The following is a 54437-nucleotide window of genomic DNA, read 5'->3' as shown; positions in this document are numbered from 1 at the left end:
TGTCGCGGGCGCGCGGGCGCGGGCCGAGCGGGGGGAGCTGGCGTTCGGGACGATCGACAGCTTCCTGCTGTGGCGGCTGACCGGCGGGCGGGTCCATGCGACCGACGTCACCAATGCCAGCCGGACGATGCTGTTCGACATCCATCGCCAGTGCTGGGATGCGGAACTGTGCCGGCTGCTCCAGATTCCCATGGCGATGCTGCCGCACGTCGAGGACAATGCGCATGTGTTCGGCCATACGAGCGCCGACCTGTTCGGCGCGCCGATCCCGATCGCGGGGATCGCCGGCGACCAGCAGGCGGCATTGTTCGGCCAGGCCTGTTTCGCCGCCGGCATGGCCAAGTCGACCTATGGCACCGGCTGTTTCCTGCTGCTCCATACCGGCGACCGCGCGGTGCCGTCGCGGCACCGGCTGCTGACCACGCCGGCCTATCGGCTGGACGGCAAGATCGCCTATGCACTGGAGGGATCGATCTTCGCGGCCGGGGCGGCGGTGAAGTGGCTGCGCGACGGCCTGGGCGTCATCACCCATGCCAGCCAGACCGACGATCTGGCGACGCGCGTCCCCGACAATCACGGCGTCTATATGGTGCCGGCGTTCGTCGGCCTCGGCGCGCCCTATTGGCAGCCCGAGGCGCGGGCCGCGATCCACGGCCTGACCTTCGACGCCCAGGCCGCGCATCTGGCCCGTGCGGCGCTGGAGTCGGTGGCCTATCAGACGATGGACCTGGTCGAGGCGATGGCGGCCGATGTCGGCGCACCGCCGGCCGCCTTGCGGATCGATGGGGGGATGGCGGCGAACGACTGGCTGTGCCGGTTCCTGACCAACATGACCGGGCTGCCGGTGGAGCGGCCCGCCGACCTGGAAACCACCGCGCGGGGCGCGGCCTTCCATGCGGGACTGGCGACGGGCATCTGGTCGGGTTTGGACGCGCTGCAACGCCTATGGTCCTGCGACCAGGCATTCGCGCCGACGATGACGCCGGCCGAACGGGCGCCGCTGGTGGCAGGGTGGCGCGACGCGGTGGCACGAACGCTGATGCCCACGCCACCGGCGCCTGCGTCAGCGTGACGCGTCGGTCGTCAGGGCCGCTTCGATGCCGGTCATGATCGCGGGCGGGCCGGCGAGGATCGGCTCGGCCGCGGGGGCGGCCGCCCAGCCCAGGGTGCGTGTCAGGCCGAAGCCGGTGAGCGACGGCCGCACCACGCCGCCGAGGCGATGGCCGCGCGGCAGGACGGTGATGCCCAGGCCCGCCGCGACCATCTGCAACACCCTTTCGTCGTTGGTCGAGCGGAGCGCGAAGGCCGGTCGTACCCCGCGCTCGGTGAAGTGGCGGCTCGTATCGGCCAGCGCCTCGCAATGGCGGCGCACGATCATCGTCTCGCCGGCCAGCCGTTCGGCGGCGATCGTGGTTTCCCCCGCCAGCCGGTGATCGGCGGGCAGGGCAAGCGCATAATCCTCGGTCGCGATCGCGCGTTCGAGGAAGCGGGTGCCGCCCCGTCCCACCAAGGTCAGCGCCACGTCGATCCGCCCCTTGGCCAGATGGCCGGCGAGTTCGCGTTCGGTGCCGAACACCAGTTCGAAGCGATGCGTCTCGCCCGGTCGGGTGGCCGCGATGGCGGTGGCGATCCGGTCGCTGGCGACGCTGGCCAGTATGCCGAGCCGGAAGGACGGGCGCTCGCCGGGGGTGCCGACGGCCTGGATCGCAGCGTTGAACTCGCGCTCGATCCGCCGGGCATGGACCAGGAAGCGGGTGCCCGCCTCGGTCAGTTCGACCCGCTGGTTGGAGCGGACGAACAGCGGCTGGCCCAGCTCGCGCTCCAGCTTGGCGATGCCGATCGACAGGGTCGGCTGCGACACGTTGCAGGCCGCCGCGGCGCGGGAAAAATTGCCCTGCTCGACCACGGCGATGACATAGCGGAGCAGATAGCGGTCGAGCATCGTGCATAGATAGGATCAATGCACTCGGCCTGCGACTTTCAATTTTCGCGGGCGCGCGGGGCGGGGTACAAGCGGCGCAATAGGAGAGAGCCATGACCCAGTTCGATTTCGCGCTCGGCGAGACCGCCGACATGATCCGCGACAGCACCGTGCGGTTCGCCGCCGAGCGGATCGCGCCGCTCGCCGCCGAGATCGATGCCAAGGACTGGTTTCCGCGCGAGCTGTGGCCGGAGATGGGCGCGCTGGGCCTGCACGGCATCACCGTGGGCGAGGAGGATGGCGGCCTGGGCCTGGGTTATCTGGAACATGTCATCGCGCAGGAGGAGGTGGCGCGCGCCTCCGCCTCGATCGGCCTCAGCTATGGCGCGCATTCCAATCTGTGCGTCAACCAGATCCGCCGCTGGGCCAGCCCCGAGCAGAAGGCGCGCTACCTGCCCAAGCTGATCTCCGGCGAGCATGTCGGCAGCCTGGCGATGTCGGAGGCGGGCGCGGGCTCCGACGTGGTGTCGATGAAGCTGCGCGCCGAGAAGAAGGGCGACCGCTACATCCTGAACGGCACCAAGTTCTGGATCACCAACGCGCCCTATGCCGATACGCTGGTCGTCTATGCGAAGACCGGGGAGGGATCGAAGGGCATCACCACCTTCGTGATCGAGAAGGATTTCGCCGGCTTTGCGATCGGGCAGAAGATCGACAAGGTCGGGATGCGCGGTTCGCCGACCGCCGAGCTGGTGTTCCAGGACTGCGAAGTGCCGGAAGAGAATGTGATGGGGCCGCTGAACGGCGGCGTCGGCGTGCTGATGTCGGGGCTCGATTATGAGCGCACGGTGCTGGCCGGCATCCAGCTCGGCATCATGCAGGCGTGCCTCGACGTGGTGGTGCCCTATGTCCGCGAGCGGCAGCAGTTCGGCAAGCCGATCGGCGCGTTCCAGCTGATCCAGGCCAAGGTGGCGGACATGTATGTCGCGCTGAATTCGGCACGCGCCTATGTCTATGCGGTGGCGAAGGCGTGCGATGCGGGGCGGACGACGCGGTTCGATGCGGCGGGCGCGATCCTGCTGGCCTCGGAGAATGCCGTGCGCGTGGCGCTGGAGGCGGTGCAGGCGCTGGGCGGCGCGGGCTATACGCGCGACTGGCCGGTCGAGCGGTTCATGCGGGACGCCAAGCTGCTCGATATCGGCGCGGGCACCAACGAAATCCGCCGGATGCTGATCGGCCGGGAGCTGATCGGCGCATGAGCGGGCCGGTGCTGGACAGCAAGCTCTCGCCGCAGGACGCCGGCTTCCGCGCCAATGCCGCGCACAACCGCGCGCTGGTCGAGGCGTTGCGCGCAAGGGTCGCGACCGCGGCGGCGGGCGGGCCGGAGGCGGCGCGCGCCAAGCATGTCGCGCGCGGCAAGCTGCTGCCCCGCGACCGGGTGGAGCGGCTGCTCGATCCGGGCAGTCCGTTCCTGGAGATCGGGCAGCTGGCGGCGAACGGCCTGTATGACGATGCGGTGCCGGGCGCGGGGATGATCGCGGGCGTCGGCCGCGTGTCGGGTAAGCAGGTGATGATCGCCTGCAACGACGCGACGGTGAAGGGCGGCACCTATTATCCGCTGACCGTCAAGAAGCACCTGCGCGCGCAGGAGATCGCGCAGGAGAACCGGCTGCCCTGCCTCTATCTGGTCGACAGCGGCGGCGCGAACCTGCCCAACCAGGCGGAGGTGTTCCCCGATCGCGAGCATTTCGGGCGCATCTTCTACAACCAGGCCAATATGAGCGCGCTGGGCATTCCGCAGATCGCCTGCGTGATGGGAAGCTGCACGGCGGGTGGCGCCTATGTGCCAGCCATGTCCGACGAGACGGTGATCGTGCGCAACCAGGGCACGATCTTCCTGGCCGGGCCGCCGCTGGTGCAGGCGGCGACCGGCGAGGTGATCAGCGCAGAGGATCTGGGCGGCGGCGGCCTGCACGGCCGGCGCTCGGGCGTGGTCGATCATGTCGCGGAGGATGACGATCACGCCCTGTCGATCGTGCGCGACATCGTCGCGACGCTGCCGCCGCAGACCGAGGCGGCGCTGGCCCGGCAGGAGCCCGAACCGCCCCGATACGATCCGGCCGAGCTTTATGGCATCGTGCCGCAGGACGTGCGCGCGCCCTATGACGTGCGCGAGGTGATCGCCCGGATCGTCGACGGATCGGCCTTTCACGAGTTCAAGGCGCTGTACGGCACCACCCTGGTCTGCGGCTTCGCCCATATCTGGGGAATGCCGGTCGCGATCCTGGCGAATAACGGCGTGCTGTTCAGCGAGAGCGCGCTGAAGGGGGCGCATTTCATCGAACTCGCCTGCCAGCGGCGGATTCCGCTGCTGTTCCTCCAGAATATCTCCGGCTTCATGGTCGGCGGCAAATATGAGGCGGAGGGGATCGCCAAGAACGGCGCGAAGCTGGTTACGGCGGTCGCCACCGCGCAGGTGCCCAAGGTCACGGTGCTGATCGGCGGCAGCTTCGGCGCCGGCAATTACGGCATGTGCGGGCGGGCCTATCAGCCGCGCTTCCTGTTCAGCTGGCCCAATACGCGGATCAGCGTGATGGGCGGCGAACAGGCGGCCAGCGTGCTCGCCACCGTGCACCGCGACGCCGCCAGCTGGACGCCGGAGCAGGCCGAGGCGTTCAAGGCCCCGGTCCGCGCCAAATATGAGGAGGAGGGCAATCCCTATTACGCCACCGCCCGGTTGTGGGACGATGGCGTGATCGATCCGGCGCAGACCCGCGACGTGCTGGGCCTGGCCTTCGCCGCCGCGCTCAACGCGCCCGTGGCCGAGGCCGCGCGCTTCGGCCTGTTCCGGATGTGACGGCGATGGACCTGACCATCGACGGTGCGACCGTTATCGACGAGGCCGATTTCCACGCGCGCATCCGCGCCGCATCGGGCGTGGACTGGTATGGCGGCAGCCTGGACGCGCTGTTCGACCTGCTGGTGGCCGTCGTCGCGCCGCCGATCGCCATACACCTGACCCATGCGGCCGCCGCGCGTCGCGCCGTGGGCGCGCGGTTCGACCGCATCCTGACCGTGATCTTCGATGCCATCGCCGAGCGACCGGACGGCGCGATCACGCTCATGCTGGAGTCCTGACCCGATGATGAAGAGTCTCCTGATCGCCAATCGCGGCGAGATCGCCTGCCGCATCATCCGCACCGCGCGGGCGATGGGCATCCGCACCGTCGCCGTCCATTCGGATGCCGATGCCGATGCGCTGCATGTCCGACAGGCCGATGCCGCCGTCGCTATCGGCGCGGCGCCGGTGCGCGAATCCTATCTGTGCGGCGACCGGATCATCGCCGCCGCGCTGGCGACCGGTGTGGAGGCGATCCACCCCGGCTACGGCTTCCTGTCCGAGAATGCCGCATTCGCGCAGGCCGTCATCGATGCCGGCCTGACCTGGGTCGGACCCGATCCCCAGTCGATCACCGCCATGGGCCTGAAGGACGCGGCCAAGGCGCTGATGCAGGCGGCGGGCGTGCCGACCACGCCCGGCTATCTCGGCGAGGACCAGTCGCCGGACCGGCTGGCGGCGGAGGCCGAGGCGATCGGCTACCCCGTCCTGATCAAGGCGGTGGCCGGCGGCGGCGGCAAGGGGATGCGCAAGGTCGATGCGCCCGCCGACTTCGCCGAGGCGCTGGCCTCGTGCCGGCGCGAGGCGGCGTCCAGCTTCGGCAACGACCAGGTGCTGCTGGAGAAATGGGTGACGAACCCGCGCCATATCGAGGTGCAGGTGTTCGGCGACCGGCACGGCCAGGTCGTCCATCTGTTCGAGCGCGACTGTTCGCTGCAACGCCGCCACCAGAAGGTGATCGAGGAAGCGCCGGCGCCCGGCATGGACGATGCGACCCGTGCCGCGATCTGCGACGCGGCGGTGCGCGCGGCCCGCGCGGTCGATTATGTCGGCGCGGGCACGATCGAGTTCATCGCCGACGCCTCCCAGGGCTTACGGGCCGATCGCATCTGGTTCATGGAGATGAACACCAGGCTTCAGGTCGAGCATCCGGTGACGGAGGCGATCACCGGGCAGGATCTGGTCGAATGGCAGTTGCGCATCGCCTCGGGCGAGCCGCTGCCCTGCACGCAGGACGCCTTGTCGATCACCGGCTGGGCGATGGAAGCGCGGCTCTATGCCGAGGACCCGGCGCGCGGCTTCCTGCCGTCGATCGGGCGGCTCGACCGGTTCGACCTGGGCGATTCCTGGCGCACCGACACGGGCGTGGAGCGGGGCGCGACCATCTCGCCCCATTACGACCCGATGATCGCCAAGCTGATCGCCTGGGGCCCGGACCGCGATGCCGCGCGGCAGCGGCTGGCCGCAGCGCTGGACGGCGCGGCGATCTGGCCGCTCAAGACCAATGCCGGCTTCCTGCTCAAGGCGCTGAACCATCCCGCCTTCGTCGCGGCGGAGCTGGATACCGGGCTGATCGCGCGCGCGGGCGAGACGCTGATCCCCGCCGCCGAACCCTCGGGGGCGAGGCTCCGGACGGCGGCGACCGCGCTCGCCGCGCCGGGGCCGCTCGCCGGCTTCCGGCTCAACGCCGCGCCCCGGCGCGAGGGGCGGTTCCTGCTCGACGGCGCGGCCGTGACGGTGCCGCTCAGCCCCACCCCGGATCATCGCCCATGGGGCGACGGGCTGATCGCCGAACAGGGCCAGGTCTGGCGGCTCCAGCCGTGGCGTGCGGTTGGTGGCGCTGGCGGCGAGGCGGCGGATGGTGCGATCCTGTCGCCGATGCCCGGCCGGATCATCGCGGTCGCGGTCGCGGCCGGCGAGCGGGTGACCAAGGGCCAGAAGCTGCTGACCGTGGAGGCGATGAAGATGGAACATAGTCTGGTCGCGCCGTTCGACGGCGAGGTCGCGGAACTTCGGGCCGAGGAGGGCGGTCAGGTGACCGAGGGGCTGCTGCTCGCCCGCATCGCCCGCGCCGGGGAGGCGGCCTGATGGCGGGGCGGCCCTATGACGGCTGGGCGGTCGGCGATCGGCTGGCCCACGACATCCGCCGCACCGTGACCGAGACGGACAACCTCCTCTTCTCGACCATGACCCACAATCCACAGCCATTGCACATCGATGCGGAGGCGGCGCGGGCCAGCGAGTTCGGGCAGATCCTGGTCAATGGCACCTTCACCTTTTCGCTGATGATCGGCCTGTCGGTCGGCGACACGACGCTGGGCACGCTGATCGCCAATCTGGGCTATGACAAGCTGGTCATGCCCAAGCCGGTGTTCCTGGGCGACACGCTGCGCGCCGAGACCGAGGTGGTCGCGCTCAAGCCCAGTCGCTCGCGACCGGGGGCGGGGATCGTGACCTTCGAGCATCGGATGCTCAACCAGCGCGACGAGATCGTCTGCCAATGTCTGCGCATGGCGCTGCTGAAGGGCAGCGGTGCAGCGCAAACGCTCGACCTCCCCGCCTCCCGGTCATAGAAAGGTCAGACAAACAAACGGGTTGGCGCAGCTTGCCCCCGGAAAGGGAGAGCGATGCAACCGACCCGCCGCGAAACCATCGGCCTGGCCGCCGCGACCGGCCTTGCCGCCACGATCGGGGGCGAGGCGATGGCCGCCGCGCCGGCCCCCGATGCGCCGATGCTCTGGTATCGCCAGCCGGCCAAGGCCTGGACCGAGGCGCTGCCGGTCGGCAACGGCGTGCTGGGCGCGATGGTGTTCGGCGGCACGGCGCGGGAACGGCTGCAACTGAACGAGGGTACGCTCTGGGCCGGCGGACCCTATGATCCGGTCAACCCGGCCGCGCTCGGGGCCTTGCCCCAGGTCCGCAAGCTGGTGTTCGAAGGCCGGATCGAGGAGGCGCAGGCGCTGGTCGACCGGTCGCTGCTCGGCACGCCGCCCAAGCAGATGCCCTATCAGGCACTGGGCGACCTGACGCTCGACTTCCCCGATCTGGGCGCGGCGTCCGCCTATCGGCGCGACCTCGATCTCGATGCCGCGATGGCGACGACGCGGTTTCACACCAGGGCAGGCGAGCATCTCCGCCAGGTGATCGCCGTGCCCGGCGACCGGGTGATCGCGGTACGACTGACCGCGCCGCATGGGACGCTGTCGGTCGATGTCGGGCTCGCCTCGCCGCAGGCGGGCGCGACGACCCGGGCGGATGGCGCGGCCGGGCTGCTGCTGACCGGCCGCAACGGCGCGTCGCAGGGCGTGGCCGGCGCGCTGACCTTCGCCGCGCGGCTGCTGGCGGTGAACGAGGGTGGTCAGGTCCGCATCGCGCCCGATGGCCGCGTGTCGATCCGCGATGCCGATGCGGTGACGCTGCTGGTCGCGATGGGCACCAGCTTCCGCCGCTTCGACGATGTGTCGGGCGATCCGCTGGCCGCGACCGCCGCCGCCATCGCCGCGGCGCGCGGCCGCTCCTTCGCCCGGATCGCCGCCGATGCCGGCGCCGCGCATCGTCGCCTGTTCCGCCGCGTGTCGATCGATCTCGGTCGCTCCGCCGCCGCCTCGCTGCCGACCGACGAACGCATCCGAGCCTCGCAGACGGCGGACGATCCGGCGCTGGCCGCGCTCTATTTCCATTATGGCCGTTACCTGCTGATCGCCTGTTCGCAGCCCGGCGGGCAGGCGGCGACGCTGCAAGGCCTGTGGAACGACAGCCTGACCCCGCCCTGGGAGTCGAAATACACGATCAACATCAATACCGAGATGAACTATTGGCCCGCGCAGCCGACCAACCTGGCCGAATGCGTCGAGCCGCTGGTGCGCCTGGTCCGCGAACTGGCGATCACCGGCGAACGCACGGCGCGGACCATGTACGCCGCGCGCGGCTGGGTGGCGCATCACAATACCGACATCTGGCGCGCGACCGCGCCGATCGATGGCGCGCCCTGGGGCATGTGGCCGACCGGCGGCGCGTGGCTCTGCACCCATTTATGGGAGCATTATGACTATACCCGCGACCGGGCCTTCCTGGCATCGGTCTATCCGCTGATGGCGGGATCGGCGCGCTTCTTCCTCGACACGCTCCAGACCGATCCGCGCACCGGCGCGCTGGTCACCAATCCCTCGCTCAGCCCGGAGAACGAGCATGGCCATGGCGGCGCGCTCTGCGCCGGGCCGGCCATGGACATGGCGATCCTGCGCGACCTGTTCGACCAGACGGCGGCGGCGGCGACGCTGCTCGACCGCGATGCCGGGCTGGTCGCGGAAATGCGCGCCGCCCGCGCGCGCCTCGCGCCGTACAAGGTCGGGCGGCAGGGGCAGTTGCAGGAATGGCAGGCCGACTGGGACGCGGACGCGCCGGAACGGAACCACCGCCACGTCTCGCATCTCTACGGCCTGCATCCGTCGCACCAGATCACGCCCGCGGCCACGCCCGAACTGGCGGCGGCGGCGCGGCGCAGCCTGGAGATTCGCGGCGACCGCGCCACCGGCTGGGCGACCGCGTGGCGGATCAACCTGTGGGCGCGGCTGCGCGAGGGGGATCATGCGCACGACATCCTGCGCTTCCTGCTCGGGGCGGAGCGGACCTATCCCAACATGTTCGACGCGCATCCGCCCTTCCAGATCGACGGCAACTTCGGCGGCACGGCGGCGATCGTGGAGATGCTGATGCAGAGCCGGGGCGACACGATCGACCTGCTCCCCGCGCTGCCGCGCGCCTGGCCCAGCGGCCATGTCACCGGCCTGCGCGCGCGGGGGGCGTGCGAGGTCGATCTCGCCTGGCGGGCCGGCCGGCTGGAGCGGGTGACATTGCGTCCCCGAATCGCGGGCCAGCGCGTGCTGGTCGCGCAGGGGCGGAGCGTGACCGTCCCCGTCCGGCCGGGCCGCATGGTGACGCTCGCCGGCCACGCCTTCGCCTGAGGGGCGTCATCGGCCATTGCCCCCCGCGCGCTTTCGCGGCAACGAGCGGGCAAACACGAACGCGACAGGAGAGCGGCATGGAGACGGTCGGAGTCATCGGGGCGGGACAGATGGGCGCGGGCATCGCGCAGGTATCGGCGCAGGCCGGCTACCGCGTGCTGCTGTCCGACGTCTCGCGCGCGCAGGCGGAGAAGGGCAAGGCCGGCATCGCGAAGGCGCTCGACCGGCTGGTCGCCAAGGAGAAGATCGCCGCCGACGCCCGCGACGCCGCCTTGGCGCTGATCGAGCCGGTCGAGAGCACCGACGCGATGGGCGAGGCGGCGCTGGTGATCGAGGCCGCGACCGAGCGCGAGGCGATCAAGCGCGCCATCTTCGAATCCGTCGGCCGGGTGCTGGGGCCGGACGCGATCCTCGCCTCCAACACCTCGTCGATTCCGATTACCCGGCTGGCGCAGGCGACGCCCGATCCGGCGCGCTTCGTCGGCGTGCATTTCTTCAACCCCGTGCCGGTCATGGGGCTGATCGAGCTGATCCGCGGCCTCGCCACCGCCGACGCGACCGTCGCCCGGGTCGAGGCCTATGCCCAGGCGCTCGGCAAGCGGGTGGTACGCGCCAATGACGCGCCCGGATTCATCGTCAACCGCGTGCTGATGCCGATGCTCAACGAGGCGTGCTTCGCGCTCGGCGAGGGCGTGGCGACGATCCCGGACATCGATGCCGCCTGCCAGCTCGGCCTCAACCATCCGATGGGGCCGCTGACGCTGGCGGACTTCATCGGCCTCGACACCTGTCTGGAGATCACCCGCGTACTGTTCGAGGGAACGGGCGATCCCAAGTTCCGGCCCGCGCCGCTCTTGGTCAAATATGTCGAGGCGGGCTGGTACGGCCGCAAGACCAAGCGCGGCTTCTACGATTATTCGGGCGCAGAGCCAGTGCCGACGCGCTGATCCGCGCCACTGTCTCGGATCGGTCGTCAAAGCGTCACGGCCGCGTCACGGCGCTCCTGTTTATCCGTATGGTTAACAGGGAGATAGACATTGCGCCGTCCTTCGCTCGCGCCCGCCGCGATCCTCGCCGTCCTGCTCGCCGCCGCCGCTCCGGCGGGCGCGGCGACGCTCGTGTCCCAATATGCCGCGTCGGGCAGCCGTGCCGACGCATCGGGCCTGTCCGGCGCGGGGCAGGCCCGGCTGGGCGGCTTCGGCTCCGACCTCAGCTATGATGCCGCGACCGGCACCTTCTACGGCACGACCGATCGCGGGCCGGGCGGCGGCGTGCTGCCCTACCAGCCGCGCCTCCAGGCCTTCACGCTCGATATCAACCGCGCGACGGGCGCGATCCGCGGCTTCGACCTGCAGGCGACGACCCTGTTCACCCAGGCGAACGGCGATGCCTATACCGGCCTGAACCCGACGCTGGCGAGCGGGGGCATGTCGACCCTGGGCGGCTCGCTCGATCCCGAGGGGCTGGCGCGCCTGCCCAACGGCCATTTCCTGGTGTCGGACGAATATGGCCCCTCGGTCATCGAGTTCGACCAGAGCGGCCGGGCGGTCCGGACCTTCGCCGTGCCCGCCAATCTGGTGCCGAAGCGCGCGAACGGCACGGTCGACTACACCGGCGATCGCGGCGACGTGACGACCGGCCGCCAGGACAATCGCGGTTATGAGGGGCTGACGGTCAGCGCCGACGGCAAGACCGCCTATGCGATGCTGCAGGACCCGCTGTTCGAGGAAGGCGCGAACGGCAGCAAGGCGGACGGCCGCTACAGCCGCAATGTCCGTATCGTCCAATATGACGTCGCCACCGGCCGGCCGACCAAGCAATATATCTACCAGCTCGAAAGCCTGTCAGCCATCAATGGCCGGATCGACGGCACCGAACAGGATTTCGAGGCCAACAAGCAGGGCCGCTCGATCGGCATCTCGGCGATCCAGGCGCTGCCCAACGGCACGCTGCTGGTGCTGGAGCGCGACAATCGCGGGCTCGGCGTCGATGATCCCAATGCCGCGCTGACCGTGGGTTCCAAGCGGATCTGGCAGGTCGACCTGAGCACCGCGACCGATGTCAGCACGATCAGCCTGAAGGGCCGGAACGACCTGCCAAGCGGCGTGACCCCGGTGGCCAAGAGCGCGACGCCGTTCATCGACCTCGCCGCCGCGCTGAAGGCGATGGGCCTCACCGTGCCGGAGAAGATCGAGGGTTTCACCTTCGGTCCGCGCCTGGCGGATGGCAGCTACACGCTGATCGTCGCGACCGACAACGACTATTCGGTCACCCAGAATGGCGGCGGCACGCAGTTCGACGTCTGCACCAGCGGGCCGGGCGGCGTGAACAGCACGGTCGCGCTCGGCACCGGCTGTCCGGAAGGGCAGCGCCTGCTCGACAGCTATCTCTACAGCTTCCGCCTGAGCGCGGCGGAATATTCCAGCCTGGCCGGCGTGGTGCCGGAGCCGGCGACCTGGGCGACGATGACGCTGGGCTTCGGCCTGGTCGGCGCGGCGGCACGGCGGCGGCGGCGCAAGGCGGCGGCTGCCTGAACGCCGGGACCGGGGGCGGGCCTGCCGCCCCCGGTCCTCCGTCAGTCCGCGAACAGCAGGACGGGCGTTTCCAGCAGCTTCTTGAGCGCCTGCACATAGCTGGCGGCGTCCCAGCCATCGACGACGCGGTGGTCGCAGCTGATCGACAGGTTCATCAGCTTGGCGCGGACGATCGTGTCGCCCCCCATGCCATCCGGCCGGAATATCGGCCGCTCGACGATCTTGTTGGGGCCGATGATCGCGACTTCGGGCCGGTTGATGACCGGCGTGGTCGCGATGCCGCCGAGCGGGCCGAGCGAAGTGACGGTGATGGTGCCGCCGCCCAGTTCCTCCGGCTTCAGCTTGGACGCGCGCGCCGCCTCCGCCAGCCGGGTGATCTCGGTGGCGAGCTGCCAGACATTGCGGTCCTGCGCATCGCGGATCACGGGCACGGTCAGCCCGGCATCGGTCTGCGTTGCCATGCCCAGATGGACGCGGCCCGAGCGGGTGACCACGCCCGCCTCGTCGTCGTAACGGGCGTTCAGCATTGGAAAGTCGGGCAGGGTGCGGCAGATGGCGACGATCATCAGCGGCAGCATCGTCAGCTTGGGCCGGCCGCCACGGTTCGCGTTCAGCTCGGCGCGGACGCGCTCCAGCTCGGTCACGTCGATCTCGTCGACATAGGTGAAATGCGGGATGTGGCGCTTGGCGGCGGCCATGTTCTCGGCGATGCGGCGGCGCATCCCGATCACGCGCACCTGCTCGTCCGCGCGCGCACGGCTGGTGCCGGGGGCGCCATAGCCCTGGGCGGCGTGGTAGCGGAGATAGGCGTCGAGATCGGCATGGCGGACGCGGTCGCCATCCGTCTTCACCTGCGCCAGGTCGATGCCTAGGTCGCGCGCCCGGGCGCGGACGGCCGGCGAGGCCAGCACGGGAGCGGCCGGGCCGGGTTGCGCTGGTGCCGGTTCGCGCTTCGCCTCTGCGGCTGGCGCGGGGGCCGGCACCGGTGCGTCCTGCGCGGGGGCGGGGGCAGTCGCCTGCTCGACACCGGGATTCTCCGCCTCCAGCACCGGTTCCTCGGTGGCGGGAGAGGCGGCGTCCGTCGCGGTGCCGCTATGCTCGGCCTCGGTCTCGATCACCACCAGCGCCGCGCCGATCGCGACCTGGTCGCCGACCGCGCCGGCCAGCGCGACCACGGTGCCGGACACGGGCGATTCCATCTCCACCGTCGCCTTGTCGGTCATCATGTCGGCGATATTCTGGTCTTCCTCGACCCGGTCGCCGATCGCGACGTGCCAGGCGACGATCTCCGCCTCGGCGATGCCCTCGCCGATGTCGGGCAGGCGGAAGGTGAAGCGAGCCATCAGAAACCTCCGTGGATGCCGGCCGGACGCGCGGCATCGGAATGGAACGAGAAGGGGGACAGGCGAAGCGTCATGCGTTGCTCATGATCTTCTTGAGGGCCTGGCCGATCCGCACGGGGCCGGGGAAATAGGCCCATTCCAAGCTGTGCGGATAGGGCGTGTCGAAGCCGGTGACCCGCTCGATCGGTGCTTCCAGATGATAGAAGCAGCGTTCCTGGACCAGCGCCGACAACTCCGCGCCGAAGCCGGAGGTGCGCGTCGCCTCGTGCACGATCATGCAGCGGCCGGTCTTCCTGACCGATTCCTCGATCGTCTCGATGTCGAGCGGCACCAAGGTCCGCAGGTCGACGATCTCGGCATCGACCCCGGCCTCCTCCACCACCGCGCGGCAGACATGGACCATGGTGCCATAGGCCAGGATGGTCAGCGCCTCGCCCGGCCGGACGATCGCCGCCTTGCCCAGCGGCACGCGATAATAGCCCTCGGGCACCGCCCCGCCGGGATGCTTCGACCAGTTTTCCGCCGGCCGGTCCCAATAGCCGTTGAACGGGCCGTTGTAGATGCGCTTCGGTTCGAAGAAGATGACCGGGTCATTGTCCTCGATCGACGCGATCAGCAGTCCCTTGGCGTCATAGGGGGTGGACGGGATCACCGTCTTCACGCCCGAGACATGGGTGAAGATGCCCTCGGGCGACTGCGAATGGGTCTGCCCGCCGAAAATGCCGCCGCCAAAGGGGGAGCGCACCGTCATCGGCGCGATGAACTCGCCCGCCGAACGATAGCGCAGCCGCGCCGCCTCCGACACGAGCTGGTCGAGCGCGGGATAGATATAGTCGGCGAACTGGATCTCCGGCACCGGGCGGAGGCCATAGGCGCCCATGCCGACCGCGACGCCGATGATGCCGCATTCGCTGATCGGCGTATCGAACACGCGGGTCTTGCCATATTTGGCCTGGAGGCCGGCGGTGGCGCGGAACACGCCGCCGAAATAGCCGACATCCTCGCCCATCACGACCACATCCGGATCGCGCGCCATCACGATGTCGAGCGCGGAGTTGATCGCCTGGATCATGTTCATGCGGACGGTGTCGCCCGCGGCGGCGGGGGCGGAATCTTGCAGGGTGGTGGCGTCAGTCATCGGAGGGTTCCCACGGCCATCCCGGCACGGGCCGGGGTCCAGATGCGAGACAAAGGGAGGTGCGCGATGCCGCTCGATCGCATCGGCATCGCGCCCGGACCCCGGCCTTCGCCGGAGTGGCGCGGGGCCGGCGGCGCAACCATCACTTGCGCGCCCATGGCCGGCCCGACGCCTCTTCCTCGGCCATCATCTGCGCCTGTTGTTCGCGCAGGTGCCAGGGCATCTCCTCGAACACGCCGTCGAACAGCGTGTCGAGCGGCTGGTGCAGGCCGTGGCCGAGAATGCCGTTGGCCTCGGCCGCCTTTTGCGCGGCGCGGACCTCCTCGGCGCATTCCTTGTCCTGCGCGGCGTGGCGGTCCTCGTCCCACTCGCCGATTGCGATCAGGTGATCCTTCAACCGGCGGATCGGATCGCCCAGCGGCCAGGCGGTCGGCTCGCCGGCGGAGCGATATTGCGAGGGATCGTCCGAGGTCGAGTGACCCTCGGTGCGATAGGTGAAATGCTCGATCAGGGTCGGCCCCTGGTTGGTTCGCGCCCGCTCCGCCGCCCATTGAGTCGCGGCATAGACGGCCAGCGCGTCATTGCCGTCGACGCGCAGGCCGGCAATGCCATAGCCGACCGCGCGCGCCGCGAAGGTCGTCGACTCCGCGCCCGCGAAGCCGGAAAAGCTGGAGATCGCCCATTGGTTGTTGACGACGTTCATCACCACCGGCGCGCGATAGACGGCGGCGAAGGTGCAGGCATTGTGGAAGTCGCCCTCGGCGGTCGATCCCTCGCCGCACCAGACGGCGGCGATGCGCGAATCGCCCTTGGCGGCAGATGCCATCGCCCAGCCCACCGCCTGCGGATATTGGGTGGTGAGGTTGCCGGAGATGGAAAAGAACCCGGCCTCGCGCGCCGAATACATGATCGGCAGCTGCTTGCCCTGCAACCGGTCGGCGGTGTTCGAATAGATCTGGTTCATCATGTCGACCAGCGGCCAGTCGCGCGCGATCAGCAGCCCCTGCTGGCGGTAGGAGGGGAAGCACATGTCCTCGTAATCGAGCGCATGGGCGGCGGCGACCGCCACCGCCTCTTCGCCCAATGCCTTCATGTAGAAGCTGGTCTTGCCCTGGCGCTGCGCCCGGAACATGCGGTCGTCAAAGGCGCGCAGCCGCACCATGTTGCGCAGGATGCGGCGCAGCACGTCGGGCGACAGGCGCGGGTTCCAGGGCCCGACCGCCTGGTTGTCGTCGTCCAGCACCCGCACCAGCGTATAGGCCAGTTCCGGGAAGTCGGCGGCGGGGGCGGCGGTGTCCGGACGGCGCGCGGCGCCGGCAGGGGGGATGTCGACCGCGGTGAAATCGACCGCATCGCCGGGGCGGAACTTGGGTTCCGGCACGTGCAGCGACAGGCGCGGCAAATTGGTCGGCAGCTCGTCGCGAGGCTCTTCGGCCACGATCATCTCTCCGGTTCGGCCGCGGTCGAGTCCGCGTGTCACGTTGGAATTTGCTTTTGCGCGACGGTTATAAAATTTCAAGCGTCGATCGTCGCGTCTTGCCGTGACTGAGGTGAACGACCGGTCTCACAGGGCGGCGTCTACCCTATGTTAGGAAGTCGATCCTAGATCCGTTCCCATAGGGAGTGTCGTCGATGTACATGGGGCCAATCACCGCCGCGCGGCTGCCCGGCGGGCGGACCATGCGCCGCTTCGTCGGTGTGCCGGTGTTGCTGGTTGCCGGGATCGTGATGATCCCGTGGCTGGCCGGCAATGGGATGGTCGCCGCGTTCGCCATCGCCGGACGCGCCACCGTCAGGCTGCCGCGACTTCTCGTCAGCGCCGTGAATTATGCCGGTGAGGTCGCGATCGGCCGCTGAATAGCCGGTATGGGGAGCGGCCGGATCGCGCCGATCGCCCCCCATGCTCAAGCGCCGACCGACTGTTCGATCACGCCGAAGATCGGATGGTGGCGATCATCCTCCATCCAGATCCGTACCGTGTCGCCCTGCTTCAGGAACGGCGTCTTCGCCGCGCCGTCCAGGATCGTCTCCACGGTGCGCTGCTCCGCCAGACAGGCATAGCCAACCCCGCCCGCCGCGATCGGCTTGCCCGGCCCGCCATCGGCGTCGCGGTTGGACACGGTGCCCGATCCGATGATCGTGCCCGCGCCCAGCGCCCGGGTCCTGGCGGCGTGCGCGATCAGCGTGCCGAAGTCGAAGGTCATGTCCTCGCCCGCCGCGATCCGGCCGAAGGGCTGGCCGTTCAGGTCGACCATCAGCGTGCGGTGCAGCTTACCGTCCCGCCACCAGTCGCCCAGCGCCTCGGGCGTGACGAAGACGGGCGAGAAGGCGCTGGCCGGCTTGGACTGGAAGAAGCCGAAGCCCTTGGCCAGTTCGCCGGGGATCAGGCTGCGCAGCGACACGTCGTTGGTCAGTCCGACCAGCCGCACCGCCGCCAGCGCTTCCGCGCGGCTGGCGCCCTGAGGAACGTCGCCGGTGACGACGATGACCTCGCCCTCCAGGTCGCAGCCCCAGCTCTCGTCGGCGAGCGGGATCGGATCGCGCGGCCCCAGAAAGCCGTCCGACCCGCCTTGGTACATCAGCGGATCGTGCCAGAAACTGTCGGGCAGCTCCGCGCCGCGCGCCTGCCGCACCAGCGCGACATGGTTCACATAGGCCGATCCGTCCGCCCATTGATAGGCGCGGGGCAGGGGGCTGGCGGCGTCATGCTCGTGGAACCGGCCGCGCGGGATCGCCCCATGTTCCAGATCGGTCGCGAGGTTTTCGAGCGCGGGCGCGAACCGGTCCCAATCGTCCAGCGCGGCCTGCAGGGTCGGCACGATATGCCCCGCATCGGCATACCAGGCGAGATCATTGGATACGACGACGAGCGTTCCGTCACGGCGGCGTCCGCTGGCATCCTTCAGACTGGCAAGCTTCATGGCTTCTCCTCTTCCAAGGCGGCAGTCTAGGCCGGCCGTCGCGGTCGGGCAACGATCCTCGGCCCACGTCACCGAACCGTCATCCCCGGTGAACCCCCGGTTTACCGGTTGGCTCCTAGGGAAGGGGCAGGGGGTATACCATGTCGAGACACCATGCTGGGGAATGACGAACGCATCGGGCGGGCCGCCGACTGGATCGGCGAGCGCCGCATGCTGCGCGTCGACCAGCCCTTGCCGGCGGCGGCGGAGATGTTCCGCAGCTGTCCCGCGCTACGGATGCTGGTCGTCGTCGATGCGGACAACCGGCCGGTCGGCGCGATCTACGACAGCGACATGCGCGCCTTGCTCTACAGTCCCTATGGCTATTCCCTGCTCTGCAATCCCAGCTTCGGCGCGACGCTCGAATCGATGATGCGGCCGGTGGCGCTGGTCGAGGCGGACGCCACGCCATCGGCAGTCCTGGCCGCCTTCGCCGATGCGCCGCCGGGGTGCGAGGGGCTGGTGGTGGTGCGCGACGGTCGGGTCCTGGGAGCGATCGGCCAGCCGACCCTGCTCCGGCTGGTGGCGGAGAGCGACGCGGCCGAGGCACGCCGCCGGTCCGCGCGCGCGGACCGGATCGATGCGGCCAGCCGGTGCTTCCAGGCCGATGCCCGCAATCTGGCGCGTCAGCTGACCGAGGCGTCGGACCAGGTGGCGACGGTGTCCGGCCGGATGGCGGTGCGCGCCGAGGATATCGGCCGGGGCATCGCCGAGGTGGCGAGCGCGTCCGACCAGGCGGCGCAGGCGATGCGGCTGGTCGCGGATCGCGGCGACCAGCTTGCCGGTGCGCTCGCGACCGTGGAGGCGCGGACCGGCGATACCCATGGGGCCACCTGCGCGGCGGTGCGACTGGCGGCGGATGGCGCGGAGGAGGTCGAGTCGCTGCGGCTGGCGGCCGGGGCGATCGAGGCGGCGGTCAACGAGATCGAGGAGATCGCCCGCCACACCGGGACGCTGTCGCTCAACGCCTCGATCGAGGCGGCGCGCGCGGGCGCGGCGGGGGTCGGCTTCGCGGTCGTGGCGGGGGAGGTGAAGGCGCTCGCCGCCAAGACGCGGGCGGCGGCGCGCACCATCCACGACCGGGTCGCGCAGATCGGCACGGCGGTCGGCGGCGTGTACGACGTCCAGTCCGGTCTGGGCGCCGCGGTGGGCACGGTCGAGACCCTGTCCGGCGCGGTCGAGGATGCGTTGCGCGCGCAGACCGTGGCCGGCCGCGATATCAGCGTCACCGTGCACGAGGTCGGCACCGCCACCCGCGCGATCGGCGACCATGCCATCCATATCCAGGGCGGCACGCGCGCGGCACGCGACGATGCCGCGCTGATGCGCGATCTGGCCGACACGCTGGTCGTCCGTGCCCGGTCACTGGAGGATCAGCTCGGCCAGTTGGTGGACGCGCTGCGAGCCGCATGACGCGGTGCAGCATTGACCTATGCGGTAACCTGTGGCATAGGCCCCGGCATCGAGGCGTCATGCAGCGTGGACGAACCGCTTGGTTCGAGCTCCGCCTCGGTTGTTAAGCCAGGGCTTCCCTATTCACGCGGGGTGTCATTTCTCCCCCGCCACCCGTGCGCCCCTCGCGTGCGGTGCGTGGCCTGTTGCAAGGTACTCTTTCTATGTCGTTCCAGACACTCGGCCTGTCCGAGCCGCTCGTCCGCGCGCTCGAAGCCAAGGGCTATACCACCCCCACGCCGATCCAGGCGCAGTCCATCCCCATCCTGCTTGAAGGCGGCGACCTGCTCGGCATCGCGCAGACCGGCACCGGCAAGACGGCGGCCTTCGTGCTGCCGTCGATCCAGCGGCTGGCGGAAAGCGCGAAGCGCGTGCTGCCGACCCATTGCCGGATGCTGGTGCTCGCGCCGACGCGCGAACTGGCCAGCCAGATCGCCGACAATGCGCGCGGCTATGCCAAATTCTCCAAGCTGTCGGTCGCGACCGTATTCGGCGGCACCAGCCTGAACAAGAACCGCCAGGACCTGTCGCGCGGCGTCGACATCCTGGTCGCCACGCCGGGCCGGTTGATCGACCTGGTCGAGCAGGGCTTCCTGAACCTGTCGACGATCGAGATCCTGGTGCTGGACGAGGCCGACCAGATGCTCGACCTGGGCTTCATCCACGCGCTGCGCCGCATCGTGAAGATGCTGCCGCGCCGTCGCCAGACCCTGTTCTTCTCGGCGACCATGCCGCCGTCGATCCGCGAACTGGCCGACCAGTTCCTGCACCAGCCCAAGACCGTGTCGGTCGTGCCGCAGTCGACCACCGCCGAGCGCGTCGACCAGAGCGTCACCTTCGTCAACCAGACCGAGAAGCAGGCGCTGCTGACGCTGGTGCTGCAGGACCCGGCGATCGATCGCGCCCTGGTCTTCACCCGCACCAAGCATGGCGCGGACCGCGTCGTGAAGCTGCTGGCGGGCAACGGCATCGCCGCCAACGCCATCCACGGCAACAAGAGCCAGGGCCAGCGCGAGCGGGCGCTGGGCCAGTTCAAGTCGGGCGAGGTCCGCATCCTGGTCGCGACCGACATCGCCGCGCGCGGCATCGACGTGTCGGGCGTCAGCCATGTCGTCAATTTCGAGCTGCCCAACGTGCCGGAGCAATATGTCCACCGCATCGGCCGCACCGCGCGCGCCGGCGCATCGGGCATGGCGATCGCCTTCTGCGCCGAGGATGAGCGTCCCTATCTGCGCGACATCGAGAAGCTGACGCGCCAGAAGGTGCCGGTCCAGCCGCTGCCCGACGACTTCACCAAGAAGGCGGCGGCGATCAAGAGCTCGCGGGTCGCGGCGGTCGGTGCCGACCCCGCCCCGCGCGAGGATCGCCCGCGCGGTCCGCGTCCGCTGCCCAAGCCGCGTGCGACCCATGCGCCGTCGCCGATGGGCCAGCAGGCCCGCCATCGCGGTCGGCCGAGCCAGCGCGGTCGCGGCGGTCGGCCCGGTGGTCGCCAGCAGGCGGGCGCCTGAGTCTCCAGGCGTGACGAAACCAGCGGCCTCCCTCACCCGTTGATCCGGGTGAAGGAGAGCCGCCGATGGACGTATCCACCACCCCGATCGCCGAACGCATCGCCCGTGTCCTCGCGGGCGAGCGTCTCAGCGCGAATGCGCAAGGTGAGGAGGAATCCGCCGGTGCGCATGTCGACGCGGTCTGGCGCGAGCATCTGCCCGAGGCATTGGCCGTGCTGCGAACGCTGCGCGAGCCAGACCGGGCGATGGCCGATGCCGGCGACGTGGCCATCTGGGAAAAGATGGTCCGCGCCGCGATCGAAGGGTCGAAGCCGCAGACGGTGGTGTTGTAAGGGCCGGATCATCGCCGCGCGCTGATTCACGACCCGGTATCGCCGCGCGCGCGCCCTTGCCCCGCCGAAACGGGAATGGCCTGAAGCGGAACGAGGCCGCGCCGCCACTGGCGGCGCGATCTCCGCTCAGGCCTTGTCCGGCGCCTTTTTCGGCTGTGCGGCCGCCTTCGCTTCGGCCGGCGGCGGCGTCGCGAGCGCCTGCATCGCCGCCTCGCCACGATCCATCAGGTCGCCGACATCCCCCGCCGGCGTGGCGGACGGAAGGGCGGTCATCGCCTTGCCCAGCCGCGCCGGGTCGACCGGCGTCCGCGTGTCGGTCAGCATCGCGAAGACCGGCGCGGTCGGCAGGCGGGTGAAGGCCGCGGCATAGCGGCCGCGCAGCCGCTCCAGCGCGGCATTGCGGCCCAGCATCGACAAGGCGATGGCATGGCGCAGCACGATCGCCTGCCCCACGTCCGACAGGTTGCGCGGCTCGGGCAGCAAGGGCTCGCCGGTCGCGATCAGATGAATCCAGTCGCGCTCCCGCCAATAAATCTCGCTGGCGATGCCGCGCGAGTCGGGCACGTCCTGCAACGTGGCCATCGCATCCGCCGGCTTGCCGAGCAGCGTCAGCGCCGCAGCCTCGACCCGGTGCCGGTCGGCCGTCATGCCGGCCGGATAGGGAATGGGCGCGGTCCGGCGCAGCAGCCGCACCGCCTGGTCCGGCGTGCCCGCCAGCACCCGCAGCGTCGCCACCCGGATCGACAGCGGGCCGGTCTCGATATCCTGCGCACGTTGCTGCAATTGATAGTCGAGCAGGTCGGCGGCGCGGCCGTACAGCCCCACATCCTGCAACCGGCCGGCCAGTACATAGGCGAGCTTGTCGCCGCTGTTGCCGGCGGGGGCCAGGTCGCGATAGTCCCAGAACAGCCCGGCCGCCTGGTCGAGCGGCAGCCCCGATCCCGGCGACAGCGCCGCCACCAGCATGGATTGCAGCGTCGCGAGCAGCGTGCCGGTGGTCGCGGTCGGCCCGCCATAGCGGAACAGCGCGGCCCCCGCCGCGAGCGCCTGGCGCGTGTCGTTGCGCTGTTCGGCGAGATCCATCCACAGGCGCAGGGTCGCGCGTTCGGTATCGTCGCCGCGCCAGCGGAAGGCGAGCGCCTCCAGCCGCTTCATCGCGTCGCCCGATTTCAGCGTGCCGGCCTTCAATCCGGCCTGGACCAGCGCGAGTTCGGCTTGCGCGCGCTGTTCGGCATCGCCGCTGATCGCCACGCGTTCCAGCCGCAGCCGCGCCTCCTGCGGATCGCCGAGCGCCATATGGCTGCGACCACGCAGCAGGTTGGCGGCGGGATCGCCGTCCGGCGCGGCCTTCAGCCAGGCGAGGGCGGCGCGATAACCGCCCAGCGCCACGGCCGCTTCGGCGGCGGCGTCGACGAAGGGCAGGCGCGCCAGGTCGCTGCGCGCCTGCAACGCCGGCATCGCGCAACGGAGCTGGCGCAGGGCGGGGCCGGGCTGGTCGTCCTTGGCGAGCATCCGCATCCGCCACAGACAGCTTTCCGGATCATCGGCGAGCGAGTCGGTGGTCAGCATCCCCAGCGCGCCGTCCTGATCGCCGATCTGGGCCAGCGCGACGCCGCGTGCGCGCCGCCAGGCCGGCACCAGCGCCAGGTCGGGGTCGTCCGCGCCCATCACGTCGAGCACGCCCATCGCATCCGGTCCGCGCCCGATCGCCAGCAGGCCCGTCGCCAGGGTCCAGCGCGCCGCCTGCCGCGTCTCCGGCGTGGAGGTCGCGATGCTGTGCCAGGCGGAGTCCGTGTCGATGCGCGTCCAGGCGTGTGTGCCGGGCAGCGGTTGTTCCGCCAGCGCGGGCGCGAAGCCCGGCAGCCGGGCCATGGGCACGGCGTGACCGCTACCGCCATGCGGAGGCGGGGCCGCGCCGATCGCGAGCATCAGCGTGGCCGCGCCTGCCAGCCGCCCGATCATGTGCCCACTCCCAGGCGCGCGACGGCGGCGCCGGCGCCGGCGGCGCCGATGGCGAACAGCAGCAGCGGCAGCATCCCACCGCCTTTGCCGGCGGCGGCCGGGGCCTTGTCGGCGTCCTCGACGATGACGTCGCCGGGCGCGCCGGCCCTGCCGTCGACCATCGTGATCTGGCCCGGTTTCTGATCCTGGCTCATCGTCTCATTTACCCTTTGCGTACACTTCATTATAGGATGGCGACGGGTAAGTTGCCCTTGGCGGTCGGGTTGGAGCGTCATTTACTGGAACCCATTGATGTCGCGCTTGCTTCTTATCCTATTAACGCTCATCCCATTGGCCGTTCCGCTGCCGGCGGCCGCTTCCGGCCATGGCGGCGGCGGCGAGGGTGGCCCGCAATTCGTCGCGCTACCCGAGCTTCGCGTGCCGATCGTGCAAGGCGATCGGGCGGATGGACGGTTGCTCGTGACGCTGGCGCTGAAGGTCGACGACGCGGCCGACGCGGCGGCGCTCAACGGCGCGATGCCGGCCGTGCGTGAGCGCGCGATGATGGCGGCGAGCGAATTCGCGCGACTCCACGCCTCGCCCTTTCTGCCGGTCGATGCCGAACGGCTGGTCAAGGCGATCGACGATGCGCTGCGCGACCAGGTTCCGGGGGCTCATATGCTGCTGGTGACCAAGGTGTCGGCGGTGGCTGCATGAGCGATGCGGCCGACCTCGGAACGACTGCGTCGTCGTCCCGGGCCCTGTGCGGCCGCTTCATCGACTGGCTGACGTTGCGGTACAGCTCGCCCCAGCTGGCGGCCGACCAGTTGCGCGACGTCTCGCAATATATCGCGCTTATCTACGGCATCGTCGCCGCGAACATGGTCTTCTGCTTCTGGGGCAGCTGGACCACCATCTCGCCATGGGTGATCGGGGCGATCCTGCTGCCGATCGCGGCGATCGTCACGTTGCGGATCCGCTGGTGGCGGGCGTTGCCCGATCGGGTGGCGCGGGACGGGAACCATGATCTGCGATCTCTGCGCATCACCGTGGTCATCATGCCGGTCGCCGCGCTGGCCTTGAGTACCATGGCGATCCTGGCCTGCAGGACCTGGCATGCGATGATGCTGGAGACGGCGGTCCTGTTCGTAATGCTCTGCGTCATCGCCTGCATGTTCTGCCTGCGGGCATTGCCTCAGGCGGCCTTGCTGGTGGCGAGCGTCGTCCTGCTGCCGCACCTGTTCTTCGCGATCCGCACGGGCGCCCCCAACGAGCTGCTCACCATCGGCCAGCTGGCAGTGCTGCTGGCGATCGTGCAGGTGATGCTGACGATCAGCTTTCGCCAGTTTCGCGCATTGAGTGAATCCCGGCGCGCGCTGATGGCGGAACGGTGCGCCGCCCTCCAGCGCGCCGATGAGCAGCAGCGCCTGGCCCGGCGGGATTCGCTGACCAATCTGTGCAACCGTACCCATTTCTTCGACATCTTCGACCGGATGATGGCGGCCGACGACACCCCCTTCGCGGTGGCGGTGATCGACCTGGACCGGTTCAAGCAGGTCAACGACCTGCACGGCCATGCGGTGGGCGACCAGTTGCTGATGATGGTCGGTGAGCGGCTGCGCGCCGCCGGCAGCCGAAGCGATACGGATGGGGGCATCGTCGTCGGGCGGCTCGGCGGCGACGAGTTCGGCGCGCTGATCCCGGCCGGCATCGATCCGCTCGCCTGGGGAGAGGTGCTGTGCGAAAGCTTCGCTCGGCCCTTTTCCGTGCAGGAGCTGGAGATCGCCGGCCGCTGCACCGTCGGGGTCGCCCAATCGGTCGAAGGGATGCGTTGCTCGCGCGAGCTGTACGGCCGGGCCGATCACGCGCTCTATCGCGGCAAGGCGGAGGGGCGCGGCCGGTGCATCCTCTTCTCGCCCGACGACGAAATGCGGCTCCGCTCGCACCAGACGCTGGAGTCGGTGCTGCTGGCGGCCGATCTGGAGGCGGAGCTGGACCTGTGCTTCCACCCGGTGGTGAATACCGAGACGCTGGCGGTCGGCGGGGTCGAGGCGTTGGCGCGCTGGACCAGCCCGGTCTTGGGCGTGGTGGGGCCGGACCGCTTCATCCCGATGGCCGAGGATCTGGGCATCATCGGCCAGATGACGCTGGTGCTGCTCCGCAAGGTGCTGGTGCAGAGCCGCCGCCTGCCGACCGAGCTGTGCGTCTCGATCAACCTGTCCGCCAAGGACATCGTCGCCGACCGGATCATCGACGCGGTGATCGCCGAGATCAAGGCCAGCGGCTTCGATCCGCGCCGCCTGATCATGGAGATCACCGAAACGGCCGTGATCCGCAACCATGAGATCGCCATCCCCAACATCGCCCGGCTGCGCGCGCTGGGGATGCGTGTCGCGCTCGACGATTTCGGCACCGGCTTCTCCAGCCTCACCCATTTGCAGCGCCTGCCGATCGACAGCGTCAAGCTCGACCGCAGCTTCGCCGCCAATATGGAGGACGAGGTCGGCGGCAAGGTGGTGGCGGCGGTCGCCGGCCTGTGCCGGACGCTCGACTTGACCAGCCTGATCGAGGGGATCGAGACGCCCGCCCAACTGCGCCGCGCGCGCCAATATGGCTATCGCTATGTCCAGGGCTATCTGTTCGCGCAGCCGATGACGATCGAGGCGTTGTTGCGCTGGCTGGACGAAGACCGTCGGCCGCCGCTGCACGGCCGCTCGCTGGCGGACGGGCGCGCCGCCGGCGTCCGTTAAGCGGCGGCCACCGACACGCGGCGGGACGGTGCGCCCGCCACAAGGGGCCTGCGCCGAACGGGCGTGGCGACGTGGCGACGTGGCGACGTGGCGCGGCCCATGCCGCCGGAATTTGGGATCGGCCTCGACCAGGCGATGCGCTGGGCGCGGCATCCTGCTGATCACGCCTTGCGCGGCACGGCCTTGCCGGCTGCCGCACGATAGGGGCATGGGCGAGGATCAGGGCGCGGCGCGCAGGGGAAGGATCAGGACGGATCGCCGGCGCGCGGCGGCGCGAAAGACGCTTTGCGCGGAGCGGTGCCGGATCAAGGGAGCGCGATGGCGACCGGCGACGACCAATGACCTGGGGTCGTCGGGGCTATGGGATCGATGCGGGGGTGCGGCGATGGACGCCGCCATCGCCCTGCGGCCGGGGTGGCCGGTGCGCCTGGGTCGCCTCGGCAACCGGCATATGGGGTCAGAGCGGGGCGATGCAGGCGACGCGCGTGGTCGCATCGGCGGCGCGGATCGCGCGGCGGCGGACCGGCGCGGTAGCGCGGGGGCGAAGCGGTGGCGTCACCGTCGCCGGTGCGACGGCGAGGTCGGCATCGACGGTGAAGATGGTGGGGGTGCAGCCTGCATAGCGCATCGGGTCCGCCAGCAAGGTCAGGCAATCCTCGATCTGGGGCGCGGCGCGATCGCCGATCGTCTCGGCGACATCGTCCAGCGTCATGCCCAGGATCGACATGGCCTGCGCCGCGGCGGCATCCCACAAGGCGCCGGCCTCCTCGACCCGGAGGGCGATCGTGACGCGAAATTCCCGCGAAGTCCCCATAGCAGTTTCCCAGTGCCCCCAACTGACCGATGCTCGTCCCACGATCGATCTTGCGTATACCGTATCGAGACGGATGAACGTCGCTTAACGGATCATTCATGGGCTGTTAACTAAGGATAAACACCTAGTATGGCTATGGCGGGGTGGCCGAGCCACCCCGCCTATGGCGTTTTCGACAAGTGATCGAGGGGGGCGATCGTCGGATCGCGGATCAGCCCTTGAACAGCTGGCCGATCATCTGCGGCGACTGGTTGGCGATCGACAGTGCCTGGACACCGAGCTGCTGCTTGGTCTGGAGCGCGGTGAGGCGTGCCGATTCCTTGGCCATGTCGGCATCGACCAGGTTGCCGATGCCGGCTTCAATCGTGTCCGCCAATTTGCTGGTGAAGGTCAGTTGCGAGTCGATCCGGCGCGCCGCCGTACCCAAGTTGCTGAGCGCGTTGTTGACCGTCGTCTTGTAGGTCGAGAGATAGCCGTCGACCGTGGCGGCGGTCGCCGCGTCGGTCAGCTCGGTGCTGTCGTTGAAGGCAGCGGCGGCGTCAGCCGCCTTTGGCAGGCCCAGGCCCGAGCCGGTGATGGTCATCGTATCTGGGGTGAAGGCGGATGCCGGCGTGGGGTTGACATTGGCCAGCGACTGCAACGGCGTGACGGTGTCCGTCGTCGCCATCTTCAAAAGATTTTTGTCGTTATATTCCGAAGTGTTGACGATCGTCTTGATCCGCTCGCGCAGACCAATGAAGTCCTTGTTCAGCGAGTCGCGCTGCGTGGCGGAGATGGTCGTGTCCCCGGCCTGCTTGGCCAGCGTCTTCATCTCGTTGACGATGTCGGAAATCTGCTCGGTGCCGCTCACCGCGATGTCGACGACGCTCTTGGCGTTGCTGAGCGAGGAGGTGACGGCCTTCAGGTCGCCCTGCTTGCCGCGCAGGCCCTGGGCGGTGACGAAGGTCGCCGAGTCATCCCGCGTCGAGTTGACGTTCTTGCCCGAGGAAATGCGCGACTCCGTCGTGGAGAGACCCTTCGACGTGCGGTTCAGTTCCTGCAGCGCGACCATCGCGCCAACGTTCGTGTTCACGGAAAAAGCCATGTTCTCTTACCCTTTCGAACAGGTGGTTCGCAGCGGTGTCCCCGCCAGCGGCCCGCTGCGATGCGGTTCGCCCTTCCATTATGGGAAGGAGTTGCCGGGGGCGGACGCGGCTTGCGGAAAAATCGTCCGGGTGGGGGAAAAGCCTGCCGTTCAGCCGGTCGATGTCGCATCTGGCGGTTCGACCGGGCGCGCGGCCGTCGTATCGATCGTCCGGTCCGAGATCGATCCGGTCGATCGATCGGCTCGGAAATTATCGCGAATGATGAACGAGATAAACCGCCGTTTGATGAGAATAGAATGTGGCAATATTGCTGATGTGGCAATTGCGTATTGATTAATTTTGCGTCAAATATACATGAATGGCGGCATGTCTGCGGTGATGTATTTTGTTTGATTGGTATTATTACGTAGAAAACGGGAGAACGATGAGCGTGAATGCGGGCATGCTTGCCGGATTTGCAAGTAATTTGGCGTCGTCGCGGGCGGCTGGCGGCGTGGCGGTGATGGCCTGATCCGCAGGAGCCGGCCTGGGCGGCTGGGCCGCCTGATCGGTCCGTCCGGCCGACCGCCGCCGGACCAAAACTCTACCTTTGATGATGGAGATTGCGATGCGGTTTGCGTGCAAGCTGACCCTGTTTGGCGCCTATGCCCTGGCGGCGGCCATGCCGGCCTCTGCCAGCCAAACGTTTCATGTCGATCAGATCGTCGATCTGCGGCCTGACCAGTTCGGAAGGGACAATCCCGGCATCGGGTTCGGCACAACCGCAGCGTCCGTGGTCCAAGAGGGCGACATTGTGGAAGGCGTGATCCGGTTCCGCAATGGCCATATCCGTGCCACCGATCCGTCGACATTCTTCGTCTACAGCTATGTCGAGATATCGGGCGGGTATCTCGGCGATCACGTCGAGAAGAGCTTCTCGCTCCTGAATGATAAAGGGGAGGGCATCGGCAAGACGACATGGGAGGATCGTAGCTTGATCTATCTCGCCGCCCCCGACGCTCGCGCGTCCTATGACGTGTTCGGCGTGCGGTACAGGTTCAAGATGCCGTCCTTCGCATCGCGGGACGGTACGGCCAGTGTCTGGCTGAACAGCGCGGCCTCCAACGGGACTTTTGCCAAGGACGACCTGTTCGCCTCCGCGGTGCCGGAGCCGTCGAGCTGGGCGCTGATGGCGCTGGGCTTTGCCGGGCTGGGGCTGGCGATGCGGCGGCAGCAGCGGGCGAGTGGGATGGTTGTGGCGGCCTGATCGGCACGACTGCATCGCACGCAAAAAAATGGCCGGAACGGGTTTGCCGTTCCGGCCATGCGGGCCACCGGGGTTTGGGATGTACCGGTGGCCCGATCGATTAGCCGCGGAACAGCTGACCGATGGACTGCGGACCCTGGTTGGCGATCGACAGAGCCTGGATGCCCAACTGCTGCTTGGTCTGCAGCGCGGTGAGCTTCGCCGACTCCTTTGCCATATCGGCGTCGACCAGGTTGCCGATGCCGCTTTCGATCGTATCGGCAAGCTTGCTGGTGAACTCCATCTGCTTGTCGATCTTCTGCGATGCCACACCCAGATCGCTCAGGGCGCTGTTAACCTTGGTCTGGTAATCATCCAGACCCAGATTGGCATCGGTCGCCTTGCTGGCATCCGCCAACGACGACGCGTTCGTCAGCTTGCCGGCGGCAGCCGCCGTCGGCAGGCTCATGCCTTGGTTCGCGACCACCAGCGTGTCGGCCTGATAGCCGGCCGTGGTCGAGTCGCCGTCGGCCAGCGACTTGAGAGCCTGAACCTTACCCGTGGCCGTCGTGTCGGTGTTCAGCAGATTGGTGCCATTGAATTCCGACGACGAGATCACGGTGTTGATCTGATCGCGCAGACCCGAGAATGCCTTGTCCATCGATGCGCGCTGCGTATCGGTGATCGTGGCATCCGCCGCCTGCTTGGCGAGCGTCTTCATCTGGTTGACGGCGTCCGAAATCTGTTCGGCCCCGGAAACCGCCACGTCGACGATGCTCTTCGCATTGCCCAAGGAGTTGGTGACCGCCTTCAGATCGCCCTGTCGTCCACGAAGATTCTGAGCGGTGATGAAGGTAGCCGAGTCATCCTTAGTCGATGCGACACTGAGGCCCGTGCTGACGCGCTTCTGCACCTGATCCAGACCCTTGTTGGTCGAATTCAAAGTCTGAAGTGCCGCCATAGCGCCACGATTGGTGTTGAGCGAAAGAGCCATGATCTTTTCCTTCTGGAAATAACGATCCATTCGGGATCGTGGAGCGAAATCGGCGCCCCGCCGACTGGATGCTTCAAGCGTCCTGCCCTTCCATTTTGGGATGGATCAAGCACTGACGGTCGCGGGGTGCGAAAAAATCATCGTTAAAATTCAATGAATAAGGGTAAATTTTTGGTTGCCGGTCGGGGCGGTGTCAGATGCGACGAAGCCACCCATGGTCGGTGGACCTTGGGCGGCTTCGCTGCGCTCGTCATGGCGGGATCATTGCAGGATTTGCCCCACCATCCCGGCGAAGGCTGGGATCCAGTTGGGAGACGTTGGTCAATAACCAGTATCGTTCCGTAACTGGACCCCGGCCTGCGCCGGGGTGGAACGTCAGGGGGTGGGGCGCCCAATTCCGCAACGATCCCCCTGACGGACGCGTCGACGGCCGTGCCGGTCAGAACGGAAACAGCGCGTCGTAGATCTGCTGGCCCCAGCGGGCCTGTTGCGCGCTGGTCAGCTGGCCGCGCCCGCCATAGCTGATCCGCGCCTCGGCGATCTGGCTGTGGCGGATGCTGTTGTCGCGGGCGATGTCCTGCGGCCGGACGATGCCGCTGACGATCAGCTCGCGCAGCTCGTAATTGACGCGGATCTCCTGCCGCCCCCGGATCGCGAGGTTGCCGTTGGGCAGCACGCCGGTGACGATCGCCGACATGGTCATGTTGATCGTCTCGGACCGGCTGATCGTGCCGGTGCCGTTGAACTTGGAGGCGGAGTTGCTCGCCACCGCCTTGGACGGGTCGCCGGGCAACAGCTTCTCCAGGCCGAGCAGCGCCGACAGGCCGGCATTTTCCGACCCGCCCTGGCTGCGCGCGGTGGTGTTGCCGACCTCCGCCTTGTCGGCGACGTTGATCCGCACGGTCAGGATGTCGCCGACGCGGGCGGCGCGCTGGTCGCCCAGGAACGCGCCCGCGCCGGTGCGGAACAGCGAGGCGGTGGCGGCGGGGCCGACGGGCGGCTGCGACGGCGTGCGACGGCCGAGCGATTCCTCGACGCTCGGCATGTCGAGCGGGTCGGCCTGGCTGAGCGGCGGGGCCTTGCCGACCTGTTTCAGCCGGCCGACCGCGCCGCAGCCCGACAGGCCGAGCGCGAGCGTGCAGAGGAGGAGCGTATGGGTGGGGCGCATGACGCGGCCTTTCGGAAGGGGGATCAGGGAGCGGCGATGCGGACGGCGCCGCTGCCTTCGACGATGGTGTCGAGCGTGCGGCCGGTGGCGGGGGCGACGACGCGGACCAGGTCGCCCATCCCGCCCGATCCCAGCGCCCGGCCGGTGGTGCCGATCACCAGGCCCGCGCCTCGCAGGCTGATCGTCACCGGCTCGCCGCGCCGGACCAGCCGGGGGGTGACGACATCGCCCGACCGCACGACCGCGCCCGCCGACAGGTCGCGCACCGCCTCGCGTCCCGCCGCCGAGGCGACGGGGAGCGCGCCGATCGCGAAGCCGCGCGCGCGGGGCTGCGGCTCGAAATCACCGGCGGACAGGATCTCGCCGCGCGCGACCGGATGCGACAGCACCGGCGTGTCGACCATGTTGGGATTGGCCGCCGGGGCGGGCCCGGGCGCGGCCGCGGCGAGCGCCGCGGCGAACAGGGGGAACAGGGCCATGATCAGCGCAACTGGCTGGAGGTGGCCAGCATCTCGTCGGCGGTTTTCACGACGCGGCTGTTCATCTCATAGGCGCGCTGGGCGGTGATCAGCGCGGTGATCTCCGACACCGGATTGACGTTCGACGCCTCGATCGAGCCCTGCTGCACCGTGCCGAAGCCGGGATCGCCCGGCGTGCCGACCGTCGCCGCGCCGGACGCGGAGGTCTCCTTGAACAGGTTGCTGCCCTGCGCCTCCAGCCCGGCCTCGTTCATGAAGGTGGCGAGCTGGATCTGCCCGACCGTCTGCATGTCGGTGGCGCCGGCCACCTTCACCTGCACCAGGCCGGTCTTGGAGATGGCGACGTCGAGCGCGCCGGCGGGGATCGCGATGGCGGGGCTGAGCTGATAGCCGTCCGCCGTCACCAGCTCGCCCTGGTCGGAGAGCTGGAGCGAGCCGTCGCGGGTATAGCTTTGCGTGCCGTCGGGCATGGTCACGGCGAAATAGCCGCGCCCCTCGATCGCCATGTCGTAGCGATTGCCGGTCTGGCTCGGCGCGCCCTGTTCGGTGATGCGATAGATGCCGCCGGTCTTCACGCCCGATCCGATCTGGATGCCGGTCGGCACCTTGGCCTGGTCGCCGCCGCCGCCCGCCGTGCCGGGCCGCGTCTCCTGCTGGTAGAGCAGGTCCTGGAAGGCGGCGCGCTGGCGCTTGAACCCGGTGGTGTTCATGTTCGCCAGGTTGTTCGAGATGACGTCGACATTGGTCTGCTGGGCCAACATGCCGGTGCTGGCGATCGAGAGAGTCCGCATGATGCGTGGTCCTTTCGCGTGAAGGAGAAATCAGGAGGGGGGAAGGGGGCGGTCAGCCGAACTTGCCGAGCCGGTCGATCGCGCGCTTGCGCAGGTCGTCCATGTCCTGGGCGATTCTGGCGCTCGCCTGATAGGCGCGCAGGATGTCGACCATCTGCGTGGTCTCGACGATCGGTTCGACGTTCGAGGATTCGACGCCGCCGGCGGTGAGCTTGGTGTCGGCGGCGGACAGTTCGCGGCCGTTGCTGGCGGTCATCAGCCCGTCGCCGCGCGGGGTCACGCCGCGCTCGTCGTCGAACACGGTGATGGCCAAGCGGCCGAGCGGCCCGTCCTTGCCCTTCACCGTGCCGTCGGTGGAGATGGACAGGTTCGCCTGCTGGTCGACGGGCACGGTGATCGGCTTGCCGCCCTCGCCGAGCAGGCGCTGGCCGCCGGCGGTGGTCAGCTCGCCCGTCTCGTTGATCTTGACGAAGCCGGCGCGGGTATAGGCGGTACCGCCGTCCGGCGCCTCGACCGCCAGATAGCCGGGGCCGTCGATCATCACGTCCATCGGGTTGCCCGTGCTCTTGAACGCGCCGGCCGAGGCATCGTGCATCGCGCCGAAATCGAGCACGAACGACATCTTGCGCGCGTCGGGCACCGCGTCCTCGGGACTGGTTTCGACATATTCGCGGAACACGGGGCGTTCGCGCTTGAAGCCCGCCGTGTCCATGTTCGCCATGTTGTTCGCCGCCACGTCCAACCGGCGCTTGAGCGCCTGTTCCCGGCTGAGCAGCACAAAGGAAGAGATATCCATCCCGCTGGTCCGTTTTTTCCGCTTTTCCGTTCGCCGCTCGGCAATTTCTGCCTGGCGACCATCCTATAATAGGCGGGTAGGGCGCGGGCCGGTCTGGTCCCGCCGGTTAATCGATCGGGGATGATCATGAGCGCGACCGAGGAGCCGAAGGACGGCGAGGGCGATGCCAACGCCGCCAAGACGGCCGCCGCCAAGAAGAAAAAGAAGCTGATGATCGGCGGCGCGGCGGCGGTGCTGCTGCTCGGCGGTGGCGGCGGTGGCGCCTATATGATGATGGGCCATGCCGCGCCGCCGACCGCCAAGGAGAAGAAGGCGGCCGAGGAAAAGGCGAAGGACGAGGAGGTCGCCGCCGAGGAGGAGGAAGCCGGCGGCGAGGGCGAAGGCGAGGGCGGCGAGGGCGGCCACGGCGCGAAGAAGAACGCGCCGCTCGACGTACCGCCCCTGCTGGTCAACCTGCACACCGCCGACGGCACGCCGCACTTCCTGAAGCTGCACATCATGCTGGTGCCCGGTCCCAAGGGCAACAGCGAGGCATTGAAGGACGAACTGCCCAAGCTGCTCGACGCCTATCAGCCGTTCCTGCGCGAATTGCGGCCCGAGGATCTGTCGGGATCGGCCGCCGTGTACCGCATCAAGGAGGAACTGCTGCTGCGCGCCGGCGCGACGCTGGGCCATGACAAGGTGAAGGACGTCCTCGTGCAGGACCTGATCCAGCAATGAGCGACATGGACGATTTCGACGATCTGGTGCTGCCGGAGCCGCCCTCGCTCGACGCGATGGGCAGCGGTGCGCTGGATCAGGCGGGGATCGACGCGCTGTTCGGCGATGTCGGCGGCCCGATGCGCGCGCGCAGCGGCCTGAAGGCGGTCATCGAATCCGACGTCATCAGCTACGAACGCCTGCCGATGCTGGAGGTGGTGTACGACCGCATGTTGCGCAGCTTCGCCACGTCGATGCGCAACCTGACGTCGGACGCGATCGACATCAGCCTGGTCGACATGACCTCAGTCCGGTTCGGCGACTTCATCAACCGGGTCGCGCTGCCGACGATGATCGGCGTGTTCCGGGTCGAGGAATGGCGCAACTACGGCCTGATCACGGTCGAGCCCAGCCTGATCTATGCGGTGGTCGACGCCCTGCTCGGCGGCCGGCACGGCAACAACCGGCAAATGATCGACGGCCGCGCCTTCACCGGCATCGAGGTCGGGCTGGTGTCGCGGATGCTGAAGATGGCGATCACCGACTTCGCCGCCGGCTTCGCGCCGATCACGCCGATCACGCTCGACCTGGAGCGGGTGGAAACCGCCACGCGCTTCGTCTCGATCGCCGGGCCGACCAATTTGTGCGCGGTGGCGACGTTGCGCGTCGACATGGACGGGCGCGGCGGCTGTTTCAGCATGTTGCTGCCCTATGCGACGCTGGAGCCGGTGCGAAAGGTGCTGGGCCAGCGCTTCATGGGCGACAAGGCGGGGCCGGAGAATATCTGGGGCGCGCACATGGCGCGCGAGATCCGCCGGACCGAGGTGGAGGTGGACGTGGTGCTCGGCCGCACCATGATGCCGCTGGGCGAGGTCCGCGCGCTGGAGGTGGGCAACACCATCCGCTTCAACCGGCGGCCGGACGAGGCGCTGGAGCTCCAGATCGGCGACGTGGTGCTGGGCCACGGCCAGATCGGCCAGCGATGCAACAATGTGGCGGTCCGTCTGACGACCGATATCAAGAGGATAATGCGATGATGAGTTTCGCGACGATGGCGGACATCGCCACCATGATCCTGTGCGCGGCGGTGATGGTGCAGAGCGTGCGGATGATGCGCGCGCTGCACCGGGTGCGGGGCGACGCGGTGGCCGAGGTGGTCAAGGCGCTGGACCAGTCGACCGGCCATGCCCGCGCCGTGCTGGCCGAGCTGAAGACGGTGCTGGTCGATTGCGCCTCGCATGGCCAGGTGCTGACCCAGGCGCGGGCGATGGCCGACGAGCTGACCGTGATGATCGGCATCGCCGACGCCTCCGCCGACCGGATGACCGAGGCGGCCAATGCCGCGCGCAACCAGCCGGCGGCCGGGGAATCGGCCGCCGTCCGTGACGAGGTGCGCGCCGCACCGCGCGTGGAGGAAAAGCTGTGGGCGTGAGGCGCGGATCACGCTGGCGGCCTTCGCTGCTGCTGATGACGGCGGGCTCCGCCTTGGCGGCGGTTGTCGGCAATGCCGTCGGCCTGTCGGCCCAGCCGCTGGAGCCGTTGCCGATCCAGTCGCGACTGGGGGCGGCGATCGCCGACGACGCCAACATCCGCGACCGGGCGGCGGCGCGACGCGGCCGCACGCTCGACCTGCGCGAGCAGGCGGTGCGCGCGGCCGAGGCGCGGCTCAAGAGCGACACGGCCGCGAAGCCGGATGAGGCGGCGCAGGCGGCGGCAGCCGGCGGCCCACCGCCCCCCAGCCAATATGACGATCTCGCCAAGATCTATGCGGCGATGAAGCCGGCGGCGGCGGCGGCGGTGATGGAGCAGCTCGACCTGGAGGTGCAGATGCGCGTCGCGCAGAAGATGCGCGAGCGCTCCATCGCCTCCGTCATGGCGGCGATGTCGCCCCGCGGCGCGGCGGCGCTGACCATGGCGCTGGCCCGCAAGCAGGCGGGTGGCGGCGCGGCGGCGGCCGGCATGCGGCCGCGACCCGGCGCGCCGGCACCGGCACCGGCGCCGGGTGCCGCCGCGATGCCCCGCGATCGGCGGCCATCCTGATCGGACGCGCAACCGGAGCGACGTGGATGGCGTCGCTCCGGTCTTCCTGTTCGGGGAAGGCTGCATCCGGTCACCGTCAGGCGTGCCGCTGACCGAACCAGGATCGCGAATGCGGCTCCGTTCACGCTTGCGTACCGTTCCGGTGCAGGCGTCGCTGGCGGCATCCCACTGCGTCGCGGCCTTGGCTATACCTCTGCGAAAGTCGCCTCCGTGCTCCTGCGGACGCAGGAGTCCAGGGTTGTGGATGACCATAAGGCGTTGCCTTGCCTTGCCCTAGGCTCCTGCCTTCGCGGGAGCACAAGCCTGCCTGGCCTATGTGCCGACGTTTCGCCGCCGCCGGAATGAAGGATAATGGGCGTGCGACGTCGACATTTGCAACACTCCCAGCGCCTGCCGGAACGGCGGTCGGGCAATAAACGGGCCATCGCCTCCACCGATGGACGGTTCTTTCGATGAATTGCTGATGGTGAGGGCGAAAGGTCCGGCCCTTTGCGCAACGGCTTCGTGTCTCCCCGCCTTCGCGTCGGAAACAATCCCCCGCCACCCGCGCCGAATGCACGGTGCAGGCGGCATCGCCACTCAGCGCGAGAAGCGTGCGGCGTGATTGCGTTCCCAGCCCGACAGCGCGTCGAATGACAACAGCATATGGAAGGCGAAGCCCGCCTCGCCATCGCCCGTCCAGCGCTGCGAGGCGTGGCGGGGCGGGAGGCCGGGAATGGTGATGCGCACCTCGGCGCCGTCGGGCAACGGATGCGCCATGCCCAGCCGGCACCCGCTCTGCGACAAGTCGCGCAATTCCGGCGCGGTGGTGTGGCCCAGATGCCAGAGCAGCACGCTGCACGACGCGGTCAGGCGCGGCGATCGCGGCCGTTGGTCGGTGTCCTCGGGCGCATGGAGCAGCGTCGCCACTTCCTGCACGGCGTCGAACTGGATGCCGGCGCGCTGGTCGCGCGTCCACACCACCTTGCCCTCGACCTGGTTGAGGTTGCGCAACTCCACCCGCACCGGCACCCCGATCGCCAGCGGCGCGCTGGTCTCGACCATCATGCCGCCGGTCGACAGGTTGCGGACGCGGCACAGATGATCGCCCGACGGGTCGATCAGCCGGCCGACCATCAGCAAGGTCGTCAGCCGTTGCGAGCGCGCCACCGCTTGCGCCGGCCGCTCGGCGGCCGACGTGTCGATCGGGATTTCGGGCAGATGACAGGGTTCGCTGGCCATGATGACGCTCCTCAGGCAGGCTCGGCGCGGGTGATGGCGACACGCCGGACGACACCCTTGCCAAAGGCTTCGGGCGCGGCCTCGCGCACCACGTCGCGCAAGCGGCGCAGATCGGGGAGCATCCCGTCCGCTCCCGCCGCCAGGGGCGTGCGATAGGTGCGCATGTTGATCGCGTGGAGCAGCAGCGGCAGCTTGGCCGTGATCGCCGCTTCGTCCTTGGCGGGGACCTCCAGCCCGATATCGAACTTGAAATAGCCGGCCAGCCGGCCGTCGTTCAGCACCAGGGGCGCCAGCACCTCCTTGGCGGCGACGAAGCTGGTCGGCTCGGGTTCGGGCTTGGTCTCGGCCGCCTTGGCCTGGGGCGGGCCGAGGAAATGGTTGGTCGCGACCGCCGTGCCGCCGCCCAGCGCGGCGCCCAGGATCGGCATCAGGACGATGCCCAGGATCTTCTTCACGGCCTATCCTCTCCCCTAGAAGCGGAAGCTGGCGTCGGACGGCAGCGACGGCGCCGCGCCCAGCGCGACGATGGTGATGCGGCGGTTCTCCGGCCGGTCGGGCTGGTCGGGATAGACCGGCCGCGTATCGGCCATCGCCACCATCTCCGCGAAGCGCGAGGCGGGCAGCCCGGCCTGGATCATCGCGCGGCGCGCAGCGATGGCGCGCGCGCCCGACAGCGTCCAGGCCGCGTCCGACGCGCCGATGCCGGAGCCGTCGGTATGCCCCTCAATCGCGATCTGCGCGCCGGATGTCGCCAGCCGGGCGGCGACCCGGCCGAGCAGTTCCAGTCCGAACGGGTTGAGCGTCGCGGTGCCGAAGCGGAACATGGAATGCGCGTCGGTGTCGGTCAGGCTGATGCGCAATCCGTCGCGGCCGTCCTCGATCCGCATCGCCTTGCGCTGGTCGGAATCGGGCGGCAGGCTGTCGATCGCGATCTTCATTTCCTGCGCCAGCACGCGCTGCGCCGCATCGGGAATATCGGCCGTACCGCCCCGCGCCACGCCCCGGGACGCCGCGACGGTCGAGGGCTGGCCCTTGGGATCCGCACGGCTGTCGGCCTGGGCATTGCGGCCATGGCCGCCGGCGCCCGGCATGTTGCCGACGCCGCTGCTCGACGCGGTGGTGTCCGACGACTGCGCCATCGCCGAGGCGGAGGGCGGCGAGAAATATTCCGCCAGGCCCTTCAACCGCTTCTTGTCGGGATTGCTGATCAGCCACAACAGCATGAAGAACGCCATCATCGCCGTCACGAAGTCGGCATAGGCGACCTTCCACGCGCCGCCATGATGACCCGCCGCATATTTCTTGACGCGGCGGATGACGATGGGGCGTTCGTTATTCCCGCCAGGCGCGTTGGAGGCCATGGCCTAGCCCGCCTGCGCCAGGGCGCGCCGCAACCCGTCCTGCACCGCGCCGAGCCGCACCGGCTCGATCGCGGCATGGGCGGTCATCCGCGACGACAGCCGGTCGAGCACGCGGGCGATCTCGTCGACATGCTGCGCCACCAGATCGAAGGCCTGGAGTTCGTGCAGGTAGTTGGCCGCGAAATGCGCGTCGCCGACCAGCACCAGCTCCAGCCGTTCGAGCAGGCCGCGAATGTCGCGCAGTTCGGCCGCCAGCGCCGCCTGCAGCGGTGCGGCCAGGGGATCAAGCTCGCTCATCACATCACCGTCCCGTTACCGCCCCTGGGGGGAAAAAAGTTCAAGGTCGCCGGCCGGCCTCGGCGTCGGCAACGGCGCCATGGTGCGCTGGCGCGAGATCGGATCCGCCTCGACCGCGGCCATCGCCCGCGCCCGACCCTCATAGGGCATGAACTCGACCCGCCGCGCATTGGTGCCGCCGACATCGATCCGGCCGATCGCGATCTGCTCCATCTCGACGAAGCTGCGCGCGAATTCGGCGTTGCGGCGGCCGATCGCGGACATGCCCGCGATCATGTTGGCGCCGCCATAGATATGCGCGCGCAACCGGTCGCGCTTCGCCCCCACCGCCATCATGGCGTTGATCAGCAACTCCATGGCGTGGATGCCGTAGCATTGCAGGTCCGCCGGGCTCAGCGGCTTCGTGTTTTCCGGCTCGCCGAGCAGGAAATGGTTCATGCCGCCGACATGCGCCTGCGCATCGTGCAGGCACACCGCGATGCACGAACCGAGCAGCGTCGCGATCACCGTGTCCGGCTGGTTGCCGACGGCATGGCCGCCCTGCACGATCTGGATGCGCGCGCCCATCAGGACAGGGCCCCGAACACGCGTTCGATCTTCTCCTTCAGCACGGCCGGCGCGAAGGGCTTGACCAGATAGTTGTTGACCCCGAGCGCCGCCGCCTTGCTCACGATCTCGCGATCGGAGGAGCCGGTCAGCATGATGAACACGGTCTTGCCGATCACCGGGTCCTGGCGGACGGCTTCCAGCAGCTGCAGGCCGTCCATGTCGGGCATGTTATAGTCGGAGACGATCAGGTGGACGCGATCGCTGCGCACGGCGTCGAGCGCCTCGGCGGCGGACCCCTTGTCGCGGATATCGCGGAATCCAAGGTCCTGGAGCGAGCGGCGGATCATCGCACGCATACTCGCCTGATCGTCGACGACCATCACCTTGATCTGGGCTGCGGCAGGCATTGACTGGGTTCCTCGATTAATTCTGGCAGGCGGCGAGGATCGCTTCGGGCAGCGCGCCCAAAGTCCGCTCGCGATGGACGGCGCCGATCTCCTGGGCGGAGCGCGGCATGCCGTAGACGACGCAGCTTTCCCGCGCCTGGCCCAGGGTCATTGCCCCGGCCTGGCGCATCGCCAGCAGGCCTTGCGCGCCGTCGCTGCCCATGCCGGTCAGGATGATGCCGACCGCGCCGCGGCCGCGCATCGCGACCGAGCGGAACAGCGTGTCGACCGATGGGCGGTGGCCCGACACCAGGTCGCCGGTCCGCAGCCGGATCGTGCCCGGATCGCGGCCGACCAGTTCCATGTGCCGGCCGCCGCCGGGCGCGATATAGGCGGTGCCCCAGGCGAGCGGCATCGCGTCCAGGGCTTCGCGCACCCGGATCTTGCATTCCCGGTCCAGCCGCTCGGCAAAGCTGGTGGTGAAGGCGGCGGGCATATGCTGGACGATCAGGATCGGCGGACAATCCGCCGGCATCGCGCCGAGCAGCGAGAACAGCGCCTCGACGCCGCCGGTCGATGCGCCGATCGCGATCACCGCATCGGGGCGCAGCGGCCCGGTGGTGGTCGCCGGGGCGCGGATACCGACGGTGGGGCGCACCGACGATCGCGCCGCCGCCTTCACCGTCTCGCGCAGCCGGACGGACTCGCGCAACAGGTCCTCGGCATTGCCGGACGGCTTGCCGATGCAGTCGACCGCCCCCAGCCGCAGCGCTTCGATCGTGGTGGCCGCGCCGCGCGCGGTCAGCGTCGAGCACATCACCACCGGCATCGGCCGCAGCCGCATGATCTTCTCCAGGAAGGACAGGCCGTCCATTCCCGGCATCTCGACGTCGAGCGTGATGACGTCGGGTTCCAGCTGCTTGATCATCGCCCGCGCCGTGTTCGGCTCGGGCGCCTGTCCGACCACCTCGATCTCGGGATCGGCGGACAGGATTCGGGTCAGCATCGCGCGGATCGACGGACTGTCATCGACCACAAGTGTTCGCACGGGCATTAGAATTCCCCGTTCTTCGAATAGATGGTATGCCCGCAACTCTTCATCGCGACGGCGGCGGCGCCGATCAGGCGTTCGGAATGGCCGATATAGAGGAAGCCACCGGGACGGAGCATGTCCGCCAGCCGCGCCTCCAGCTCCGCCTTGGCCTTGTCGTCGAAATAGATCATGACGTTGCGGCAGAAGATGACGTCGTAGCTTTGCCGCATCGGCCAGCGTTCGAACAGGTTGAGCGTCCGCGCGGTCACCAGCGCGCGCAGCTCCGGCGCGATCCGCAGCTCGCCATCCTCGATCCTGGTCCAGGCGCTGCGCCACGGCTCGGGAATCGAGTTCGCGGCATTGGCCGGATAGACGCCCTTCTGCACGGTCGCGACCATCGGCGGCGACAGGTCGGTGGCGAGCAATCGCACATCGCCCTTGGTGAGCCAGGCGGCGTCGTGCCGATTGGCGCCCGACAGGCACATGGCGATCGAATAGACCTCCTCGCCGCTCGACGAGCCGGCCGACCAGAGCCGCACCGGGCGCGACCGCGCCGCCTCCTTCAACCGGGGGGTCACCTCGCCGCGCAGATGCTCGAAATGATGATTCTCACGGAAGAAGAAGGTGTGGTTGGTGGTCAGCGCCACGACCATCGCCGCGCGCTCCTCCGGATCATGCTCGATCCGCTGGAGATAGTCGGCGAAGCTGGCGATCCGATGCATCCGCAGCCGGCGCGACAGGCGCGAATGGACCAGCGTCCGCTTGACGTCGGACAGATGGATCCGTGCCTCGGACTGCATGATCCGGACGATCGCGGCGAATTCCTTCTGGCCGAGCGATGGGGAGTCGAGCCCCGGCGCATCGTCCAGCCCGTCGGCCACGGCGTCACATCGGATCGCCGCGTAGGTCATGCGGCGAGGTCGAACTGGCGGGTCAGCGCCAGCGCGTTCAGGTCGAGCAGCAGGACCATGGTGCCATTGTCCCCGGCGTCCCCCGCATCGCGCGCGGTGATCTTCACCAGCCCGGCGATGACATTGGGTTCGTTGACGTCGACATCGGGGGCGGGGCGCACCTCGCTCTCCTTGATCGACACGATATCAGCGACCTCGTCGACCAGGAAGCCGGCCTGCTTGCCGGCGATGCTGACGACCAGGATGCAGGACCGCGAATGGATGCGGCTCGCCGGCCAGCCCAGCCGCTCGGCCAGGCCCACCACGGGCACCACGGTGCCGCGCAGGTTGGTGACGCCCTTGATGTAATGGGCGACGCCGGGCAGCGGGGTCGGCTCCTCCCATTCGCGGATTTCGATCAGGGCGGACATGGCGATCCCGAACACCTGCTCGCCCAGCGAGAAGGTGACGATCTTGCGTTCGTCGGCCGTTTCCATCGTGCTCATGCGGCTAGTCCCTTCGGAATGAAGCGGGGATTGGACGAGGCGACCATCGCCTCGATATCGAGGATCAGCGCGATCGAGCCGTCACCCAGGATGGTGGCGCCGCCCAGACCGCGGATCGGGTGGAGATTCTGGTCGAGGCTCTTGATGACCACCTCGCGGCGGTCGTCGATCGTGTCGACCATCAGGCCGACATGGCCGGCGCTTTCGCTCTCGACGACGATGACCAGCGACTCCTCGGGCGGCAGCGCGTCATTGCTGGCGAAGCCGAAGATGTTGCCGAGCCGGCGCACGGGCAGGAAGTTGCCGCGCAGCTCCAGCACCTCGCCGGACGTGCTGATCGGCTTCACCTGGCCCGGTTCGGGCTGCACCGTCTCGACCACATTGGCGAGCGGCAGCACGAAGCGCTGGCCGGCGAGGCGGACGATCATCCCCTCCAGGATCGCCAGGGTCAGCGGCAGGATCATGGTGAAGACCGTGCCCTTGCCCGGCATCGAGGTGATCTCGACCCGGCCGCCCAGCGCCTCGACGTTGGAACGGACCACGTCCATGCCGACGCCGCGTCCCGAGATGTTCGAGATGGTCTCGGCGGTCGAGAAGCCCGGCGCGCAGATCAGCTGGTCGATCTCCTCGTCGGTCAGAACCGCATCGGCGGCGATGATGCCCTTTTCCACCGCCTTGGCGCGGACGCGGGCCCGGTCGATGCCGCGCCCGTCATCGGCGACGCGCACGAAGATGCGCGCGCCGCGCTGCTCGGCGGACAGGCGGATCGTGCCATGCGCGGGCTTGCCAGCGGCGATCCGGTCGGCCGGCAACTCGACGCCGTGATCGACCGCGTTGCGGATCATATGGGTCAGCGGGTCGCCGATCTTCTCGATCACGCCCTTGTCGACTTCGGTCGTCTCGCCGAACGTCTCCAGCTCGACCTGCTTGCCGGTCGCGGACGACAGGTCGCGCAGCATCCGGGGCACGCGGCTGAACGCCTGCTTGATCGGCTGGGCGCGCAGCGACATCACCGTGTCCTGGATCTCGCGCGTCAGGCGCGAGAGCTGCGGCAGTTCGACGCGCTCCTGATCCTTGGGGCTGAGCCGGTCGGACAGGATCGAGCTGCGGATCACCAGTTCGCCGACCAGGTTGAGCAGCATGTCGAGCTTGGTCAGCTCGACGCGGATCGACTGGGCGACCGGATCGGCCTGGCGGGGCGGCGGCGCGTCGTCGGTGGCGGGCTTGGCGGCGGGCGCGGGGACGGACGGCACCGCCGCCACGACCGGGGCGGGCGCCGCGCTCGCAGCCGGGGCCGCTGGGGCGGCTGCCACGACCGGCTCGGCCGCAGGGGTGGGCATGCTCGCTTCCGGGGCGAGGGCCGGATCACCGCCGCAACGCACGATCTCGATCACCGAGTCCGGTGCGACGAAGTCGAAACATTCGGTGATCGCGTCCTCGGCCACCTCGGCCGGCAGCGTGATCGTCCAGCCGATATAGGCCATTTCCGGGTCGAGCTCGGCAAGCGGCGGCAGCGCGGACAGGTCCGCCGCCGTCACCTGACCACCGAGCAGTTCCAGCTCGCGCAGCACCAGCAGCGGCTCGCCGCCATGCGCCATGGCCGCGTTGGACGGCGTGAAGCGCACGGTCCAGCCGGCCGGCTCGGACGGCGCCAGGTCGAAATCCTCCAGGCCGCCGATGGCGACCGGCTGAAAGCCGAACGGATCCTCGTCCACGATCGCGGCGGGGGCGGGTTCGGGCGCCGGGGCGGGGACCGCCGCGGCCTGGTCGGGCGCGCCGCCGGTCGCCAGCACCTCCTCCAGCACCGCCAGCATCGCGGCGTCGGCCGGCACCGCTGCCGTCCCCTGCGCCGCGGCGCAGTGATCCGACAGGATGTCGAAGGCGGACAGCATGACGCGGGTGACGCCCGGCGTCGGCGCGATGCGGTTGGCGCGCACCTCGTCCAGCACATTCTCGAACCGGTGCGCGAAGGCGGTCAGCGCGCCATGGCCGAACGCACCCGCGCCCCCCTTGATCGAATGCACCGCGCGGAACACGCCGGCGATGACGCCGGCCGACACGTCGCCGGCGGCCATGGCCGATAGCCCCGCCTCGGCGGTGGCCAGTCCCTCGGCGCATTCCTCGAAGAAGATGGCCTGGATATCGTCGAGATCGTCGCTCATGGGCACACCCGGCGGATCGCGACTTCCAGCTTCTGCGCGTCGAACGGCTTGGTGATCCAGCCGGTCGCGCCGGCCGTACGCGCGCGCGCCTTCTTCTCGTCGGAGAATTCGGTCGACAGCACCAGGATCGGCACCGACTTGAATTCGGGGCGACCGCGTACCGCTTCGATCAGCTCGAACCCGTCCATCTCCGGCATGTTGATGTCGGTGATGAGCAGGTCGGGCTTGACCTCGATCATCCGCTCCAGCCCGTGGCGGCCGTCATTGGCGGCCTCGACATGATAGCCGCTACCGGTAAGCGACGCCTTCAGCAGCATTCGCATGCTGGCGGAATCGTCGACGGTCAGAATGGTCTTGGTCATGGGCGATTCTCTTCCTCGGTGATGAGCCCCAGCGACTGGGCCAGGGCGCAGCCGGTCACCCGATCGGAGAAGGCGCGGCTGGGGTTGGTGATGGTGAAGGCGCGGTCATGGCCGAGCGCATCGGCGCGCGCGGCGACGAGGAGCTGGAGCATGGCCTGACCGATCGTCTCGGCCTCCGACGCGTCGATCGCGATCGCGTCGCCGGCATCGGCGGCGGCGGCGAGCCGGGGGTGCCATTCCTCCGCGATCGCGGTGGTGCCATGCGCCGGCAGGCAGAAAGCGGAGGGTTCGACCACAGCGACCGGGACCTCGTCTTGGGGGGCCAGATCGGCTTCCAGGTCGAAAGCGATCGGTTCGAAAGGGATGGGTTCGAATGCCAGGTCGGCCACGGTCGGCACCGGGGCCGGCTCAGGCGGGGAGAGCGTTGAAGTCATTTTTCGCCTCGTCGAGCGCAGCCTCGAGCTGCTGGAAGGAGGGAGCCTTGGCGGACGGCGTCATGCGCCGGGCGATCTCGACCGCAACCTGGGTCGGCAGTCCCTGGGCATGGGCGACGATCGCGGCCTTGACGATGTTGAACGGCTTGCTGTCCATCTCGATCGTCTCGTTCAGCTTGGCGGCGAGCGGACCGATCAGGCAGTAGGCGAGCAGCACGCCCATGAAGGTGCCGACCAGCGCGCCGCCGATCATCGCACCCAGGATCTCGGTCGGCTGGTCGATCGAGCCCATGGTCTTGATGACGCCCAGCACCGCGGCGACGATGCCGATCGCGGGCAGGCCGTCGGCCATCTGCTGCAGCGCGTGCTGCGGCGCGGCCTCTTCGTGGTGGTGCTTCTCGATGTCGTTGTCCATCGCCTCGGACAACTGGTTCGGGTCCTCGAAGCTGACCGTCATCATGCGCAGATAGTCGCAGATGAAGTCGCTCAGGTGATGGTCGGCGATCAGGCGCGGGAACTTGGAGAAGATCGCGCTTTCCTTGGGATTGTCGAGATGCGGCTCGATCGCGGTCGGGCCGCCCTTCTTGAAGGTCGACAACAGGCCGAACATCAGGGTCAGCAGGTCCTTATAGTCGCTGTCCTTCCAGCGCGGTGCCTTGAAGGACCGCATCAGGCCTTTGCCGGCCAGCTTCACGGTGGCCATCGAATTCGACACGATGAATGCTCCGATCGCGGCGCCGCCGATCGCCATCATCTCGTGCGGCAGCGCCTCCATAATGATGTCCATCTTGCCGCCGGACATCATGAAGCTGCCGAACACGCAGCCGAGGATAATAAGCAGGCCGACAATGTTCAGCATGGCAGGGAACCCGACCTCCGGCGGACAAATGGATGTCTCCATTGTAGATTGCCGGTCGGCCCGCTGGTCGGGCGAGCGTCCACCTTTTGCGTCGAGGCCCGAGAAAATGCCGATGTCGTCGGCAGGGCGCACCGTCGCGGTCGCGGCGGTCCTATAGAGAGGGGGTATCAGTTGTTGGAGAGGCCATGTCCCTCAATGCTTACCAGCGCGCGCGTACCATCGCCGAGACGCCGCGCCACGCCGAATGCCGCCTGATCCGTGAAATCACCGGCGAGATGATCGCCGCGCGCGATGCGGGGGTGGCGGGCGTCGCGCTGATGCCGGTGCTGGCCCGCAATCGCGAGATGTGGAACGTGTTCCAGACGGACTGTTCCTCGCCGGGCAACGGCCTGCCGGCGCCGGTGCGTGCCGGGATCATCTCGCTGGCCCTGTGGGTCAGTCGCTACACCAGCGAGGTGGTGACGGGGAAGGACGATATCGGCGCGCTGATCGACGTCAACCGCATGATGATCGAGGGATTGGAGGGGACCGTCCACTGACCGACCACCGGTCGGGGTGGCTGGCCCGCCCCGCCGGGGTTCAGCGACTGGCGGACTGGAAGGCCAGGAACTGGTCCTGCACATCCTGGGTCATCAGATGCTGCATGACGATCCAATAGCCGGCCACCGCCTCCTCGCCCGCGCTGGTATAGGCGCGGGCCATGTTCTCGCGCAGGTCGGCGAACAGGCTATGTTCCAGCGCTTCGCCATTGGTGGTCAGGAACAGATGGCGCTGCCGGCGGTCCTGCACGCCGGGCCGGCGCTCGACCAGATTCTGCGCCAGCAGCTGCTTCAGCACGCGTCCGATCGACTGTTTGGTGATCGCCAGGACCGCCAGCAGCTCGCCCACCGTCATGCCGGGCCGTCGGGACAGGCAATATAGGACGCGGTGATGCGCCCGGCCCAGGCCGAGCCGCTCCAACTCCTCGTCCGCCCGTTGCAGGTGCGACCGGTGCGCGAAGAACAACAGGTCCATGCCGCCGCGAACCGCATGGTCGCGCAAAAACTGCTTGGCCGGCGGGAGTATAACATCGGTCATGATCGCTGCATGGACAGGAATCGCATCGTCCGCAACGGTTTGCTTATCGTCGTCAGCATATTGTCACGCCGATGCGCCCGGGCGGGAACGGAGCGACCTAGAGTCCCTCCGCCAGGAACGTGTCGGCGACCTTGGCCGCGAAGGCCACGCGCAGCGCGTCGGACAGGCTGCGCACCTCCAGCTTGTTCATCATATTGGCGCGATGCACCTCGATGGTACGCGGGCTGACCCCCAGACGGTGTGCGATCGCCTTGTTCGACCAGCCGCAGACCAGGCCGCGGAACACATCCATCTCGCGCGACGACAGGCGGGTGACCAGCGCCTGGGCGGCATTCTGGTCGGCCGACTGGTCGCGCCGCTGCGCCAGCGTGGTGATCGCCAGATCGATCGCGCGCATCAGGTTGGCGCAATCGGTCGGCTTCTCCAGGAAATCGACCGCGCCCAGTTTCATGGCTTGCACCGCCAGCGCCACATCGCCCTGGCCGGTCAGCATCACCGTCGCGAAGCGGACGTCCCCGGCGATTTCGGAGAGCACGTCGGTGCCGCTCTTGCCCGGCATCCGATAATCGAGCAGCACCACGCCCGCCTCGACGCTGTCCAGCGCCGCCAGGAACGCGTCGCCGCTGACATGGCTGTGCACGTCGAGTTCCTCGCGGAGCGACAGCAGCAACTCCAGCGACATGCGTAATGCTTCATCGTCTTCAACGACATGGATGATATGTCGCGTCATGCCGCCCCATTCTCCGTTCTGATATGCATTTCGCCATGACCACCGGCCGTCACCGGCGTCGGCAGGGTCAGGCGGATGCAGGCGCCGCCGCCCGGCTGGTTGAAGGCATCGATCTGACCGCCATGCGCCGCGATCATCCAGCGACAGATCGACAGCCCCAGGCCCATGCCGACGGCTTCTCCGCCCCGATCGTCATTGCACCGGTCGTGCAAGGGTTCGAACAAATGGGGCAGCAGCGCCGGGGTGAAGCCGGGTCCGTTGTCCGCGATCAGCAATTCGATCATGTCGCCCGCCGCGCGACGGCGCGCACTGATCAGGATCGCGCGATGGCTCTGGTCCACGCGGCGCAGCGCCTGCGCGGCATTGCGCAGGACATTGGTCAGCACCTGCAGGATCTGCACCCGGTCCCCCCAGATGGTCCGTGCGTCGTCATCCAGGTCATAGGTCAGCGCGATGTCCAGCCCGGCATTGCCCGGCAATGCGAGCAGCACGGCTTCCTCGACCAGTGCGGCGATGTCGATCGGCTGCATGTCCGGCTCGGCCCCGACGGTGCGTTGGAAATGGCGCTGGACGATGCTGCCGGCACGCAGCGCCTGACCCGTCGCCATCGCCAGCACATCGGCGATGCGGTCGACCGGCCCGCCCTTGCGCAGCATCACTTCGGCCGATCCCAGGAAATTGGCCAGGGCGGTCAGCGGCTGGTTGATCTCGTGCGTCAGTTGCGCGGCGAAGGCGCCGAGCGCGCTCGCCTGCGAGGTGCGGACGAATTCCATCCGCAGCAGGTCCATCCGCTCGGCATCCGCCACTTGATCCGAGATGTCGCGGATGAACAGCGCATAGCTCGGCTCGCCGGAACGATCGGGCAGCACCACGCGCAGCTCGATGTTGATCACCTGTCCGTCGGCGTGGGCCACGGCGAGCGGGCGGGGGCTTTCCGCGCTGGCGAGCCGGGGCAGTTCGGCCGGCTGGACTCCGATGACCGCGGCGACGTCGCACCCTGCGAGGGCGTCGGGCTCCCGTTCGAGCAACTGCCCGGCGGCGGCATTGGCGGACAGGATGACGCCTGCCGCATCGGTCACCAGGAACGCGTCCGGCACGGAATTGAGGATGTGATGCAGATCGTCGCGCTGGCGGCGGCGGCGATTGTCGCGGACATGCTGTTCGCTGATGTCGCGATAGCGCCCGACCATGCGCGCCAGCGTGCCGTCTTGGGCATAGATCATATGCGCCGCCGCCTCGACACGCCGCCGACGCATCTGGTGCAGGCGCAGGTCGCATTCGAAGGTGAGGAGCGGGCGACGGTCCGCCGCCGCGTCGGCCACCGCCCGGCGGAGCGCGGCCGGATCGTCCATCACGCCGCAAAGCCGGTCCAGGGGGACGCGGCCGACCGGGACGGGTAGCGCCTGCCACTGATGATCGATCCAGCCGATCGTGCCGCTCCAGCGGTCATAGTCGAACAGACCGGTCTGGCTGCGGATCACCGCGCGCTGGTGCGGATCGGTCAGGATCGGCGACGATGCGCCCCAAGGCGCGTTTCCGGACACGCATTCGTCGGTCCCGATCCAGATCGCCCGGACGCGGCCGCCCGCCCGCTCGCCGACCGGCTGCACGGTTTCGATCGTCGCCAGCACATGGCCGTCGCGACACCGCTCGTTCAGCCGTCGCATCGCCCTGGCGGAGGGCCAGGGCGGCACGACGCCGTTTTCGCGACTGTGCAGCAGGGTGCGCTTATGCTGGCCGACCGCCGCATCGGCGGGCCAGCCGAAGAGGCGCTCGCATCCCTTCGACCAGTGAAGGATGCGACCGTCCGCATCGACGATCGCGATGGCCTCGTCCGCCACCACTTCGGGCAGCATTGCTCGTTGAAGGGCCGCCGGGCGATGTTCGCTGCGGATGCGAAGCGGCATGGAGAACCCGTTGTGTCAGGGAAACCTATCGGCACGGAGCGTGACCGGCGACGATCGTAGCAGCGCGTACGGTCGCCTGTCCACACGAAGCAACCATATTTACTGATCTAGATCATATGAACGGTTTCATTCGTTAGGAATGCCCCCAGGCCTCACCCCTTCACGCTATCCGAAGCTGCGCACCAGCGAACCGCAGACCATCGCCCATCCATCAACCAGCACGAAGAAGATGATTTTGCAGGGCAAGGAGATGCTCGGCGGCGGCAGCATCATCATGCCCATCGCCATCAGGATCGCGGCGACCGCCAGATCGATGATGAGGAACGGTAGCAGCAGCATGAAGCCGATCTCGAAGGCGCGGCGCAACTCCGAGATCATGAAGGCCGGCATCAGCGTCGTCAGGCCGGTCTGCTCGCGTGGCACCGCCTGGGTCTTGCCCAGCTCGCGGAACAGCTTGAGGTCGTCGTCGCGGACCTGGCGCAGCATGAAGACGCGAAACGGCTCGGCGGTGCGCTCGAACGCCTGCGCCTCGGTCATCTTGCCGGCCGTATAGGGCTGGATGCCCGTCTTCCACGCGGTCTCGAAGGTCGGCGCCATCACGAAGAAGGACAGGAACAGTGCCAGGCTGATCATGATCGGATTGGGGGGCACGCCCTGCGCGCCGAGCCCGGTGCGCAGCATCGACAGCGCCACCACGATACGGGTGAAGGACGTCACCGTCATCAGGATGCCCGGCGCCAGGCTCAGCACCGTCATCAGCATGATGAGTTGGATGGCCTTGCCGGTCAGCGATCCGTCGCCCAGGCTGACGGTCGCGCCCTGCGCCAGCGCGGCGGCGGGGGTCAGCAGCAGGGCCAGCGCTATGACATAGGCGGTCGGACGGACGATGCGACGGTGCAGACGGAGGGGCGGGTGGTCAGCCACGATACCATTCCCCGTCCAGATTGGCGCACAGCGTCAGGTCGCGTGGCTGGGGCACGGACTCCTCGTCGCGGACGATGCGCGTCTCCAGCACTTCGGCGCGTTCCGGGGTCAGGACGAACAGATGCTCGCGATCGTCGCGGCGCAGCAGCACCACCGACCGCTTGGCGTCGATCGTGATCCGCTCGACCAGCTGCACGCGGCGGCCGGCGGCGGCGCTCAAGCGGCCGGGCAGCGCCAGGTCGAAGCGGCGCACGACCCACAATGCGCCGCCGAGCAGGCCCAGCACCACGGCCAGCCCGCCCATCGACCGCATCAAGGCGACCAGGTCCATCAGCCCTGTCCCTTGCGCACGACATGGTTGATCTCGATCGACATCTGGTCCTCGTTGACCAGCACCGTCCCCTTCGCGACCAGCTTGCCGTTGACATAGAGCAGGGTGGGATCGTCATGGCCGCAGTCCAGCGCGATCATCGCGCCGCGCCCCATGCGCAGGATCTGCGAGATCGGGATCTGGGCGGAACCCAGCACGACGGATACGTCGATGGTAATATCGTCAATGGCGGACATGGGACGTCGCTCCTTTGCCTCCATTGTAGGAAGAATCTGCCGGGCCCCGACCGCGCCGGGCAATATTTGCCTAGAATGGAGGGGAGGGCGCCAAAGACGGCGTCCGTCGGAGACGAACCATGGACCTCACCACGTCGATGCGCGTGTCCGCATCCGGCCTCAGGGCGCAATCGCTCCGGATGCGGATCATCGCCGAGAATCTCGCCAATGCGGACTCGGTGGCGGCCACGCCCGGTGGCGATCCCTATCGCCGGCGCGTGGCCAGCTTCCGCGCGACGCTGGACAAGGATGGCGGCACCGGCGTGCAGGTCCGCGATATCGAACCCGACAAGTCTGCGTTCACCCGCGTGTACCAACCGGGCAGCCCGGCGGCGGACGCCAAGGGTTATGTGCTGACCCCCAATGTGAATGCGCTGCTCGAGACCGCCGACATGAAGGCGGCGCAGCGGTCCTACGAAGCCAATCTGAACGCCATCGAAGCGGCCAAGGGCCTGACGATGCGCACCATCGACCTCTTGAAATAAGGAATTTCCATCATGTCCATCGGAGCTTTGGATGCGGCCGGCGCCTATGGCCGCGCGCTTGGGGTCGGCCGGGACCCGACCGGCCGGGCCGGTCTCGTCCCCTCGACCCCCAAGACCGGCGAGACCGGGTTCGGCGGGATGGTCGAATCGCTGGTCGGCAATGCCGCCTCGACGATGCACGCCGCCGAGGCCGCGAGCGCCAAGCAGATCGCCGGCAAGGGCGACCTGATCGACGTCGTCACCGCCATGGGCGCGGCGGAAACCGCGCTCGACACGGTGGTGGCGGTGCGCGACCGCGTGGTGTCGGCCTATTCCGACCTGATGCGGATGCAGATCTGACCGCCATGACGCCCGAGGCCGTCATGGAGATCGCGCATGCCGCGATGATCGTGGTGCTGACCATCTGCGGGCCGCTGCTGCTCGCCTCGCTGGTGATCGGCATCGCGGTCGGCCTGCTCCAGGCCTTGACCCAGATTCAGGAGCAGACGCTCACCTTCGTCCCCAAGTTGATGGTGATGGGCGTGGTGCTGCTCCTGTCCATGCCGATGATCGGCCGGGCGATGGCGGATTTCACGCACATCGTCGCCGATCACATCGTCCACCCCTGATCCCCACAAGGCGATTTCCCCCATGGATGCGCAGATGCTGCAGGCCCTGCCGGTGGAGGCGAGCGCCTTTTTCATTCTCTTCGCCCGGATCGGGGCGGTGCTGATGCTGTTGCCGGTCTTTTCCGACGACGCGATCCCGCAGCGGATCCGGCTGATGATCGCGTTCGGCATGACGGTCGCGCTGTGGGGCCTGTTGTCGCCCCCGGCGCTGGTCGCGGCGCACGACGGCGACCATTTCGTCGGCACCTTGGTGTCGGAAATGGTGGTCGGGCTGGCGCTCGGCAGCCTGGTCCGGATGATGTTCATGGCCGTCCAGATGGCCGGGTCGATCATCAGCCTCCAGATCGGCCTGACCTCGGTGCTGGTCGCCGACGCCTCGCAGGGCGGGCAGGCGATGCTGCTGTCCAAGTTCGTCGGCGTCGCCGCCTCGGTGATGTGCATGGCGATGCTGGTCCATCACCTGTGGATCGTCGCGATCGTCAAATCCTATGCCAGCTTCCCGATCGGCGGGATGCCGGTGGCGGGCGATTTCGCGCAGATCGCGCTCGCGACGGCGGGGCGGTCGATGACGCTGGCGATCAGCCTGTCGGCGCCGATGCTGGTCTATGGCATCGTCTTCAACGTCGCGCTCGGCCTGTGCGCGCGATTGGCCCCGGCCCTGCAGATCTTCTTCGTCGCGCAGCCGCTCAACCTGCTGCTCGGCCTGGCGCTGTTCGCGACGATCGTCGGCGCGCTGCTCAGCGGCTTCGCCACCGCCATGGGCCAGTGGGTCCAGTCGGGCTGGGCGGGCTGAGCCATGGCGGACCAGGACAAGGACCAGAAGACCCACGATCCGACGCACAAGCGGATCGAGGATGCGCGCAAGCGTGGCGATACGCCGAGCGCGCCGGAAATGCGCCATGCGGCGATCTTCGTCGCGATTCTGGTCGCCCTGGGCGGTGTCGGCATCCACAGCTTCGCGCTGCTGGCGGGCACGCTGACCTCGATCTGGAGCCATGCCGAGGATGTGACCCTGACCGGCAGCGGCACCCGGTCGATGATGACCGGTCTGTTCGGCCGGCTGGCCGTGGTGCTGTCGCCGGTCTTCGCGGCCACCATCGCGTTGGCGCTGGTCGGCGGCATGGTCCAGGGCCTGCCGACCCTGTCCTGGTCGCGGGTCGCGCCCAAATGGAACAAGCTGTCGCCGATGGCGGGGGCCAAGCGCCTGTTCGGCAAGGACGCCTTTGTCGAATTCCTGAAGACGCTGGCCAAGCTGGCGGTGGTCATGACGATCGCGATCTGGACGATCTGGCCCCATGCGGTCGGCATCGCCGCGACGGTCGGCGCCGATCCCGCCCAGATCGTCCGCGCCACCGGCGCAATGGTCGTCGCGCTGGTCAAGGCGGTGGCGATGCCGGTCGCGGCGATCGCCGGCTTCGATTTCGTCTATCAGCGGCGCAAATGGTTCTCGAAGCTCAAGATGTCGCTTCAGGAGATCAAGGACGAGCATAAGGATTCGGAGGGCGATCCGAAGATCAAGGCCAAGATCAAGGCGATCGCGATGCAACGCTCGCGCCGCCGGATGATGGCCGCCGTGCCCGGCGCCAGCGTCGTCATCACCAACCCGACCCATTATGCCATCGCGCTGCGCTACGAGCATGGCCAGATGGGCGCGCCGGTGGTGGTGGCCAAGGGCGTCGACGCCGTCGCGCTCAAGATCCGCGCGCTCGCCGCCGAATCCGGCGTGCCGATCGTCGAGAACCGGCCGCTGGCCCGCGCGCTGCACGCCTCGGTCGAGATCGATCACCCGATCCCGATCGAACATTATGCGGCGGTGGCGGAGATCATCGGCTATGTCATGCGCCTCGCCAAGGGGCGGGCCTAGAATGCGGGCGCCCGTGCCTCAGCGACCGGCTTCGTGCTTGGCCAGCTCGACCTCGACCCGCAGCGCGATGTCGCGCGCCAGCGCGGCGAGATGGGGATCGTCGGGCACCTCGAACCCCTCCAGCCATTCGGACAGCGCCTGGAGCGAGGCGGCATCGGCCTCGCCCGCCACCACAGCGCGGTGGAGCTTGTCGAGCAGGTGGACGCCGCGCGCGCTGTCCGACGCCATGCGGGCGCGGCGATCGCGCTGCGGGTCGGCAGAGGCCATCGCCATCAGCATCGCCACCGTGGTCGGGGCCTGCGCCAGGCCGGGGCTGACCGGCGGAGACGAGGGCGGCGGCGGG

61 protein-coding genes (1 of these 61 running past the window's edge) are annotated in these 54437 nt (G+C 68.7%); 27 read left to right on the top strand and 34 right to left on the bottom strand.

Translation table 11 applies throughout. The features are described from left to right. A protein-coding gene (gene glpK, locus BRX43_RS14995) for a glycerol kinase GlpK (protein WP_125995901.1) crosses the window boundary here: on the top strand, positions 1-1072 show its 3' portion. 428 nt of this gene lie to the left of the window's left edge; only the last 1072 of its 1500 coding nucleotides appear in the window; its start codon lies beyond the left edge, outside the window; the stop codon is at positions 1070-1072. Here the strand turns inward: glpK and BRX43_RS14990 are convergent. Beyond that, on the bottom strand, positions 1064-1942 hold the full coding sequence (locus BRX43_RS14990) for a LysR family transcriptional regulator (protein ID WP_125995900.1): 879 nt from the start codon (positions 1940-1942) through the stop codon (positions 1064-1066). The two genes, glpK and BRX43_RS14990, sit on opposite strands and share 9 nt — an antisense overlap. A 92-nt stretch (positions 1943-2034) precedes the next feature. Here BRX43_RS14990 and BRX43_RS14985 point away from each other — a divergent pair, with 92 nt between their 5' ends. The 8 genes from BRX43_RS14985 (at position 2035) to BRX43_RS20940 (ending at position 12318) form a co-directional block, all read left to right on the top strand. Then, positions 2035-3180 carry an acyl-CoA dehydrogenase family protein gene (locus BRX43_RS14985; protein WP_125995899.1) on the top strand — a complete coding sequence of 382 codons (1146 nt, stop codon included), beginning with the start codon at positions 2035-2037 and terminating at the stop codon, positions 3178-3180. Beyond that, positions 3177-4778: a carboxyl transferase domain-containing protein gene (locus BRX43_RS14980; RefSeq protein ID WP_125995898.1), complete on the top strand. Its 1602-nt coding sequence runs from the start codon at positions 3177-3179 to the stop codon at positions 4776-4778. The genes BRX43_RS14985 and BRX43_RS14980 overlap by 4 nt, the downstream gene beginning before the upstream one ends. 5 nt (positions 4779-4783) lie before the next feature. Next, positions 4784-5059: a barstar family protein gene (locus BRX43_RS14975; RefSeq protein ID WP_125995897.1), complete on the top strand. Its 276-nt coding sequence runs from the start codon at positions 4784-4786 to the stop codon at positions 5057-5059. Positions 5060-5063: 4 nt separating this feature from the next. Next, entirely contained in the window at positions 5064-6908 is a 1845-nt protein-coding gene (locus BRX43_RS14970) for a biotin carboxylase N-terminal domain-containing protein (RefSeq protein ID WP_125995896.1), read from the top strand. After that, a complete protein-coding gene (locus tag BRX43_RS14965) occupies positions 6908-7393 on the top strand; it encodes a MaoC family dehydratase (protein ID WP_125995895.1) in 486 nt (161 codons plus the stop codon). The genes BRX43_RS14970 and BRX43_RS14965 overlap by 1 nt, the downstream gene beginning before the upstream one ends. Positions 7394-7447: 54 nt before the next feature. After that, the gene (locus tag BRX43_RS14960; RefSeq protein WP_125995894.1) at positions 7448-9784 is read left to right on the top strand and encodes a glycoside hydrolase family 95 protein; all 2337 of its coding nucleotides are present in this window, start codon (positions 7448-7450) and stop codon (positions 9782-9784) included. A 77-nt stretch (positions 9785-9861) separates the two neighbouring features. Then, positions 9862-10731, top strand: a complete 870-nt coding sequence (locus BRX43_RS14955) for a 3-hydroxybutyryl-CoA dehydrogenase (RefSeq protein WP_125995893.1) — start codon at positions 9862-9864, stop codon at positions 10729-10731. A gap of 90 nt (positions 10732-10821) precedes the next feature. Then, on the top strand, positions 10822-12318 hold the full coding sequence (locus BRX43_RS20940; protein ID WP_125995908.1) for an esterase-like activity of phytase family protein: 1497 nt from the start codon (positions 10822-10824) through the stop codon (positions 12316-12318). Between the two features lie 41 nt (positions 12319-12359). Here the strand turns inward: BRX43_RS20940 and BRX43_RS14945 are convergent, their stop codons facing one another. The 3 genes from BRX43_RS14945 to BRX43_RS14935 all read right to left on the bottom strand — a co-directional run bounded on the left by BRX43_RS14945 (position 12360) and on the right by BRX43_RS14935 (position 16243). Further along, on the bottom strand, positions 12360-13661 hold the full coding sequence (locus BRX43_RS14945; protein ID WP_125995892.1) for a dihydrolipoamide acetyltransferase family protein: 1302 nt from the start codon (positions 13659-13661) through the stop codon (positions 12360-12362). Between the two features lie 70 nt (positions 13662-13731). Continuing rightward, positions 13732-14739 carry an alpha-ketoacid dehydrogenase subunit beta gene (locus tag BRX43_RS14940; protein WP_125995907.1) on the bottom strand — a complete coding sequence of 336 codons (1008 nt, stop codon included), beginning with the start codon at positions 14737-14739 and terminating at the stop codon, positions 13732-13734. Positions 14740-14941: 202 nt separating this feature from the next. After that, entirely contained in the window at positions 14942-16243 is a 1302-nt protein-coding gene (locus tag BRX43_RS14935) for a 3-methyl-2-oxobutanoate dehydrogenase (2-methylpropanoyl-transferring) subunit alpha (RefSeq protein ID WP_125995891.1), read from the bottom strand. A 188-nt stretch (positions 16244-16431) separates the two neighbouring features. On the opposite strand from BRX43_RS14935, the gene BRX43_RS14930 reads away from it, so the two are divergent. Continuing rightward, positions 16432-16656 carry a hypothetical protein gene (locus BRX43_RS14930; RefSeq protein ID WP_125995890.1) on the top strand — a complete coding sequence of 75 codons (225 nt, stop codon included), beginning with the start codon at positions 16432-16434 and terminating at the stop codon, positions 16654-16656. Positions 16657-16703: 47 nt separating this feature from the next. Here the strand turns inward: BRX43_RS14930 and BRX43_RS14925 are convergent, their stop codons facing one another. Further along, positions 16704-17720: a fumarylacetoacetate hydrolase family protein gene (locus BRX43_RS14925; RefSeq protein ID WP_125995889.1), complete on the bottom strand. Its 1017-nt coding sequence runs from the start codon at positions 17718-17720 to the stop codon at positions 16704-16706. Positions 17721-17873: 153 nt separating this feature from the next. On the opposite strand from BRX43_RS14925, the gene BRX43_RS14920 reads away from it, so the two are divergent. From BRX43_RS14920 to BRX43_RS14910, 3 genes are all read left to right on the top strand, one after another. Further along, the gene (locus BRX43_RS14920) at positions 17874-19172 is read left to right on the top strand and encodes a methyl-accepting chemotaxis protein (RefSeq protein WP_125995888.1); all 1299 of its coding nucleotides are present in this window, start codon (positions 17874-17876) and stop codon (positions 19170-19172) included. A 203-nt stretch (positions 19173-19375) separates the two neighbouring features. Then, complete coding sequence (locus tag BRX43_RS14915; protein WP_125995887.1) at positions 19376-20719, top strand: DEAD/DEAH box helicase; 1344 nt, start codon at positions 19376-19378, stop codon at positions 20717-20719. A 65-nt stretch (positions 20720-20784) separates the two neighbouring features. Beyond that, the gene (locus BRX43_RS14910) at positions 20785-21051 is read left to right on the top strand and encodes a hypothetical protein (RefSeq protein WP_125995886.1); all 267 of its coding nucleotides are present in this window, start codon (positions 20785-20787) and stop codon (positions 21049-21051) included. 126 nt (positions 21052-21177) lie between these two features. Here the strand turns inward: BRX43_RS14910 and BRX43_RS14905 are convergent, their stop codons facing one another. Together BRX43_RS14905 and BRX43_RS14900 are read right to left on the bottom strand one after the other, a co-directional pair. Then, the gene (locus tag BRX43_RS14905) at positions 21178-23013 is read right to left on the bottom strand and encodes a hypothetical protein (protein WP_125995885.1); all 1836 of its coding nucleotides are present in this window, start codon (positions 23011-23013) and stop codon (positions 21178-21180) included. After that, positions 23010-23207 (bottom strand): hypothetical protein, encoded by a 198-nt coding sequence (locus BRX43_RS14900; protein WP_125995884.1) that lies wholly within the window; start codon positions 23205-23207, stop codon positions 23010-23012. The genes BRX43_RS14905 and BRX43_RS14900 overlap by 4 nt, the downstream gene beginning before the upstream one ends. Positions 23208-23343: 136 nt before the next feature. On the opposite strand from BRX43_RS14900, the gene BRX43_RS14895 reads away from it, so the two are divergent. Together BRX43_RS14895 and BRX43_RS14890 are read left to right on the top strand one after the other, a co-directional pair. Next, on the top strand, positions 23344-23709 hold the full coding sequence (locus BRX43_RS14895; protein WP_125995883.1) for a hypothetical protein: 366 nt from the start codon (positions 23344-23346) through the stop codon (positions 23707-23709). Continuing rightward, positions 23706-25742 (top strand): EAL domain-containing protein, encoded by a 2037-nt coding sequence (locus BRX43_RS14890; protein ID WP_125995882.1) that lies wholly within the window; start codon positions 23706-23708, stop codon positions 25740-25742. The genes BRX43_RS14895 and BRX43_RS14890 overlap by 4 nt, the downstream gene beginning before the upstream one ends. Positions 25743-26199: 457 nt before the next feature. Here BRX43_RS14890 and BRX43_RS14885 read toward each other — a convergent pair whose 3' ends face one another. Beyond that, positions 26200-26556 carry a hypothetical protein gene (locus tag BRX43_RS14885; protein WP_125995881.1) on the bottom strand — a complete coding sequence of 119 codons (357 nt, stop codon included), beginning with the start codon at positions 26554-26556 and terminating at the stop codon, positions 26200-26202. A gap of 211 nt (positions 26557-26767) precedes the next feature. After that, complete coding sequence (locus tag BRX43_RS14880; protein ID WP_346962865.1) at positions 26768-27628, bottom strand: flagellin; 861 nt, start codon at positions 27626-27628, stop codon at positions 26768-26770. On the opposite strand from BRX43_RS14880, the gene BRX43_RS14875 reads away from it, so the two are divergent. Continuing rightward, on the top strand, positions 27621-27974 hold the full coding sequence (locus tag BRX43_RS14875; RefSeq protein ID WP_125995879.1) for a hypothetical protein: 354 nt from the start codon (positions 27621-27623) through the stop codon (positions 27972-27974). The two genes, BRX43_RS14880 and BRX43_RS14875, sit on opposite strands and share 8 nt — an antisense overlap. A 259-nt stretch (positions 27975-28233) precedes the next feature. Beyond that, a complete protein-coding gene (locus BRX43_RS14870) occupies positions 28234-28887 on the top strand; it encodes a PEPxxWA-CTERM sorting domain-containing protein (protein WP_206433235.1) in 654 nt (217 codons plus the stop codon). A 100-nt stretch (positions 28888-28987) separates the two neighbouring features. Here BRX43_RS14870 and BRX43_RS14865 read toward each other — a convergent pair whose 3' ends face one another. The 5 genes from BRX43_RS14865 to BRX43_RS14845 all read right to left on the bottom strand — a co-directional run bounded on the left by BRX43_RS14865 (position 28988) and on the right by BRX43_RS14845 (position 33094). After that, positions 28988-29860, bottom strand: coding sequence for a flagellin (locus BRX43_RS14865; protein ID WP_125995906.1), 873 nt, complete (start codon positions 29858-29860; stop codon positions 28988-28990). A gap of 439 nt (positions 29861-30299) precedes the next feature. Further along, positions 30300-31028, bottom strand: a complete 729-nt coding sequence (flgH, locus tag BRX43_RS14860; RefSeq protein ID WP_125995877.1) for a flagellar basal body L-ring protein FlgH — start codon at positions 31026-31028, stop codon at positions 30300-30302. A 23-nt stretch (positions 31029-31051) separates the two neighbouring features. Continuing rightward, positions 31052-31507 carry a flagellar basal body P-ring formation chaperone FlgA gene (flgA, locus tag BRX43_RS14855; RefSeq protein WP_125995876.1) on the bottom strand — a complete coding sequence of 152 codons (456 nt, stop codon included), beginning with the start codon at positions 31505-31507 and terminating at the stop codon, positions 31052-31054. A gap of 2 nt (positions 31508-31509) precedes the next feature. Further along, positions 31510-32298, bottom strand: a complete 789-nt coding sequence (gene flgG, locus BRX43_RS14850) for a flagellar basal-body rod protein FlgG (RefSeq protein ID WP_125995875.1) — start codon at positions 32296-32298, stop codon at positions 31510-31512. A 52-nt stretch (positions 32299-32350) separates the two neighbouring features. Further along, positions 32351-33094, bottom strand: coding sequence for a flagellar hook-basal body complex protein (locus tag BRX43_RS14845; protein WP_125995874.1), 744 nt, complete (start codon positions 33092-33094; stop codon positions 32351-32353). A gap of 126 nt (positions 33095-33220) precedes the next feature. On the opposite strand from BRX43_RS14845, the gene BRX43_RS14840 reads away from it, so the two are divergent. The 4 genes from BRX43_RS14840 to BRX43_RS14825 are packed head-to-tail and all read left to right on the top strand — an operon-like array spanning position 33221 to position 35833. Beyond that, complete coding sequence (locus BRX43_RS14840) at positions 33221-33814, top strand: flagellar basal body-associated FliL family protein (RefSeq protein WP_241214977.1); 594 nt, start codon at positions 33221-33223, stop codon at positions 33812-33814. Then, entirely contained in the window at positions 33811-34830 is a 1020-nt protein-coding gene (gene fliM / locus BRX43_RS14835; protein ID WP_125995872.1) for a flagellar motor switch protein FliM, read from the top strand. Before BRX43_RS14840 ends, fliM begins: the two co-directional genes overlap by 4 nt. After that, the gene (locus BRX43_RS14830) at positions 34827-35225 is read left to right on the top strand and encodes a DUF6468 domain-containing protein (protein WP_206433234.1); all 399 of its coding nucleotides are present in this window, start codon (positions 34827-34829) and stop codon (positions 35223-35225) included. The genes fliM and BRX43_RS14830 overlap by 4 nt, the downstream gene beginning before the upstream one ends. A 35-nt stretch (positions 35226-35260) precedes the next feature. After that, positions 35261-35833, top strand: coding sequence for a hypothetical protein (locus tag BRX43_RS14825; RefSeq protein WP_125995871.1), 573 nt, complete (start codon positions 35261-35263; stop codon positions 35831-35833). 579 nt (positions 35834-36412) lie between these two features. Here the strand turns inward: BRX43_RS14825 and BRX43_RS14820 are convergent. The 13 genes from BRX43_RS14820 to motA are packed head-to-tail and all read right to left on the bottom strand — an operon-like array spanning position 36413 to position 45893. Then, positions 36413-37054, bottom strand: a complete 642-nt coding sequence (locus tag BRX43_RS14820; protein WP_125995870.1) for a PilZ domain-containing protein — start codon at positions 37052-37054, stop codon at positions 36413-36415. Positions 37055-37065: 11 nt separating this feature from the next. Further along, the gene (locus tag BRX43_RS14815) at positions 37066-37509 is read right to left on the bottom strand and encodes a flagellar basal body-associated FliL family protein (RefSeq protein WP_125995869.1); all 444 of its coding nucleotides are present in this window, start codon (positions 37507-37509) and stop codon (positions 37066-37068) included. A gap of 15 nt (positions 37510-37524) precedes the next feature. Then, positions 37525-38415 carry a flagellar motor protein MotB gene (locus BRX43_RS14810; protein ID WP_125995868.1) on the bottom strand — a complete coding sequence of 297 codons (891 nt, stop codon included), beginning with the start codon at positions 38413-38415 and terminating at the stop codon, positions 37525-37527. A gap of 3 nt (positions 38416-38418) precedes the next feature. After that, positions 38419-38712, bottom strand: coding sequence for a hypothetical protein (locus tag BRX43_RS14805; protein WP_125995867.1), 294 nt, complete (start codon positions 38710-38712; stop codon positions 38419-38421). Between the two features lie 15 nt (positions 38713-38727). After that, entirely contained in the window at positions 38728-39279 is a 552-nt protein-coding gene (locus BRX43_RS14800) for a chemotaxis protein CheD (protein WP_125995866.1), read from the bottom strand. Beyond that, positions 39279-39668, bottom strand: coding sequence for a response regulator (locus BRX43_RS14795; protein ID WP_206433233.1), 390 nt, complete (start codon positions 39666-39668; stop codon positions 39279-39281). Before BRX43_RS14795 ends, BRX43_RS14800 begins: the two co-directional genes overlap by 1 nt. 16 nt (positions 39669-39684) lie before the next feature. Next, on the bottom strand, positions 39685-40701 hold the full coding sequence (locus BRX43_RS14790; RefSeq protein WP_125995865.1) for a chemotaxis response regulator protein-glutamate methylesterase: 1017 nt from the start codon (positions 40699-40701) through the stop codon (positions 39685-39687). Continuing rightward, entirely contained in the window at positions 40701-41591 is an 891-nt protein-coding gene (locus BRX43_RS14785) for a protein-glutamate O-methyltransferase CheR (protein ID WP_125995864.1), read from the bottom strand. The genes BRX43_RS14790 and BRX43_RS14785 overlap by 1 nt, the downstream gene beginning before the upstream one ends. Further along, positions 41588-42076 (bottom strand): chemotaxis protein CheW, encoded by a 489-nt coding sequence (locus tag BRX43_RS14780; RefSeq protein ID WP_125995863.1) that lies wholly within the window; start codon positions 42074-42076, stop codon positions 41588-41590. The genes BRX43_RS14785 and BRX43_RS14780 overlap by 4 nt, the downstream gene beginning before the upstream one ends. Then, positions 42073-44238: a chemotaxis protein CheA gene (locus BRX43_RS14775; protein ID WP_125995862.1), complete on the bottom strand. Its 2166-nt coding sequence runs from the start codon at positions 44236-44238 to the stop codon at positions 42073-42075. Before BRX43_RS14775 ends, BRX43_RS14780 begins: the two co-directional genes overlap by 4 nt. After that, the gene (locus tag BRX43_RS14770; protein ID WP_125995861.1) at positions 44235-44600 is read right to left on the bottom strand and encodes a response regulator; all 366 of its coding nucleotides are present in this window, start codon (positions 44598-44600) and stop codon (positions 44235-44237) included. The genes BRX43_RS14775 and BRX43_RS14770 overlap by 4 nt, the downstream gene beginning before the upstream one ends. Further along, entirely contained in the window at positions 44597-44989 is a 393-nt protein-coding gene (locus BRX43_RS14765; protein WP_241214976.1) for an STAS domain-containing protein, read from the bottom strand. Before BRX43_RS14765 ends, BRX43_RS14770 begins: the two co-directional genes overlap by 4 nt. A gap of 19 nt (positions 44990-45008) precedes the next feature. Next, entirely contained in the window at positions 45009-45893 is an 885-nt protein-coding gene (motA, locus tag BRX43_RS14760) for a flagellar motor stator protein MotA (protein ID WP_125995859.1), read from the bottom strand. Between the two features lie 185 nt (positions 45894-46078). On the opposite strand from motA, the gene BRX43_RS14755 reads away from it, so the two are divergent. Then, entirely contained in the window at positions 46079-46432 is a 354-nt protein-coding gene (locus BRX43_RS14755) for a flagellar biosynthesis regulator FlaF (protein WP_125995858.1), read from the top strand. 40 nt (positions 46433-46472) lie between these two features. Here BRX43_RS14755 and BRX43_RS14750 read toward each other — a convergent pair whose 3' ends face one another. The 6 genes from BRX43_RS14750 to BRX43_RS14725 form a co-directional block, all read right to left on the bottom strand. Continuing rightward, the gene (locus BRX43_RS14750) at positions 46473-46970 is read right to left on the bottom strand and encodes a MarR family transcriptional regulator (protein WP_125995857.1); all 498 of its coding nucleotides are present in this window, start codon (positions 46968-46970) and stop codon (positions 46473-46475) included. Positions 46971-47067: 97 nt separating this feature from the next. Next, entirely contained in the window at positions 47068-47700 is a 633-nt protein-coding gene (locus BRX43_RS14745) for a response regulator (RefSeq protein WP_125995856.1), read from the bottom strand. Further along, positions 47697-49607: an ATP-binding protein gene (locus tag BRX43_RS14740; protein ID WP_125995855.1), complete on the bottom strand. Its 1911-nt coding sequence runs from the start codon at positions 49605-49607 to the stop codon at positions 47697-47699. Before BRX43_RS14740 ends, BRX43_RS14745 begins: the two co-directional genes overlap by 4 nt. 165 nt (positions 49608-49772) lie before the next feature. Next, entirely contained in the window at positions 49773-50459 is a 687-nt protein-coding gene (gene fliP, locus BRX43_RS14735; RefSeq protein WP_241214978.1) for a flagellar type III secretion system pore protein FliP, read from the bottom strand. Between the two features lie 64 nt (positions 50460-50523). Beyond that, positions 50524-50862, bottom strand: a complete 339-nt coding sequence (locus BRX43_RS14730) for a flagellar biosynthetic protein FliO (protein WP_125995854.1) — start codon at positions 50860-50862, stop codon at positions 50524-50526. Next, positions 50862-51098, bottom strand: coding sequence for a FliM/FliN family flagellar motor switch protein (locus BRX43_RS14725; RefSeq protein WP_125995853.1), 237 nt, complete (start codon positions 51096-51098; stop codon positions 50862-50864). The genes BRX43_RS14730 and BRX43_RS14725 overlap by 1 nt, the downstream gene beginning before the upstream one ends. A gap of 119 nt (positions 51099-51217) precedes the next feature. Here BRX43_RS14725 and flgC point away from each other — a divergent pair, with 119 nt between their 5' ends. The 5 genes from flgC to flhB are packed head-to-tail and all read left to right on the top strand — an operon-like array spanning position 51218 to position 54094. Beyond that, positions 51218-51622: a flagellar basal body rod protein FlgC gene (gene flgC / locus BRX43_RS14720; protein ID WP_125995852.1), complete on the top strand. Its 405-nt coding sequence runs from the start codon at positions 51218-51220 to the stop codon at positions 51620-51622. 12 nt (positions 51623-51634) lie between these two features. Further along, entirely contained in the window at positions 51635-51961 is a 327-nt protein-coding gene (locus BRX43_RS14715) for a flagellar hook-basal body complex protein FliE (protein ID WP_125995851.1), read from the top strand. A gap of 5 nt (positions 51962-51966) precedes the next feature. After that, entirely contained in the window at positions 51967-52230 is a 264-nt protein-coding gene (locus tag BRX43_RS14710) for a flagellar biosynthetic protein FliQ (protein WP_125995850.1), read from the top strand. Between the two features lie 22 nt (positions 52231-52252). Then, on the top strand, positions 52253-53023 hold the full coding sequence (gene fliR / locus BRX43_RS14705; protein ID WP_241214975.1) for a flagellar biosynthetic protein FliR: 771 nt from the start codon (positions 52253-52255) through the stop codon (positions 53021-53023). A 3-nt stretch (positions 53024-53026) separates the two neighbouring features. Further along, the gene (gene flhB, locus BRX43_RS14700) at positions 53027-54094 is read left to right on the top strand and encodes a flagellar biosynthesis protein FlhB (RefSeq protein WP_125995849.1); all 1068 of its coding nucleotides are present in this window, start codon (positions 53027-53029) and stop codon (positions 54092-54094) included. A gap of 18 nt (positions 54095-54112) precedes the next feature. Here flhB and BRX43_RS14695 read toward each other — a convergent pair. Continuing rightward, a partial coding sequence (locus tag BRX43_RS14695; RefSeq protein WP_125995848.1) for a flagellar assembly protein FliX occupies positions 54113-54437 on the bottom strand: 325 nt, incomplete at its 5' end.

Origin of the sequence: Sphingomonas sp. S-NIH.Pt15_0812 (assembly GCF_003951315.1) — a bacterium.
Lineage (GTDB): Bacteria > Pseudomonadota > Alphaproteobacteria > Sphingomonadales > Sphingomonadaceae > Sphingomonas.
Note: the sequence above shows the minus strand (reverse complement) of the source record. Positions and strands in the feature narration are given on the sequence as shown.

Coding starts and splice junctions, on each gene's coding strand:
- BRX43_RS14920 (WP_125995888.1), top strand. CDS start 17,874: ATGCTGGGGAATGACGAACGCATCGGGCGGGCCGCCGACTGGATCGGC.
- BRX43_RS14905 (WP_125995885.1), bottom strand. CDS start 23,013: ATGATCGGGCGGCTGGCAGGCGCGGCCACGCTGATGCTCGCGATCGGC.
- BRX43_RS14820 (WP_125995870.1), bottom strand. CDS start 37,054: ATGGCCAGCGAACCCTGTCATCTGCCCGAAATCCCGATCGACACGTCG.
- BRX43_RS14730 (WP_125995854.1), bottom strand. CDS start 50,862: ATGGACCTGGTCGCCTTGATGCGGTCGATGGGCGGGCTGGCCGTGGTG.
- flgA (WP_125995876.1), bottom strand. CDS start 31,507: ATGGCCCTGTTCCCCCTGTTCGCCGCGGCGCTCGCCGCGGCCGCGCCC.
- BRX43_RS14865 (WP_125995906.1), bottom strand. CDS start 29,860: ATGGCTCTTTCGCTCAACACCAATCGTGGCGCTATGGCGGCACTTCAG.
- BRX43_RS14870 (WP_206433235.1), top strand. CDS start 28,234: ATGATGGAGATTGCGATGCGGTTTGCGTGCAAGCTGACCCTGTTTGGC.
- BRX43_RS14845 (WP_125995874.1), bottom strand. CDS start 33,094: ATGGATATCTCTTCCTTTGTGCTGCTCAGCCGGGAACAGGCGCTCAAG.
- BRX43_RS14930 (WP_125995890.1), top strand. CDS start 16,432: ATGTACATGGGGCCAATCACCGCCGCGCGGCTGCCCGGCGGGCGGACC.
- BRX43_RS14805 (WP_125995867.1), bottom strand. CDS start 38,712: ATGAGCGAGCTTGATCCCCTGGCCGCACCGCTGCAGGCGGCGCTGGCG.
- BRX43_RS14915 (WP_125995887.1), top strand. CDS start 19,376: ATGTCGTTCCAGACACTCGGCCTGTCCGAGCCGCTCGTCCGCGCGCTC.
- flhB (WP_125995849.1), top strand. CDS start 53,027: ATGGCGGACCAGGACAAGGACCAGAAGACCCACGATCCGACGCACAAG.
- BRX43_RS14985 (WP_125995899.1), top strand. CDS start 2,035: ATGACCCAGTTCGATTTCGCGCTCGGCGAGACCGCCGACATGATCCGC.
- BRX43_RS14840 (WP_241214977.1), top strand. CDS start 33,221: ATGAGCGCGACCGAGGAGCCGAAGGACGGCGAGGGCGATGCCAACGCC.
- BRX43_RS14810 (WP_125995868.1), bottom strand. CDS start 38,415: ATGGCCTCCAACGCGCCTGGCGGGAATAACGAACGCCCCATCGTCATC.
- BRX43_RS14970 (WP_125995896.1), top strand. CDS start 5,064: ATGATGAAGAGTCTCCTGATCGCCAATCGCGGCGAGATCGCCTGCCGC.
- BRX43_RS14885 (WP_125995881.1), bottom strand. CDS start 26,556: ATGGGGACTTCGCGGGAATTTCGCGTCACGATCGCCCTCCGGGTCGAG.
- BRX43_RS14755 (WP_125995858.1), top strand. CDS start 46,079: ATGTCCCTCAATGCTTACCAGCGCGCGCGTACCATCGCCGAGACGCCG.
- BRX43_RS14960 (WP_125995894.1), top strand. CDS start 7,448: ATGCAACCGACCCGCCGCGAAACCATCGGCCTGGCCGCCGCGACCGGC.
- motA (WP_125995859.1), bottom strand. CDS start 45,893: ATGCTGAACATTGTCGGCCTGCTTATTATCCTCGGCTGCGTGTTCGGC.
- BRX43_RS14745 (WP_125995856.1), bottom strand. CDS start 47,700: ATGACGCGACATATCATCCATGTCGTTGAAGACGATGAAGCATTACGC.
- BRX43_RS14785 (WP_125995864.1), bottom strand. CDS start 41,591: ATGACCTACGCGGCGATCCGATGTGACGCCGTGGCCGACGGGCTGGAC.
- BRX43_RS14780 (WP_125995863.1), bottom strand. CDS start 42,076: ATGAGCACGATGGAAACGGCCGACGAACGCAAGATCGTCACCTTCTCG.
- BRX43_RS14990 (WP_125995900.1), bottom strand. CDS start 1,942: ATGCTCGACCGCTATCTGCTCCGCTATGTCATCGCCGTGGTCGAGCAG.
- BRX43_RS14940 (WP_125995907.1), bottom strand. CDS start 14,739: ATGAACATGATCCAGGCGATCAACTCCGCGCTCGACATCGTGATGGCG.
- BRX43_RS14910 (WP_125995886.1), top strand. CDS start 20,785: ATGGACGTATCCACCACCCCGATCGCCGAACGCATCGCCCGTGTCCTC.
- flgC (WP_125995852.1), top strand. CDS start 51,218: ATGGACCTCACCACGTCGATGCGCGTGTCCGCATCCGGCCTCAGGGCG.
- BRX43_RS14800 (WP_125995866.1), bottom strand. CDS start 39,279: ATGGGCGCGCGCATCCAGATCGTGCAGGGCGGCCATGCCGTCGGCAAC.
- BRX43_RS14790 (WP_125995865.1), bottom strand. CDS start 40,701: ATGCCCGTGCGAACACTTGTGGTCGATGACAGTCCGTCGATCCGCGCG.
- BRX43_RS14890 (WP_125995882.1), top strand. CDS start 23,706: ATGAGCGATGCGGCCGACCTCGGAACGACTGCGTCGTCGTCCCGGGCC.
- BRX43_RS14740 (WP_125995855.1), bottom strand. CDS start 49,607: ATGCCGCTTCGCATCCGCAGCGAACATCGCCCGGCGGCCCTTCAACGA.
- flgG (WP_125995875.1), bottom strand. CDS start 32,298: ATGCGGACTCTCTCGATCGCCAGCACCGGCATGTTGGCCCAGCAGACC.
- BRX43_RS14775 (WP_125995862.1), bottom strand. CDS start 44,238: ATGAGCGACGATCTCGACGATATCCAGGCCATCTTCTTCGAGGAATGC.
- flgH (WP_125995877.1), bottom strand. CDS start 31,028: ATGCGCCCCACCCATACGCTCCTCCTCTGCACGCTCGCGCTCGGCCTG.
- BRX43_RS14725 (WP_125995853.1), bottom strand. CDS start 51,098: ATGTCCGCCATTGACGATATTACCATCGACGTATCCGTCGTGCTGGGT.
- fliR (WP_241214975.1), top strand. CDS start 52,253: ATGGATGCGCAGATGCTGCAGGCCCTGCCGGTGGAGGCGAGCGCCTTT.
- BRX43_RS14750 (WP_125995857.1), bottom strand. CDS start 46,970: ATGACCGATGTTATACTCCCGCCGGCCAAGCAGTTTTTGCGCGACCAT.
- BRX43_RS14715 (WP_125995851.1), top strand. CDS start 51,635: ATGTCCATCGGAGCTTTGGATGCGGCCGGCGCCTATGGCCGCGCGCTT.
- BRX43_RS14980 (WP_125995898.1), top strand. CDS start 3,177: ATGAGCGGGCCGGTGCTGGACAGCAAGCTCTCGCCGCAGGACGCCGGC.
- BRX43_RS14975 (WP_125995897.1), top strand. CDS start 4,784: ATGGACCTGACCATCGACGGTGCGACCGTTATCGACGAGGCCGATTTC.
- fliM (WP_125995872.1), top strand. CDS start 33,811: ATGAGCGACATGGACGATTTCGACGATCTGGTGCTGCCGGAGCCGCCC.
- BRX43_RS14955 (WP_125995893.1), top strand. CDS start 9,862: ATGGAGACGGTCGGAGTCATCGGGGCGGGACAGATGGGCGCGGGCATC.
- BRX43_RS14770 (WP_125995861.1), bottom strand. CDS start 44,600: ATGACCAAGACCATTCTGACCGTCGACGATTCCGCCAGCATGCGAATG.
- BRX43_RS14830 (WP_206433234.1), top strand. CDS start 34,827: ATGATGAGTTTCGCGACGATGGCGGACATCGCCACCATGATCCTGTGC.
- BRX43_RS14825 (WP_125995871.1), top strand. CDS start 35,261: ATGACGGCGGGCTCCGCCTTGGCGGCGGTTGTCGGCAATGCCGTCGGC.
- BRX43_RS14935 (WP_125995891.1), bottom strand. CDS start 16,243: ATGATCGTGGCCGAAGAGCCTCGCGACGAGCTGCCGACCAATTTGCCG.
- BRX43_RS14965 (WP_125995895.1), top strand. CDS start 6,908: ATGGCGGGGCGGCCCTATGACGGCTGGGCGGTCGGCGATCGGCTGGCC.
- BRX43_RS14795 (WP_206433233.1), bottom strand. CDS start 39,668: ATGCCTGCCGCAGCCCAGATCAAGGTGATGGTCGTCGACGATCAGGCG.
- BRX43_RS14900 (WP_125995884.1), bottom strand. CDS start 23,207: ATGAGCCAGGATCAGAAACCGGGCCAGATCACGATGGTCGACGGCAGG.
- BRX43_RS14945 (WP_125995892.1), bottom strand. CDS start 13,661: ATGGCTCGCTTCACCTTCCGCCTGCCCGACATCGGCGAGGGCATCGCC.
- BRX43_RS14710 (WP_125995850.1), top strand. CDS start 51,967: ATGACGCCCGAGGCCGTCATGGAGATCGCGCATGCCGCGATGATCGTG.
- BRX43_RS14925 (WP_125995889.1), bottom strand. CDS start 17,720: ATGAAGCTTGCCAGTCTGAAGGATGCCAGCGGACGCCGCCGTGACGGA.